The organism is Acinetobacter sp. WCHA39 (genome assembly GCF_002165385.1).
Taxonomy (GTDB): domain Bacteria; phylum Pseudomonadota; class Gammaproteobacteria; order Pseudomonadales; family Moraxellaceae; genus Acinetobacter.
In genome coordinates this window covers 57672-114781 of the sequence record NZ_NHRP01000008.1, presented here as the reverse complement: position 1 = coordinate 114781, position 57110 = coordinate 57672, and the positions used below count along the sequence as shown (strand labels likewise).

At 40.3% G+C, this 57110-nt stretch carries 60 protein-coding genes, 2 tRNA genes, 3 pseudogenes and 1 riboswitch (1 of these 66 only partly in view); of the genes and pseudogenes, 26 read left to right on the top strand and 39 right to left on the bottom strand.

Going from position 1 to position 57110, the window contains the following annotated elements; genetic code table 11:
- The 4 genes from CDG56_RS06135 to truA all read left to right on the top strand — a co-directional run.
- Positions 1 to 599, top strand: partial view of a FimV family protein gene (locus CDG56_RS06135; protein WP_087547268.1) — the 3' end only. The gene continues 904 nt to the left of window position 1, outside the view; only the last 599 of its 1503 coding nucleotides appear in the window; its start codon lies beyond the left edge, outside the window; the stop codon is at positions 597 to 599.
- Between the two features lie 61 nt (positions 600 to 660).
- Complete coding sequence (locus tag CDG56_RS06130; RefSeq protein ID WP_087547267.1) at positions 661 to 1851, top strand: FimV domain-containing protein; 1191 nt, start codon at positions 661 to 663, stop codon at positions 1849 to 1851.
- Positions 1852 to 1895: 44 nt separating this feature from the next.
- Complete coding sequence (locus tag CDG56_RS06125; protein WP_171295108.1) at positions 1896 to 2864, top strand: asparaginase domain-containing protein; 969 nt, start codon at positions 1896 to 1898, stop codon at positions 2862 to 2864.
- Between the two features lie 16 nt (positions 2865 to 2880).
- Positions 2881 to 3678, top strand: a complete 798-nt coding sequence (gene truA / locus CDG56_RS06120) for a tRNA pseudouridine(38-40) synthase TruA (protein WP_087547265.1) — start codon at positions 2881 to 2883, stop codon at positions 3676 to 3678.
- Positions 3679 to 3718: 40 nt separating this feature from the next.
- On the opposite strand, the gene CDG56_RS06115 is transcribed toward truA, so the two are convergent.
- Positions 3719 to 4726 (bottom strand): AraC family transcriptional regulator, encoded by a 1008-nt coding sequence (locus CDG56_RS06115; protein ID WP_087547264.1) that lies wholly within the window; start codon positions 4724 to 4726, stop codon positions 3719 to 3721.
- 229 nt (positions 4727 to 4955) lie between these two features.
- On the opposite strand from CDG56_RS06115, the gene infA reads away from it, so the two are divergent.
- Positions 4956 to 5177: a translation initiation factor IF-1 gene (gene infA / locus CDG56_RS06110; protein WP_001284370.1), complete on the top strand. Its 222-nt coding sequence runs from the start codon at positions 4956 to 4958 to the stop codon at positions 5175 to 5177.
- A 61-nt stretch (positions 5178 to 5238) separates the two neighbouring features.
- Here the strand turns inward: infA and CDG56_RS06105 are convergent, their stop codons facing one another.
- Positions 5239 to 5610 (bottom strand): lysozyme inhibitor LprI family protein, encoded by a 372-nt coding sequence (locus tag CDG56_RS06105; protein WP_004659107.1) that lies wholly within the window; start codon positions 5608 to 5610, stop codon positions 5239 to 5241.
- A gap of 189 nt (positions 5611 to 5799) precedes the next feature.
- Between CDG56_RS06105 and CDG56_RS06100 the strand changes: the two genes are divergently transcribed.
- On the top strand, positions 5800 to 6180 hold the full coding sequence (locus CDG56_RS06100) for a hypothetical protein (RefSeq protein WP_087547263.1): 381 nt from the start codon (positions 5800 to 5802) through the stop codon (positions 6178 to 6180).
- 67 nt (positions 6181 to 6247) lie between these two features.
- Here CDG56_RS06100 and leuB read toward each other — a convergent pair whose 3' ends face one another.
- The 4 genes from leuB to leuC all read right to left on the bottom strand — a co-directional run bounded on the left by leuB (position 6248) and on the right by leuC (position 10166).
- Positions 6248 to 7327 (bottom strand): 3-isopropylmalate dehydrogenase, encoded by a 1080-nt coding sequence (gene leuB, locus CDG56_RS06095; protein ID WP_087547262.1) that lies wholly within the window; start codon positions 7325 to 7327, stop codon positions 6248 to 6250.
- Positions 7328 to 7370: 43 nt separating this feature from the next.
- The gene (locus tag CDG56_RS06090) at positions 7371 to 7946 is read right to left on the bottom strand and encodes a hypothetical protein (RefSeq protein ID WP_087547261.1); all 576 of its coding nucleotides are present in this window, start codon (positions 7944 to 7946) and stop codon (positions 7371 to 7373) included.
- 138 nt (positions 7947 to 8084) lie between these two features.
- A complete protein-coding gene (gene leuD, locus CDG56_RS06085; protein ID WP_087547260.1) occupies positions 8085 to 8735 on the bottom strand; it encodes a 3-isopropylmalate dehydratase small subunit in 651 nt (216 codons plus the stop codon).
- 12 nt (positions 8736 to 8747) lie between these two features.
- Positions 8748 to 10166 (bottom strand): 3-isopropylmalate dehydratase large subunit, encoded by a 1419-nt coding sequence (gene leuC / locus CDG56_RS06080; RefSeq protein ID WP_087547259.1) that lies wholly within the window; start codon positions 10164 to 10166, stop codon positions 8748 to 8750.
- 270 nt (positions 10167 to 10436) lie between these two features.
- Here leuC and CDG56_RS06075 point away from each other — a divergent pair, with 270 nt between their 5' ends.
- Both CDG56_RS06075 and CDG56_RS06070 read left to right on the top strand, forming a co-directional pair.
- A complete protein-coding gene (locus CDG56_RS06075; RefSeq protein WP_087536325.1) occupies positions 10437 to 10643 on the top strand; it encodes a DUF2061 domain-containing protein in 207 nt (68 codons plus the stop codon).
- A 53-nt stretch (positions 10644 to 10696) separates the two neighbouring features.
- Positions 10697 to 11560, top strand: coding sequence for a LysR family transcriptional regulator (locus CDG56_RS06070; RefSeq protein WP_087547258.1), 864 nt, complete (start codon positions 10697 to 10699; stop codon positions 11558 to 11560).
- A 16-nt stretch (positions 11561 to 11576) separates the two neighbouring features.
- On the opposite strand, the gene CDG56_RS06065 is transcribed toward CDG56_RS06070, so the two are convergent.
- The 5 genes from CDG56_RS06065 to CDG56_RS06045 all read right to left on the bottom strand — a co-directional run bounded on the left by CDG56_RS06065 (position 11577) and on the right by CDG56_RS06045 (position 15689).
- Positions 11577 to 12338, bottom strand: a complete 762-nt coding sequence (locus CDG56_RS06065) for a hypothetical protein (RefSeq protein ID WP_087547257.1) — start codon at positions 12336 to 12338, stop codon at positions 11577 to 11579.
- Positions 12339 to 12411: 73 nt separating this feature from the next.
- Entirely contained in the window at positions 12412 to 13158 is a 747-nt protein-coding gene (locus CDG56_RS06060) for a sporulation protein (RefSeq protein WP_087547256.1), read from the bottom strand.
- Positions 13159 to 13213: 55 nt separating this feature from the next.
- A complete protein-coding gene (locus tag CDG56_RS06055; RefSeq protein WP_087547255.1) occupies positions 13214 to 14647 on the bottom strand; it encodes a DUF2252 domain-containing protein in 1434 nt (477 codons plus the stop codon).
- A gap of 64 nt (positions 14648 to 14711) precedes the next feature.
- Positions 14712 to 14954, bottom strand: a complete 243-nt coding sequence (locus CDG56_RS06050; protein ID WP_004916632.1) for a hypothetical protein — start codon at positions 14952 to 14954, stop codon at positions 14712 to 14714.
- 75 nt (positions 14955 to 15029) lie between these two features.
- Positions 15030 to 15689: an HAD family hydrolase gene (locus CDG56_RS06045; protein ID WP_087542961.1), complete on the bottom strand. Its 660-nt coding sequence runs from the start codon at positions 15687 to 15689 to the stop codon at positions 15030 to 15032.
- 183 nt (positions 15690 to 15872) lie between these two features.
- Here CDG56_RS06045 and CDG56_RS06040 point away from each other — a divergent pair, with 183 nt between their 5' ends.
- The 3 genes from CDG56_RS06040 (at position 15873) to CDG56_RS06030 (ending at position 20711) form a co-directional block, all read left to right on the top strand.
- Positions 15873 to 16343, top strand: a complete 471-nt coding sequence (locus CDG56_RS06040; RefSeq protein WP_005162709.1) for an RNA pyrophosphohydrolase — start codon at positions 15873 to 15875, stop codon at positions 16341 to 16343.
- A gap of 98 nt (positions 16344 to 16441) precedes the next feature.
- A complete protein-coding gene (gene ptsP, locus CDG56_RS06035) occupies positions 16442 to 18736 on the top strand; it encodes a phosphoenolpyruvate--protein phosphotransferase (RefSeq protein WP_087547254.1) in 2295 nt (764 codons plus the stop codon).
- Between the two features lie 454 nt (positions 18737 to 19190).
- Positions 19191 to 20711, top strand: a complete 1521-nt coding sequence (locus CDG56_RS06030) for a catalase (protein WP_004659136.1) — start codon at positions 19191 to 19193, stop codon at positions 20709 to 20711.
- A 170-nt stretch (positions 20712 to 20881) separates the two neighbouring features.
- Here the strand turns inward: CDG56_RS06030 and CDG56_RS06025 are convergent, their stop codons facing one another.
- A complete protein-coding gene (locus tag CDG56_RS06025; protein ID WP_087547253.1) occupies positions 20882 to 21934 on the bottom strand; it encodes an MBL fold metallo-hydrolase in 1053 nt (350 codons plus the stop codon).
- A gap of 383 nt (positions 21935 to 22317) precedes the next feature.
- Between CDG56_RS06025 and CDG56_RS06020 the strand changes: the two genes are divergently transcribed.
- Positions 22318 to 23226 carry a LysR substrate-binding domain-containing protein gene (locus tag CDG56_RS06020; RefSeq protein WP_087547252.1) on the top strand — a complete coding sequence of 303 codons (909 nt, stop codon included), beginning with the start codon at positions 22318 to 22320 and terminating at the stop codon, positions 23224 to 23226.
- 38 nt (positions 23227 to 23264) lie between these two features.
- Here CDG56_RS06020 and CDG56_RS06015 read toward each other — a convergent pair whose 3' ends face one another.
- From CDG56_RS06015 to CDG56_RS05995, 6 genes and pseudogenes are all read right to left on the bottom strand, one after another.
- On the bottom strand, positions 23265 to 23876 hold the full coding sequence (locus tag CDG56_RS06015; RefSeq protein WP_087547251.1) for a glutathione S-transferase family protein: 612 nt from the start codon (positions 23874 to 23876) through the stop codon (positions 23265 to 23267).
- 52 nt (positions 23877 to 23928) lie between these two features.
- Positions 23929 to 24255 (bottom strand): annotated as a pseudogene (locus tag CDG56_RS06010) (helix-turn-helix transcriptional regulator); the annotation flags it as partial.
- Positions 24248 to 24364, bottom strand: a complete 117-nt coding sequence (locus CDG56_RS17565; RefSeq protein WP_005162723.1) for an HTH domain-containing protein — start codon at positions 24362 to 24364, stop codon at positions 24248 to 24250. The pseudogene CDG56_RS06010 and the gene CDG56_RS17565, both read right to left, overlap by 8 nt.
- Positions 24365 to 24441: 77 nt before the next feature.
- A complete protein-coding gene (locus tag CDG56_RS06005; RefSeq protein ID WP_087547250.1) occupies positions 24442 to 25116 on the bottom strand; it encodes an HAD-IA family hydrolase in 675 nt (224 codons plus the stop codon).
- Positions 25113 to 26045 carry an RluA family pseudouridine synthase gene (locus CDG56_RS06000; RefSeq protein WP_087547249.1) on the bottom strand — a complete coding sequence of 311 codons (933 nt, stop codon included), beginning with the start codon at positions 26043 to 26045 and terminating at the stop codon, positions 25113 to 25115. Before CDG56_RS06000 ends, CDG56_RS06005 begins: the two co-directional genes overlap by 4 nt.
- 62 nt (positions 26046 to 26107) lie before the next feature.
- Complete coding sequence (locus CDG56_RS05995) at positions 26108 to 26455, bottom strand: hypothetical protein (protein ID WP_004659153.1); 348 nt, start codon at positions 26453 to 26455, stop codon at positions 26108 to 26110.
- 380 nt (positions 26456 to 26835) lie between these two features.
- On the opposite strand from CDG56_RS05995, the gene CDG56_RS05990 reads away from it, so the two are divergent.
- From CDG56_RS05990 to CDG56_RS05975, 4 genes are all read left to right on the top strand, one after another.
- Positions 26836 to 30201, top strand: a complete 3366-nt coding sequence (locus tag CDG56_RS05990; RefSeq protein WP_087547248.1) for an Rne/Rng family ribonuclease — start codon at positions 26836 to 26838, stop codon at positions 30199 to 30201.
- A 189-nt stretch (positions 30202 to 30390) separates the two neighbouring features.
- Positions 30391 to 32232, top strand: coding sequence for a long-chain-acyl-CoA synthetase (locus CDG56_RS05985; RefSeq protein WP_087547247.1), 1842 nt, complete (start codon positions 30391 to 30393; stop codon positions 32230 to 32232).
- A 120-nt stretch (positions 32233 to 32352) separates the two neighbouring features.
- Positions 32353 to 32428, top strand: a tRNA-Lys gene (locus CDG56_RS05980).
- Positions 32429 to 32449: 21 nt separating this feature from the next.
- Positions 32450 to 32525: transfer RNA gene (locus tag CDG56_RS05975), tRNA-Lys, on the top strand.
- A gap of 125 nt (positions 32526 to 32650) precedes the next feature.
- Here CDG56_RS05975 and hemW read toward each other — a convergent pair.
- Positions 32651 to 33805, bottom strand: a complete 1155-nt coding sequence (gene hemW, locus CDG56_RS05970) for a radical SAM family heme chaperone HemW (RefSeq protein ID WP_087547246.1) — start codon at positions 33803 to 33805, stop codon at positions 32651 to 32653.
- Positions 33806 to 33921: 116 nt separating this feature from the next.
- Between hemW and CDG56_RS05965 the strand changes: the two genes are divergently transcribed.
- The 4 genes from CDG56_RS05965 to CDG56_RS05950 all read left to right on the top strand — a co-directional run bounded on the left by CDG56_RS05965 (position 33922) and on the right by CDG56_RS05950 (position 37746).
- Complete coding sequence (locus tag CDG56_RS05965; RefSeq protein ID WP_087547245.1) at positions 33922 to 34383, top strand: DMT family transporter; 462 nt, start codon at positions 33922 to 33924, stop codon at positions 34381 to 34383.
- A gap of 30 nt (positions 34384 to 34413) precedes the next feature.
- The gene (locus CDG56_RS05960; protein WP_087547244.1) at positions 34414 to 35775 is read left to right on the top strand and encodes an MATE family efflux transporter; all 1362 of its coding nucleotides are present in this window, start codon (positions 34414 to 34416) and stop codon (positions 35773 to 35775) included.
- 286 nt (positions 35776 to 36061) lie between these two features.
- The gene (locus CDG56_RS05955; protein WP_087547243.1) at positions 36062 to 37357 is read left to right on the top strand and encodes an ABC1 kinase family protein; all 1296 of its coding nucleotides are present in this window, start codon (positions 36062 to 36064) and stop codon (positions 37355 to 37357) included.
- Positions 37358 to 37491: 134 nt separating this feature from the next.
- On the top strand, positions 37492 to 37746 hold the full coding sequence (locus CDG56_RS05950) for a type B 50S ribosomal protein L31 (protein ID WP_087547242.1): 255 nt from the start codon (positions 37492 to 37494) through the stop codon (positions 37744 to 37746).
- Between the two features lie 100 nt (positions 37747 to 37846).
- On the opposite strand, the pseudogene CDG56_RS05945 reads toward CDG56_RS05950, so the two are convergent.
- From CDG56_RS05945 to CDG56_RS05930, 3 genes and pseudogenes are all read right to left on the bottom strand, one after another.
- Positions 37847 to 38179: pseudogene (locus CDG56_RS05945) on the bottom strand (DUF190 domain-containing protein).
- 15 nt (positions 38180 to 38194) lie between these two features.
- Entirely contained in the window at positions 38195 to 38575 is a 381-nt protein-coding gene (crcB, locus tag CDG56_RS05940) for a fluoride efflux transporter CrcB (RefSeq protein ID WP_087547241.1), read from the bottom strand.
- Between the two features lie 131 nt (positions 38576 to 38706).
- Positions 38707 to 38773, bottom strand: a riboswitch (Fluoride riboswitch).
- A 59-nt stretch (positions 38774 to 38832) separates the two neighbouring features.
- Positions 38833 to 39684 (bottom strand): DUF2071 domain-containing protein, encoded by an 852-nt coding sequence (locus CDG56_RS05930; RefSeq protein WP_087547240.1) that lies wholly within the window; start codon positions 39682 to 39684, stop codon positions 38833 to 38835.
- A 126-nt stretch (positions 39685 to 39810) separates the two neighbouring features.
- Here CDG56_RS05930 and CDG56_RS05925 point away from each other — a divergent pair, with 126 nt between their 5' ends.
- A complete protein-coding gene (locus CDG56_RS05925; RefSeq protein ID WP_087547239.1) occupies positions 39811 to 40143 on the top strand; it encodes a HopJ type III effector protein in 333 nt (110 codons plus the stop codon).
- Between the two features lie 14 nt (positions 40144 to 40157).
- Here CDG56_RS05925 and CDG56_RS05920 read toward each other — a convergent pair whose 3' ends face one another.
- From CDG56_RS05920 to CDG56_RS05905, 4 genes and pseudogenes are all read right to left on the bottom strand, one after another.
- The gene (locus tag CDG56_RS05920) at positions 40158 to 40796 is read right to left on the bottom strand and encodes a flavin reductase family protein (RefSeq protein ID WP_087542980.1); all 639 of its coding nucleotides are present in this window, start codon (positions 40794 to 40796) and stop codon (positions 40158 to 40160) included.
- A 56-nt stretch (positions 40797 to 40852) separates the two neighbouring features.
- Positions 40853 to 40981: pseudogene (locus tag CDG56_RS05915) on the bottom strand (GFA family protein); the annotation flags it as partial.
- Between the two features lie 78 nt (positions 40982 to 41059).
- A complete protein-coding gene (locus tag CDG56_RS05910) occupies positions 41060 to 42250 on the bottom strand; it encodes a TIGR03862 family flavoprotein (RefSeq protein WP_087547238.1) in 1191 nt (396 codons plus the stop codon).
- A complete protein-coding gene (locus CDG56_RS05905) occupies positions 42243 to 42887 on the bottom strand; it encodes a hypothetical protein (protein ID WP_005162765.1) in 645 nt (214 codons plus the stop codon). Before CDG56_RS05905 ends, CDG56_RS05910 begins: the two co-directional genes overlap by 8 nt.
- A gap of 91 nt (positions 42888 to 42978) precedes the next feature.
- Here CDG56_RS05905 and CDG56_RS05900 point away from each other — a divergent pair, with 91 nt between their 5' ends.
- Complete coding sequence (locus CDG56_RS05900; RefSeq protein WP_087547237.1) at positions 42979 to 43170, top strand: DNA gyrase inhibitor YacG; 192 nt, start codon at positions 42979 to 42981, stop codon at positions 43168 to 43170.
- On the opposite strand, the gene CDG56_RS05895 is transcribed toward CDG56_RS05900, so the two are convergent.
- The 5 genes from CDG56_RS05895 to CDG56_RS05875 form a co-directional block, all read right to left on the bottom strand.
- On the bottom strand, positions 43167 to 43811 hold the full coding sequence (locus CDG56_RS05895) for an MBL fold metallo-hydrolase (RefSeq protein WP_087547236.1): 645 nt from the start codon (positions 43809 to 43811) through the stop codon (positions 43167 to 43169). The genes CDG56_RS05900 and CDG56_RS05895 overlap by 4 nt on opposite strands.
- Positions 43812 to 43840: 29 nt before the next feature.
- Complete coding sequence (gene hemH / locus CDG56_RS05890) at positions 43841 to 44857, bottom strand: ferrochelatase (RefSeq protein WP_005162777.1); 1017 nt, start codon at positions 44855 to 44857, stop codon at positions 43841 to 43843.
- 69 nt (positions 44858 to 44926) lie between these two features.
- Positions 44927 to 45955: a DUF4062 domain-containing protein gene (locus CDG56_RS05885; RefSeq protein WP_087547235.1), complete on the bottom strand. Its 1029-nt coding sequence runs from the start codon at positions 45953 to 45955 to the stop codon at positions 44927 to 44929.
- A gap of 104 nt (positions 45956 to 46059) precedes the next feature.
- Positions 46060 to 46938: a glutamate racemase gene (gene murI / locus CDG56_RS05880; RefSeq protein WP_087547234.1), complete on the bottom strand. Its 879-nt coding sequence runs from the start codon at positions 46936 to 46938 to the stop codon at positions 46060 to 46062.
- A gap of 43 nt (positions 46939 to 46981) precedes the next feature.
- A complete protein-coding gene (locus CDG56_RS05875) occupies positions 46982 to 47605 on the bottom strand; it encodes a DUF1285 domain-containing protein (protein WP_087547233.1) in 624 nt (207 codons plus the stop codon).
- Between the two features lie 187 nt (positions 47606 to 47792).
- On the opposite strand from CDG56_RS05875, the gene CDG56_RS05870 reads away from it, so the two are divergent.
- On the top strand, positions 47793 to 49505 hold the full coding sequence (locus CDG56_RS05870) for an electron transfer flavoprotein-ubiquinone oxidoreductase (protein WP_087547232.1): 1713 nt from the start codon (positions 47793 to 47795) through the stop codon (positions 49503 to 49505).
- A gap of 78 nt (positions 49506 to 49583) precedes the next feature.
- On the opposite strand, the gene CDG56_RS05865 is transcribed toward CDG56_RS05870, so the two are convergent.
- The 5 genes from CDG56_RS05865 to CDG56_RS05845 all read right to left on the bottom strand — a co-directional run bounded on the left by CDG56_RS05865 (position 49584) and on the right by CDG56_RS05845 (position 52368).
- Complete coding sequence (locus tag CDG56_RS05865) at positions 49584 to 49775, bottom strand: zf-HC2 domain-containing protein (protein ID WP_087547231.1); 192 nt, start codon at positions 49773 to 49775, stop codon at positions 49584 to 49586.
- A complete protein-coding gene (locus CDG56_RS05860) occupies positions 49769 to 50386 on the bottom strand; it encodes an RNA polymerase factor sigma-70 (RefSeq protein WP_087547230.1) in 618 nt (205 codons plus the stop codon). Before CDG56_RS05860 ends, CDG56_RS05865 begins: the two co-directional genes overlap by 7 nt.
- Positions 50387 to 50402: 16 nt before the next feature.
- A complete protein-coding gene (locus CDG56_RS05855; protein WP_087547229.1) occupies positions 50403 to 51134 on the bottom strand; it encodes a DUF2063 domain-containing protein in 732 nt (243 codons plus the stop codon).
- Positions 51131 to 51997, bottom strand: a complete 867-nt coding sequence (locus CDG56_RS05850; protein WP_087547228.1) for a DUF692 domain-containing protein — start codon at positions 51995 to 51997, stop codon at positions 51131 to 51133. Before CDG56_RS05850 ends, CDG56_RS05855 begins: the two co-directional genes overlap by 4 nt.
- 65 nt (positions 51998 to 52062) lie before the next feature.
- Positions 52063 to 52368 carry a hypothetical protein gene (locus tag CDG56_RS05845; protein WP_004916729.1) on the bottom strand — a complete coding sequence of 102 codons (306 nt, stop codon included), beginning with the start codon at positions 52366 to 52368 and terminating at the stop codon, positions 52063 to 52065.
- Between the two features lie 161 nt (positions 52369 to 52529).
- Between CDG56_RS05845 and CDG56_RS05840 the strand changes: the two genes are divergently transcribed.
- Positions 52530 to 53144: a DoxX family protein gene (locus CDG56_RS05840; RefSeq protein WP_004916732.1), complete on the top strand. Its 615-nt coding sequence runs from the start codon at positions 52530 to 52532 to the stop codon at positions 53142 to 53144.
- 12 nt (positions 53145 to 53156) lie between these two features.
- Here the strand turns inward: CDG56_RS05840 and CDG56_RS05835 are convergent, their stop codons facing one another.
- Both CDG56_RS05835 and tusA read right to left on the bottom strand, forming a co-directional pair.
- A complete protein-coding gene (locus CDG56_RS05835; protein WP_087547227.1) occupies positions 53157 to 53753 on the bottom strand; it encodes a LysE/ArgO family amino acid transporter in 597 nt (198 codons plus the stop codon).
- Between the two features lie 4 nt (positions 53754 to 53757).
- Positions 53758 to 54015, bottom strand: a complete 258-nt coding sequence (gene tusA / locus CDG56_RS05830) for a sulfurtransferase TusA (protein WP_087547226.1) — start codon at positions 54013 to 54015, stop codon at positions 53758 to 53760.
- Positions 54016 to 54190: 175 nt separating this feature from the next.
- On the opposite strand from tusA, the gene CDG56_RS05825 reads away from it, so the two are divergent.
- Both CDG56_RS05825 and lnt read left to right on the top strand, forming a co-directional pair.
- On the top strand, positions 54191 to 55030 hold the full coding sequence (locus CDG56_RS05825) for an HlyC/CorC family transporter (protein WP_005162800.1): 840 nt from the start codon (positions 54191 to 54193) through the stop codon (positions 55028 to 55030).
- A complete protein-coding gene (lnt, locus tag CDG56_RS05820) occupies positions 55027 to 56586 on the top strand; it encodes an apolipoprotein N-acyltransferase (RefSeq protein WP_087547225.1) in 1560 nt (519 codons plus the stop codon). Before CDG56_RS05825 ends, lnt begins: the two co-directional genes overlap by 4 nt.
- A 56-nt stretch (positions 56587 to 56642) precedes the next feature.
- Here the strand turns inward: lnt and CDG56_RS05815 are convergent, their stop codons facing one another.
- Positions 56643 to 56987, bottom strand: a complete 345-nt coding sequence (locus tag CDG56_RS05815) for a hypothetical protein (protein WP_087547224.1) — start codon at positions 56985 to 56987, stop codon at positions 56643 to 56645.
- Between the last annotated feature and the right edge of the window lie 123 nt (positions 56988 to 57110).

Sequence of the window (57110 nt, the reverse complement as noted above, 5' to 3'; positions counted from 1 at the left end):
CTAAAAAGAAAGCACCTGCCACAAATAGCAATTCCATGACTGCATCTAATAACTCAGCTCAACAGCATGTCGTGCAGCGTAATGAATCTTTGTGGAGTATTGCGCAACAAATCGCATCACAAATACAACAGCCTGTTGCTAAAGTTATGAATCAGATCAAAGCACAGAATGAGCATGCTTTTATTGGTGGCAATGCAAATCGTTTAAGACAAGGGTCTCGTTTAAATTTCAATCTAAATACAACACCATCTCGTCAGAATACAGCTATAAATCAAATAGCAGCACAGACAACACATCCTCGATCAGGTCAAGCCAAATATCGCCTGCAGCAAGCTGAAATGTCACTGGTCGCTGAAAGTAACCAAGATTCAAGCAATGGAAGTGCGAAAAAAGACACATTACAGCAAAAAACCAGTGCAGATTTATCATTAAAAGTTATGACAGCACGAGAAAAAACCGTTACATTACAAAGAAACGTAACACAGTTAGAATTGGCATTACGCAACAAGGAACAACGTATTCAGCTATTAAATGCTCGGCTTGCAGAGTTACAAGATCAGTTGAAAGTGCAGCAGGAAACTAAAAAGCCAACACGCTAGGTTACGAGAAGATTCTCATAAATTTGCAACAAAGCGGCTCTATCTTTAAGGGGTATAGATCATGTCAACTATAATAATTGTACTGCTAATCGTTGCATTAGTTGTTGCAATCGTTTTAAAAAAACGCAGTGACAATCAAACTACTGCAACATCTAAAAAAGGTGCTACAGCAAAATCAGCGAAGAAAGCAGCTACAACTAAAACTTCACGTACGACATTAGCACGTGAAGAACAGGAATCTGTTCCAGCCGCCGCAACCGCGATTCCAGAGTCTTTACGCCAGAAAATTGAACAGCAAATTCAAAGTGGCAATTATCAAAGCGCAGAAGCACAAATCAATCAGATTTTAAAACAAGATAACTCCCAACATGAGTTATATTTATTTCTCCTTGATATTCACTTAGCTCAAAAAGATGATTTTGCAATTGATCAATTGATCAAACATATTCATGCTTTGAAACTTGATGATATTGCTCAAGCTGCTGAAGCAAAACAACGTGAATATGAAAAAAATAAACAACCTGATGCAATTGAGTTCAGTTCAAGCTCAAGCCATTTTCAGCAAACCAGCACATCAGATAGTTTAGCAAAAGAGCAAAACAATGCAGATTTTGACGCATTAGCGGCATCAAAAACGTCACAATCATTTGATGACTTACAATCTGGATATGTTGCACCAGCAGAAGAAGCTAAACCAGTTGAACCAGTCCCAGAAGTTCAGCCATTAGATTTTAATTTTTCCTTTGAGAAAAAGGAAACAACTGAAGCTGCGCCAACAATCGAGCAACAAGAGAATAAAGAGCCTGCTCCTTTAGAATTCTCATTCAATTTAGACGCTGCACCTGCAACTTCTCCTGTAGTTGAAGAAGCAAAGCCTGAATTAGATTTCAATTTTTCAAACTTAGAAGTTACAGAACAAAAAACTGAAGCAGCGCCAACGTTAGATTTTAGTTTTGAACCGACAGAAAACAAGCAAGTTGAAGTTACAGAAACAGTTACAGAATCAGTTGTTGAACTTGAACCTGTTCAAACCTCGCTTCAAACTACATCTGTTGCAATCAATGACCCTCTTGTACAATCATTTCCTGATTTACAACAGCTTGATGAAGCACAGCTCAATTTAGAACTTGCTGAGCAATATATTGAATTGGGCGCTTATGATTCTGCACGTGAATTATTAAAAAATAGCCCGTCATTTAATGCAGAGCAACAACAACATTCACAAAGTTTACTGAATAAAATAGCTTCCTGAATTTGATCGGTCTAATATAAGCAGTCTCTCAGACTGCTTTTTTTATGATGAAAAAAATCGCTTTAATTTATATGGGTGGGACGTTTGGTTGCGTTGGCGAACCATTGATGCCGATGCCAGAACAGGATTTTCTACCTTTACTAGCTAAGATCATTCCACCTCATTTACAGGTCGAATGCTTCGCTGCGCCTAGTATCAAAGACAGTAGTGCCTGCACCGCAACGGATTGGCTAAAGTTGGTACAACAAATCCAGCAATTGCAACTCAATGGTTTTCAACATTTTGTCATTATTCATGGGACAGATACTTTAAGTTACGCTGCAGCAACACTTGCTCGTTTCTTGGGACATTCTTGTCATGCCATCATTACAGGTAGCCAATACCCATTATTGAATATTGAAGGCAATGATACCCGTGAATTTACAGATGCCACAGGCAACCTATATTTAGCATTAGAGCAAGTCCTCACTTTGCCAACTGGTGTTTATCTGGCATTCCATGAACAAGTTTTTCACGCACAAACGACCTTAAAAGCACATACCACTGAGTTGGATGCTTTCGTCGGTCTTAAAGCAGATCAAAGTTGTCAAACCACAGCAGATTTTCTTGTTGTTCAAAATGAATATATTCAGCAAGCAACTGAACTCAGCATCTTAAATTTGATGTTGCAGCCGATTGCAAAAGAACAACTCATTCTACAGTTAAAAAATATTCTGCTTAACCCACCAAATTTCTTGATTCTACAAGGATTTGGCACAGGCAATATTGCAGTAAATGACGAAATTCTGATGCTGTTTGAGCAACTGTATCAAAAAAAATGTCTGCCTATTATCAGCACCCAAGTGACCTTTGGGCAACTAGATCAACGCTATGCCGTCAGTTCATGGATTCAATCTGCCAAAGTTTTAATCAATGATTGCCATAGCCATGCTGATTTATATGCAAAAGTCTTGCAAATCTATTTAAAATATCCGAGCCACGAACAATGGTTCGCGAATTGGCATCAGCATTAATATTTGAGGTTAAAACATGCAACGTTATGCAATCGGTATTGAATTTTGTGGCACGCAATACCGTGGCTGGCAAACCCAGCAGCCTGGCGTTGCAACTGTTCAAGAGACCATCGAGAAAGTACTGAGCCGTATTGCCAATGAGCCCATTATTTTGCATGGTGCTGGACGAACTGATGCTGGTGTACATGCAACCAATATGGTGGCTCATTTCGACACCAAAGCCATTCGCCCAGAACAAGGTTGGATTCGTGGCACCAATAGTCAACTTCCAAAAGATATTTCAATTCAATGGATTAAATGCATGGATGAGAACTTCCATGCACGGTTCAAAGCCACTGCACGACGTTATCGTTATGTCGTCTATAACGCACCCACCCGTCCTGCACTATTGTATAAACAAGTCACTCATCTTTATCAAAAATTAGATGTACCGAAGATGATTGTCGCTGCAGCAAAATTTGAGGGAACGCATAACTTCGAGACCTTCCGAGCTGCTGCCTGTCAATCCAATCAACCCATACGTCATGTAAAACACTGCCGTCTATTTGAACATGGACGCTATTTAGTATTAGATATTCAAGCCGATGGATTTTTACATCATATGGTACGCAATATCATGGGATGCTTACTAGAAATCGGACAAGGTATGTATGAGATTGATCATATCGATACCATGTTTGCCGCAGAAGACCGTACAGCGGCTGGCATCACCGCCCCACCTGATGGTTTATATTTTATTCAGTCCTATTATCCTGATGAGTTTGATTTACCACAGCTGCCTTTAGGTCCCCAATGGTTAAATCTACCTGAATAAAAAAAGCCTTATCGGGAGATAAGGCTTTTTCCTTAGAAAATTAACGCTGTTTACGCTTACGATATTCGACAGGGGTTTCATTCGTCCAACGCTTAAATGCACGATAAAACGTACTTGGTTCAGAAAAACCCGTTAAATACACAATTCTTTCTACACTTTCATTGGTATTCGCCAATAATTTCTTCGCTAGGCGGCAACGATAATCTGAAAGGATTTGCTGGAAGCTCGTATTCGCCTCGCTAAGCTGTGTTCTTAAGCGTCGTGGCGTGATGCTTAATTGAGCTGCAACTGTTTCTAACGTAGTTTCACCACTTTCTAAAGTTGAACCAATGGCACGGCGGACTTCACCAACCAAATCATACCGTGCAAGCTCTTGTAATTTCTCAATCGCTAGTTGTTCATGTAATTGTAGTAGTTCTGGTTCAGCTTGCCACAATGGGTAATCAAGCACAGCATGATCAAAATAAAGGCGGGTTTCTTTTTGACCCAGACTGACGGGACAGCCATACACTCGAAAATATTCATCATCATCCGCACCCTCATTGAAGTTAAAGTCAATGTAGATCGGCTGAAACTGCCCTTCGGTGATGAATTTAAAGAAGCGAAGAATACCTGACATCGCACATTCAGAAAAATGGCGATTGACCAGATTGTCAGACCAGTACTGTTCGCCATTGCTTAAATAACAGCGTCCATCCTGAATCACCAGTTTGGCATCAAAGGCATCACTGATCAAACGCTGATAGGCTAGGGCACGTTTCAGACCCTCCCCAAAGGTTTCACTACTGATAAATAGATGTTCAATCACCTGCCCACGATAAAGTGGCAGATGCTCACCTAAGTGTAAACCAATGTCTGGGTCATTGCTCACGTCCTGTGCCGCAATCCAGAATGCATTTTGCGCACTTAATGGCGTTCTGGCATTGGTATCAATTTGATTTAGCGCTACCCCTGCTTTTGTTAGAATCTCTTCAGTTGGCAATCCCGCTTTACGAATTGCCTGATAACCAAAGCGCAATACAACTGATGCATCTGTTAACTGACCCACTCAGTGCCCTTCCCTGTAGATACGTTCTTGTAACAATAACAACAATTTTAGATTAACGTTGATTGACCAAACTGACAACAATATTCTGCTTCTTTTGTTAAAAAAGATTGTCAATTGTCCGACAGTTTTTATGAATAAAGATCTAAAAGGTTTACATACGCTTCACCTTGTAAAATTCAAATAAATTGACTATAATTTGCCCCTTTCCAATTTGATCATCAGGTAGGCTATGGCCAATAAAGAGGAACTCATTGAGTTCGAAGGCGTTGTCACCGAAACGCTTCCTAATACGATGTTCCGTGTACGTTTAGAAAACGGTCACGAAGTTATTGCTCACATTTCTGGTAAAATGCGCAAACACTATATCCGTATTTTGACGGGTGACAGTGTAAAAGTAGAAATGACACCTTATGACTTAACAAAGGGTCGTATCACTTATCGCGCGCGCTAAGAGATTCGTGAATGCAAAAAAGCCACATTTTGTTTGTGGCTTTTTTTATGCTTGATTCTTATTACTCACTCAAACGTGTTGTTTTACACCCTACCGTTTGACACTCACGTAATCTTTCCTCTAACCAATGATTACGCTCTTGTGTCGTCGTAAGTCTACATTGCACGCTTACGCTATTTTTTTGATCATCAGTACATTCTGCATCTCGATGATGAATCCATGCGAGCTGGGACTTTTTAAGAATCTTTTGTTGTGTCTCATTGAGTTGGTGACGTAATTGCTGGTAATTTTTATTTAAATCAGCATCAGCACTCGCATAAATTTTATTCGTGCAATAAATATCATCATACGTATTGCGTGCCTTATCACAATTATCTGCATGACTGAATGTTGCTAAAGCGCCACACATCAGTCCAAATATAAATTTGTGCATCAAGTTTTCTCAATCGCTTAATATCCTATCTATCTGAGCATATTTGAACTCAATTGAATATTGCCTAAAAATAGACTAGTTTGTATATTTTTATCAATTCACACAAATGAACTCGACACCAACATCATTTAAGGATTGAATAAACATAGATGAGAGGATAAGGATTAATCAAAATAAAAATTTAAGTATTTGTTATTTCTAATCATATTATCTTTACAAGCATGTACCACTGCATACCAAAATCGAACCAGCCTACCTGATTATTTACAACTTTTTATCGGGCAATCTGCAACCATAATCCAACAGCCGTTCGATTTAAAACCTTTAGGTTTTCAGACTATCGCCCAACCAATCAAACAAAACAATCAGCTGATTTACACTGTCATTCGCCCAATTCGTATTCCTATTCCTATCGCTCAATCGGCTGAACTTGGTGCTCAAAATATACCAATCCAAAGTGCTGGCAATACAGATAGTACTTATGATCTCAATTTAAAATGTCACATCATTTTTGAGCTAGACCAACAACAAATTGCTCGCTCTATTCGCTATGAAGGCAAGGCTTGTTAGTTTGCTTATATACCATTAAGTTATAAAAAAACGCAGCCCAAGCTGCGTTTTTTATTGGCTATAATTCTTAGTTTAGTGCTGAAACTACAGCTTCACCCATAGCATCTGTACCAACTTTTGTCATGCCTTCAGACATAATATCTGCTGTACGCAAACCTTGATCTAATACTTGACCCACAGCATCTTCAATTGCTTTTGCTGCAGCTTCTTCACGGAAGGTATAACGTAACATCATCGCAACTGAAAGAATAGTTGCCAATGGATTAGCAACATTTTGACCAGCAATATCTGGTGCAGAACCATGACATGGCTCATACATGCCTTTGCCATTTTCATCTAAAGATGCAGAAGGCAACATGCCGATCGAACCTGTCAACATTGCTGCTTCGTCAGATAAGATATCACCAAATAAATTACCCGTAACGATCACATCAAACTGCTTTGGTGCACGCACTAACTGCATCGCAGCATTGTCAACATACATATGTGAGAGTTGAATATTTGAATATTGTGCTTGCTGTAAATCAGTAACCGTTTGCTTCCACAATTCAGTCACTTCCAATACATTGGCTTTATCAACCGAGCATACTTTGCCACCGCGCAAGCCTGCTAGCTCGAATGCAACTTTGGCGATACGCTTGATTTCACTTTCTGAATAAACATCAGTGTTATAGCCTTGTTTTTCGCCATTTTCTAATTCGCGAATACCACGTGGTTGACCAAAGTAGATCCCCCCCGTTAATTCACGAACAATGAGGATATCCAAACCAGCAACGATTTCTGGCTTCAAACTTGAAGCATCAGCCAATTGTGGATAAAGAATCGCAGGACGTAAATTTGCGAATAAATTCAATTCGCTACGAATTTTAAGCAAACCACGTTCTGGACGGATTGAACGCTCAATCGTATCCCATTTAGGTCCACCAACCGCACCCAACAAGATTGCATCGGCTTTTTTCGCCTGTTCACTAGTGACAGCTGGGTAAGGTTCACCATGTACATCAATCGCAGAACCACCCAACAAACCATGTTCCCATGTCAAACCTAAATTAAATTTTTCATTGACCTTGGTCAGAACTTTCTCAGCAGCGCCCACAATTTCAGGACCAATTCCATCACCTGCCAAAATTAAAATATGTTTAGACATCTATTTTTCCAGTTTCATTAGCGCAGTTTTTAACTGCAAATCATTAAATCTTTTTCTCAACAAACTCGCCCAGTCCTGTCACCACATCATATGGGCGGCAGAAGCGGCGAATGGTATGCTGCTCTTGCTGTAAATCCACACATAAGGGTTCAGGTGCAGACACATTCAACAGGCTATCTGAGCGTTTTTCCCTGTCCCGATACATTTTAAAGGTATAGCTTTGATGCGGCTTAAATGCATGAATCACATGGAAGGTTTCAGCTCGGTCTGGTGAAATAGGATAAAAGCGAATGACTACTTCATATTGTTTGGCTGGTACATTTAAGTAGACTTGTTGTTTTCTACTAAAAACCGAACCATGCAATCGTACAATCCCTCGCTCCATCGCTTGTTGGCTAATACGGTGCGATTTTGCATCGATCACGGCAATGTCATTGATTCGTTCAAACTCACAATTTTCGACGCCTGAACAATACAAAGTTGCATTTTCTGCTTTATTGCCTACTGTATTTTGGGCAATACGAACCTGATCAACAACAGTCGGCGCGTTTTGGCATGCCGTTAACGTTGTCGCAAGACCTAAACACAGCAAAATACTGTAAGCGAGTCTTCTTTTCATTATTCGAGCCCAGTCCTCATAACATGCACACATGCAAGCAAATATTATTCGCTAGCATGTTAGCAAGAGTTCCATGTCTGCGCTATGACTATCTTTAAAATGTCCCCAGACATTAAAGTATCTCCACTCAACAAAAGCCTAGGCCTTTATTTCCTGAAACACCCAAGGACGTACTTGTTTTGCCTTGGCCTCAAAAGCGCGAATATCATCTGCCACTTGCAAAGTTAAGCCAATATCATCCAAACCATTTAATAAGCAGTGCTTACGGAAGGGATCAATTTCAAATTTAAATGCTTCACCTGTTGGCGTGCGCACTTCCTGAGCTTCTAAATCGATGGTCAATTGATAACCTTCTGTTTCAGCACATTCCTTGAATAACTGATCAACAATCTCTTCAGATAAAATCACAGGCAACATGCCATTTTTAAAGCAGTTATTAAAGAAAATATCTGCAAAGCTTGGCGCGATCACGGTACGGAAACCATATTCATTTAATGCCCAAGGCGCATGTTCACGGCTAGAGCCACAACCAAAATTCGTGCGTGCCAATAGAATTGTTGAACCTTGATAGCGCGGTTTATTCAATACAAATTCAGGGTTAATTGGACGTTTACTAATGTCCTGCCCCAAATAACCTTCATCTAAATAACGCAATTCATCAAATAAGTTATCGCCAAAACCTGTGCGCTTAATTGACTTCAAAAACTGTTTTGGAATGATTAAATCAGTATCAACATTTGCACGATCTAAAGGTGCAACAATACCTTGTTCTACAGTGTATTTTTTCATGATTTTGCTCCTTTAGAATGAACGTACATCAACAAAATGACCTGCAATAGCAGCCGCTGCAGCCATTGCTGGGCTTACCAAATGTGTACGACCACCGTTACCCTGACGACCTTCAAAATTTCGATTCGAAGTAGATGCACAATGTTCGCCTGGTTGTAATTTATCAGCGTTCATTGCTAAGCACATTGAACAACCTGGCTCACGCCATTCAAAACCAGCGTCTAAGAAAATTTGATCCAAGCCTTCTTGTTCTGCTTGTTGCTTCACCAAACCTGAACCTGGAACGATCATCGCCTGTTTAATACTAGATGCAACTTTACGCCCTTTCACGACATCTGCCGCAGCACGAATATCTTCAATACGAGAATTGGTACATGAACCAATAAAGACACGATCCAATTGAATATCAGACAACGCTTGACCAGCAGTTAAACCCATATATTGATAAGCACGAGTCCAGTCATTACGTTGAACATCATCTTTTGCTTGTTCTAAAGTCGGTACTGCTTGCGAAACAGGAATTACCATTTCTGGAGATGTTCCCCAAGAAACCTGTGGCTCAATCTCAGCACCATTCAATACGACTACTGCATCAAATACAGCATCTTCGTCTGAGTGTAAGGTATTCCAATATTCTACGGCTTGATCCCACTGCTCACCTTTAGGCGCATAGTTACGATCTTTCACATAAGCGATGGTTTTGTCATCAACAGCAACCATACCTACGCGTGCACCTGCTTCGATTGCCATGTTACATACGGTCATACGCCCTTCGATCGACATATCACGGAACACTTGACCACCAAATTCAATGGCATAGCCTGTACCACCAGCCGTTCCAATTTTCCCGATAATCGCTAAAACAACATCTTTAGACGTCACGCCTTTGCCTAAGACACCATCAACACGAACAAGCATGTTTTTCGATTTTTTCTGTACTAAACATTGAGTTGCTAACACATGCTCAACTTCAGAAGTTCCAATTCCATGTGCCAAACAGCCAAAAGCACCATGTGTTGCAGTATGTGAATCACCACACACCACCGTCATGCCAGGCAATGTCAAACCCTGCTCTGGCCCAACTACGTGCGCAATACCCTGACGGATATCATTGATACCAAATTCAGTGATATTAAATGTTTTACAGTTATCATCTAAAGTTTGAACTTGGATACGAGAGGTATCATCTTCGATTCCAGCAATGCCTTGCTCACGCTCTTTTTTAGAAGTTGGAACGTTATGGTCAGGTGTTGCGACATTGGCACTTAAACGCCATGGCTGACGATCAGCAAGTTGTAAGCCTTCAAATGCTTGAGGGCTAGTCACTTCATGTAATAAATGACGATCAATATAAATCAAGCTTGAACCATCATCACGTTGCTTAACTAAATGGTCATCCCATAATTTGTCATATAATGTCTTGCCTGCCATGTCGTCGCTCTCCAACGTGCTTGTCATAGGACTGGGTAACTAAATCTTAAATTTATTATAACAATGCTTTAACATAAATCTAATTTATCATTTTTATTAGTTATTAAACTTTTTGGAATAAATAATTCATTTGTGCATCAATTTTTTTCAATAAAGAGATCAATGCTTATCTATCTAAAAGTTCGATCATCGAGAGTAGAAATTTCTTTTTTACTTTTTAAATGATAATTATTATTATTTAATCAAGTAGAGTTTGAAAGGGTGAGCGATATGGCAAACATTCAGCAATTCGTGATTAACAATCGACGGACTTTAAAAAAAACCTTGAGTTACTACATCATGCATATTAGTGTTGCGATGATAGTTGCCTATATGATTACGGGAAATTTAATCATGGCTGCAACCTTAAGTTTAATTGAACCAACCGTACAAGCTTTTGCCTTTTTCTTCCATGAAAAAGTTTGGAATTATTTCTAATTTTCCGCTTCAATATCTGAGCACCTATTTTAAAGTTATTTGAGTAAGTCTGTATGAATCTTGCTGCATTTGAAGCATTTTTAAAAGTAATGGAAACGGGTTCGATTTCGATTGCAGCAGAACAATTATTTATTACTCAACCTGCGGTAACCAAACGAATTCATACGCTTGAAGAATATTTTGGAGTAAAACTGTTTGAATCCGCAGGACGCGGCATTCAACCGACCCATGCTGCATATTCTTTATTACCTAAAGTGAAAACATGGCTCAACGAATTAGGTGAAATTCACCATACACTGAGTCATGAGCAGAATCAGGTACAGGGTCGTTTAAAAATTGGGACGAGTCATCATATCGGATTGCATCATCTCGCAGACCCACTGAAAGCTTTTGTGCAATCTTTTCCACAAGTCACTTTAGATGTGCATTTTGTAGACTCAGAACAGGCGCATGAACAAGTTTTAGCAGGTGAACTCGAACTTGCCTTTTTAACCCTCCCTCCCATTGGAGATGAACGACTAAGCTACTTGACGATTTGGAATGATCCTTTGGTTTTTGTGACCTCACCTTTTCACCCTTTAGCACAACAATCACAACTTAAATTAGAAGATTTGATTGCTTATCCTAGCCTTTTACCCGCAGCACACACTTATACCAGTCAAATCACATTAGCAGAGTTTGAAAAAAAGAGCTTAAAACCTAAAATCAGCATGAGCAACAATCCTTTAGAATCAATCAGGATGTTAGTTTCTATTGGTTTAGGTTGGTCGGTATTACCTAAAACGTTGGTGAATCAAGATTTAAAACAACTTGATCTGAATCTCGATATGCAACGTCAACTGGGTATGGTGTGGCATCCTGCACGGATTCAATCTAAAGCAGCGGAAGAATTAATCAATATGATGCAACTTGGCTAGGCTAGCTAAAGCTAAGTTAGTCACCGCCTCCGCCACAACTGCTACAGCTACTGCCACAACTGGATGAAGATGATGATTGATCTTGCATATATTTTGCAAAATTTTTAGTCATTTGCGCCAGTTCAAACGATTGTCCATTTTCCCAACCCAACACCTGATCAACGGCAAATAGTCGTGGCAATTGCATCGTATTGCTTGGATTATATCCATGTAACATACAGCTATATTTCCAAGCTTCAAATAATTGCTTTGCTTGTTCTTCTGGTCTCGTTGCTCCGTCATAAGGGCTATGATTCAACGTTCGACCTATGGTTTGCTCACATAATTGCTGATACTGGATCGGATATTGCAACATCACATGCCATAAAGCATCGACTGCATGTGAAGGCATGGCATAGGCTTGTTGTTGCATGGCATGAAGTGCCAAATAATCCTTAAAACCCAGTTCGATCAGGCGCCGTTGCTTTAGACCCAGTTCAGGATATTGATTTCGGAATTGATTCCAGAAAATTGCATCAATTTTTAGCTCATCTATTTTCTGCAATTTTTTACGGCGGGTTCGGGCAATCAGGGCATTATTAACCACAATAATGGTCCAGATAAAAGGAATAAGCACCCATCCAGTAAAGAACTGTTGTTGCCATGCATACATCAACAGTAAAATAATGAGGGGTAACAAAATCCAGCGTGTTTTTATCATCGGTTGCTGGCGTTCTAATTTGAGTAATGCTTCAAGCATATTGGAAGTATTTTCTTCCCGATCTATTTTTATTTTCATGCTTAAATCTTAAGAAGAAAAGATGACAATAAGATGACAAAAAACCTCCCATTAGAAAGGGAGGTTCAATCTTTTATCCAATCTGTAATAAACGGCGAACTTGCTGCGTGATCTGATTCACGTCCAAATTATGGTTTGATATGGTCATGGTAAGCAACTCGTCTGAGCGAAAGGTACGATCAATTTCCAGCATAATATGGGTTTGCTGCGCTTCAGCAACAAAGGATACCTCAACCTCATTAAAACCGCTAAACATGTTTGAAGATACAAATTCCAGCTCTTGGTAACAGCCAATCGTTGATCTAAAATTTCTTGCGGTAAGTTGCCCTTTTTCAACATCCACAGTCGACAGAACAAATCCACATTGTTGCATCGCCTGTAAAAAAGCCTGCATCGCTGGTGTTGGGGTCACTTTTAAATAGTCACGATCGGTTGAATCCAGTCCCCAGTCAACATCCATGTGTGTTTCAATCCATACACGAGCGCCATTACGTCGGCAGGAAACTTCAGTGATGGGGGTTTCATGAGGGATTTCCATGGTAAATGGAATATGATGTGACTCATTTGCAGCCAGCAAGAATTTCGAGCTAATCAACCACTGATCAAGCACCAAAGCCTGATTAAATTCATGATCGCCAGACTCAACCTCTGCAATGGTCATCAATTTTAGATATAAGCCATTAATTTCCTTATTCGTTGACCCACCAGTAAAATTAATTTCACCGCGTAGTGTCTCACCAGCCTGTAACGTAGGATTATATAAACGTGTTTCGACGTTTACCCCTTGCATATTTAAACCAGACATCATTTTTTTAAACATTTTTTTCACAAACCTTTTAAATTATTTCAATTCATCTGTAGCAATATACCGATGATTAAAGTGCCTCATCTCCAGCAATCTGAATCCTACCATCGGCAATCTCATTCATAAAATGCTGATAGTCATTTAAATTCCGTTCCATAGACTGTGTGGCATATTCCTGTAAAACCTCCACCATGGTATTCCCCTCACCCAGATAACCCATCAAAACATCGGCATTCCCCGCCTTGGCATGGGCATGGGCTAAAGCCAGACCACAGCTTTCCGCATATTCATGAAAATACTCATCGTCCATATCGGTTAAGTCGACTGAAATCTTCATATCACGTAGTTGGCGGACATGGAAATGCTGCCCCAAGGTGGAATAGCCAAGAAAAATATCGCTTGCAGCTTGCATCAACTGCTGGCCATACACCACACGCTCGCCTTCATGCTTCACTTTTTCAGGGAATAATGGACTTAAAATAGAGGGGTTGGCTTCTTTCATCTGTAAAATTAACGGCTCACGATCGGCATCCTGAAACAGTGCAATGGCTGAACGTGTACCCACGCTCCCCACGCCCACCACTTTGAATGCCACATCGGTACGTTGATAACGGTCAAATAGGACCTGCCGATCATGTTTCAATGAATCACGATACTGTCTAAAAAATTCATCCACATTCTTGCTGAACGGTTCATTTGGCTTTGGATGCCAAAGCAAAGGTTCATCATCAATAAAATGTCTGAAACCCGTCTCTTTGTCCTGTTGGGTCAGTTTAGGCAAAACCGAGTGGGCATTTCTCTTTTGTGCTGAATCAAGAAGTTTCTCTCTTTTCTTTCTGAGTTTTCGACATTCCGTATTTTCCAGCAATGTACTGGCATCAACTTTCTCATACCATACCTGTAATGGTGATAACTCCATATTTTCAAGTAAATGTTGGCGGTAACTATTCAACATGGTTTTAATGGCTTTTAAGCCTACACGGTTGCCCAACCCAACATCTTGTGCGGCAATCACAAAGCTGGTTGCCAAACGTTTCAAATCCCATTCAAATGGCGCAACCAATGTTTCATCAAAATCATTGATTCCGAAAAGAAGATTACGCTCGGGGCTGGCAAAACCACCAAAATTGCTTAAATGACAATCCCCACAGATCTGTTGAAATAATCCTGAGTTATGCTGTTCCCAAGCTTGATCAAACAACATTAATGACGGCATACCACGATAAAAGGTAAATGGAGACACACTCATCCGTTTGGCACGAATGGGCTTAAGCTGCTCTAAACGTCCTTGGTTACTCCAATCATAAATATTTAAAGCCGTTAGACCTTTAGGTCGTTGCGATAGTTGTGACAACTGTTCACGTGAAACTTTTTGACGTTGCGCTTTTCCTAATTTAAAACCTTCTTTTTTTGTCAGTAACTTACCTTGATAACTATGCCGAGTAAGATCAATGCAGTCTTCTGTCCAAAGTTGTTTTGGCAGTTTAATTTGTTGTTTTTTCATAACACCCCCGACATAAATTCAGTAGTGTTATAACAATAAATTGAATGGATCAGATAAAGAATTTTTATTTTTTCACAAATTTCCTAACAACATAATAAAGCAGCATCACAAAGGGTAAAACCAAAAATAATGCGCCAAATCCAAACGTTATGCAGGCAAAAATAATGCCGCCTATTGCACCCCCAAATAAAAGGATAATCAAGTAGAATAACAATTCACTAATCAAGGCATCAAAACCTTGGCTAAGGAACTGTTCACCCCAATCTGAGCGGCGATATCGTCTACGCTCTGAATTCTTATTATTCACGATATTTCCGATTCACATGATTCACATAATACCTATTCTTCTAACATAATAAGTAGTATGTGAGCAAAGTAAAGATTATACGGATACGATCGACCAGTCTTGAATATCCCAATCTTGATCTTGCGCCAATTTTTCTAAACGATCATCAGGATTCACTGCAATTGCATGGGTTGCATATTCAAGCAAAAAACGATCATTGATTGAATCTGAATACGCCCAAGACTCATCAACTGCTCTTCCCTGTAACCATTGATCTAAACGAGCAAGCTTACCTTTCTGATAACAAGGTAAACCTGTCACCTTACCCGTATACTTCCCATCAAGAACTTCGGCATTGGTGGCAATAATTTCAGTAATACCAAATTCACGAAAAATCGGAGCCGTAATAAAATCACTGGTTGCAGTAATCCCAACAATCGCATGACCTAAATCTTGATGCTTTTTAATTGCATCAAAACCTTTCGGACGCATTTGGGGACGAATCACTTTTTGCATAAACAACTGGTGTAGTTCAGTTAAATAAGTATTGTCATGCTTGGTCAAAAATTCAAAGACAAATTCGTTATAGGCAATCGGATCAAGTTGTCCTGCCTTATAGTCCTCGTAGAATTTATCATTCATTTGACGATGATGAACTGGATCAACCAAACCTTCATTCACTAAAAACTCACCCCATGAGTGGTCAGAATCGGTATTTAACAGGGTGTGATCTAAATCAAACAAAGCCAATTTCATATAAATGCTCATTTAAATGCAAATTAAAGAAAAAAAACGTAAATCTATTTCCGTAAGTGACTAAAAATTCGTTAAGATCATAGCAATTTTAAACATTTTACTTTGACCTTTTTCGAGTTGGACGTGAAGAGTGACTGTCCCCGAGATCAAAGTCAACGATATAGAGAAAATTTAGGTAGCCAAATGATCGATTCAGAAGGTTTCCGACCCAACGTCGGGATCATTTTGGCAAACGATGACGGACAAGTTTTATGGGCAAAACGCATTGGTCACAATGCTTGGCAATTTCCACAAGGAGGGATCCAGTTTGGAGAAACCCCTGAACAGGCACTTTATCGTGAACTGAGAGAAGAAGTCGGTTTATTGCCCGAACACGTCCAAATAGTAGCGCAGACTAAAAGTTGGCTGCGTTATCGTTTGCCACATCGGTACATTCGGTCAGATTCTGATCCGGTATGTATTGGACAAAAGCAAAAGTGGTTTTTACTGAAATTAACGGCATCGCCGCATCATATTCAGTTAAATCTATCAGACCCACCCGAGTTCGATCAATGGCAATGGGTGAGTTACTGGTATCCATTAGGTCAAGTAGTGAACTTCAAAAGAGATGTTTACCGCAGAGCCATGATGGAGTTGTGTTTGCAATTACCGTAGCGTTAATCGTCAACAAATCATCACTTTAAGCAATGATTTTTGATCATAGAGCTGTTATAACTAGACCGATAACGATTTATAAATTGGGGTAAACATCCATGTCAAACATGCAACTCGACACGCTTAGACGCATTGTGCAAGAAATTAATGCGTCCGTCAGTTTGCATGATTCTTTGGACATTATGGTCAATCATGTGGCTGAAGCGATGCATGTCGATGTATGCTCCATTTATTTATTGGATGAACGAAATAAACGCTATGTGCTCATGGCTTCAAAAGGTTTAAAACCTGAAGCTGTTGGACATGTTTCTTTGAGTGTTGGTGAAGGTCTCGTCGGTTTAGTCGGTAACCGTGAAGAAATTGTAAACTTAGATAACGCACCTAAGCATGAACGCTTTGCTTATTTGCCTGAAACAGGTGAAGAACTATTTAACTCATTTCTTGGCGTACCCGTGATGTATCGCCGTAAAGTGATGGGCGTTTTAGTTGTTCAAAATAAAGAACCTCAAGACTTTAGTGAAGCGGCTGAATCATTTCTCGTTACTTTATGTGCGCAACTCTCAGGGGTAATTGCCCATGCACATGCGGTCGGAAATATTGATGTTTTCCGCAAACCAACGAGTGGTTCATCTTACAAAACCTTCCAAGGGGTTTCAGGTGCTGGAGGGATTGCATTAGGTCGCGCCATCGTGCTCTATCCCCCAGCCGATCTTGCTGCAATTCCCGATCGTGAAGCTGAAGATATCAGTGATGAACTCGACCTATTAGATCAAGCAATTGCTGCGGTACGTTTAGAGATCCAATCTTTAGATGAAAAAATGCAAGACTCATTGATGTCAGAAGAACGTGCGTTATTTAGCGTGTTCTTGCGGATGTTAGATGAAAATGCCTTACCAAGTGAGATTAAAGATCACATTCGTGCAGGCAGTTGGGCACAAGGTGCGGTGCGTAAAGTCATTGACAAGCATGTGGTGCTGTTTGCACAAATGGAAGATGACTACCTGCGTGAACGGGTTTCTGACCTTAAGGACTTGGGACGGCGCATTTTGGCCTGCCTACAGGAGGCGGATTCCAGCCATCGTGAACTTAGCCCAGACAGTATTTTAATTGGTGAAGAAATTAGTACGGCGGCTTTAGTTGAACTTCCTGTTGATAAAATCGCTGCGATTGTGACTTCTGAAGGCGCTGCCAATTCACACATGGTAATCGTGGCACGCGCTCTGGGGATTCCAACCGTTGTGGGTGTCACCGAATTGCCAATCAACACCCTTGATGACATTGAGATGATTGTCGATGCCTATCAGGGACGTGTCTTTGTCAATCCGCCGCGCCGCTTACGCCAGCGTTATAAGGAAGTCCAGAAAGAAGAAGAGCAAATCGCCAAAGATTTGAAGCAATATGAAACCAAAGATGCGATTACACCTGATGGTGTCTCTATTCCTTTATTCGTAAATACAGGTTTGATGATTGACGTTGTTCGTGGCGTGCAACGTGGTGCGAAAGGTGTCGGTTTATATCGCAGCGAAATTCCATTTATGCTACGCGAACGCTTCCCTGGTGAAGAAGAACAACGTGCCATCTATCGTCAGCAGTTGAGCCATTTTGCGAATAAGCCCGTGATTATGCGAACTCTCGATATCGGTGCGGATAAAGATTTGCCTTATTTTAGTATTGAAGAAGAAAACTCGGCATTAGGTTGGCGTGGTCTACGCTTTACTCTGGATCACCCTGAAATTTTCTCAGCGCAAATCCGTGCCATGCTAAAAGCTAGTATTGGTTTGAATAATTTGCATATTTTGTTACCGATGGTGACAAGTGTCAGTGAAGTTGAGGAAGTCTTGTATCTATTGGAACGAGACTGGCTAGCTGTACAAGAAGAAGAACAAGTCAAAATCACTAAGCCTAAAATTGGGATCATGGTTGAAGTACCGAGTGTACTTTTACAAATTGGTGAGTTTGCTGAGCTGGTCGACTTCTTTTCAGTTGGTTCCAATGACTTAACCCAATATTTATTGGCTGTTGATCGTAACAATCCTCATGTAGCTAACGTATATTCGCACTTTCATCCGTCTGTCTTACGCGCTTTAAACCGTTTAGTAGAAGATTGTCATATCTATCAAAAACCAGTCAGTGTCTGTGGTGAAATGGCAGGAGATCCATTATCTGCCATTCTACTGATGGCGATGGGTTTCAATACACTTTCCATGAGTTCTAGTAATATATTAAGAGTTCGTAAAGCGATTTGTCATGTCCCAATGAGTGATGCAAAACAACTCTTAGACGATGTTTTACACATGAATAACCCTCTGGTCATTAAAAGTTGGCTTGAACACTACTTTAAAACGCATGGTCTTGCAGATATGGTTAAATCAAATCGTTTGGTCAGTGCCTAGAAAATAACTAGGGCATCCTTTCAAGGATGCCTTTACATAACTGCAACAGGTGAAAAACCTCCTGTTTTTATATATGAGCATACAAGCTGAATTTGGGAGTTGATTATACAATTACCCTTAACGAACTATTCAATTCCCTTTAATTGGTTATTTTAATGGGACTTTTTCAAATTTTAACAATTTATTGCTCAACAACTCTCATTGCCACATTTAAGATTTAAACAGCTTCAATCGGATAAAGCATTTATGACATCAACTTTAATCCATTGGAAAAAAAACTTTCATCAATCTAGAGTAAAAATACAACGGATGTAAACCACATCATTACAAATCAATTTAGGCATCTTCATTTTTGATACCCATTTTGTAGCTGATAAGGTTGAACATTCATATCTTTGAACGGTCAAACAGTTCAGATGACCCAGCTCACAGGTCATCTTGATGGAGATAGAACATGAGCCAAGACGATAAAAAATGTCCTTATAGCCACTTAACCACTGATTTTGGTGCACCCGTGGTGGATAATCAAAATAGTATGACAGCAGGTGCTCGGGGTCCTTTATTAGCCCAAGATTTATGGCTAAATGAAAAACTTGCCAACTTTGTCCGTGAAGTGATTCCTGAACGTCGTATGCACGCTAAAGGTTCTGGTGCATTCGGTACATTTACAGTTACCCATGATATTACTCAATATACTCGCGCTAAAATCTTTAGCGAAATCGGCAAAAAAACAGAAATGTTTGCTCGTTTTACCACGGTTGCAGGTGAACGTGGCGCAGCGGATGCTGAACGAGATATTCGTGGTTTTGCCTTAAAATTTTATACTGAAGAAGGTAACTGGGATATGGTGGGTAATAATACCCCTGTATTCTTCTTACGTGATCCACGCAAATTCCCAGATCTCAACAAAGCAGTAAAACGCGACCCCAAAACCAATCTACGCAGTGCTACCAATAATTGGGATTTCTGGACTTTATTGCCAGAAGCCCTGCATCAAGTCACGATTGTAATGTCAGATCGCGGTATCCCTGCTAGCTACCGACATATGCATGGTTTTAGTAGTCATACCTATAGCTTCATTAATGCAGCCAATGAACGTTTCTGGGTGAAATTCCACTTTAGAACGCAACAAGGAATTAAAAACCTAACTGATGCAGAAGCTGGTGAATTGGTGGGTCAAGACCGTGAAAGCCATCAACGCGATTTATTCGATGCCATCGAACGTCAAGACTATCCAAAATGGACGCTTTTCGTACAAATCATGCCAGAACAAGATGCTGAGAAAGTTCCATATCATCCATTCGATTTAACTAAAGTTTGGCCTCATGGCGACTATCCACTGATTGAAGTTGGTGAGTTTGAACTCAATCGCAACTCTGAAAACTTCTTCCTAGATGTTGAACAATCTGCTTTTGCACCAAGTAACTTAGTACCAGGTATTAGCGTTTCACCTGACCGTATGTTGCAAGCACGCCTATTTAACTATGCGGATGCGCAACGTTACCGTTTAGGCGTGAACTATCAACAAATTCCAGTGAATGCTGCTCGCTGCCCTGTTCACAGTAATCACCGTGATGGTCAAGGTCGCATTGATGCCAACTATGGTGGTTTACCACATTATGAACCTAACAGCTTCGGCCAATGGCAAGAACAGCCGCAATACAAAGAACCACCATTGAAAATCAATGGCGATGCAGACTTCTGGGATTATCGTGAAGATGATAATGACTACTTCAGTCAACCTCGTGCCTTGTTCGAGTTAATGACACCTGAACAGCAAGATGCCTTATTTGGCAATACAGCACGCGCGATGGGTGATGCGTTGGACTTTATCAAGTATCGTCATATCCGAAACTGCTATGCTTGCCACCCTGCTTATGGCGAAGGTGTTGCAAAAGCACTTGGTATGACTGTTGCTGATGCGCAAGCCGCCCGTGAGACTGACCCTGCTCGTCATTTACCAAGCTTTCTTTAAACCCTAAAACATCCAAATAAAAAGCCATCTTCGGATGGCTTTTTTGATGGAATTGGGTAACCATTTAGTCAAGCCATGACATGAATAAGCGTTCAATCCTGTGATGATGAATGTTGGGCTTGTGAGCCTTTCCGTCATTGCCTTATGCTTTATCAGGACACTACAGCAAGCTAGGCCCGAATAAAGTGCCCTTCACGAATACAATAAAATGGATTGACTAATTTAGATGAAGATTTCATTGCTTGTTGTAACTCATGTTCAGGAGCATTGCGATCTTCATCAGTAAGTTGGAAAGTTCGAAAATGAATGGCCAATGAACGATGCGCATGCAAATCTAAATGCGCGTGAAAAGCATCTTGTGGATTCATATGCACATATCGCATTAACTTTCGTGGCTCATAAGCACCTATGGGTAATAGTGCAATACGTGCATCACCATATCGCTCATGTATTTGTTTGAAGTGCCCTGCATAACCTGTATCACCCGCAAAGAAACAATGTCCTGTCTTTGCTAGAAGCGAAAAACCACCCCATAAAGCTCTATTTTGATCCCGTGCCCCACGTCCAGAAGCATGTTGTGCTGGGGTATAGGCTATCTTAATTTCATCATGAAAAGGAATCTCTTGCCACCAATCCATTTCAATCACATGTAAATGTTTTGCTAAGTAGTAACCATTACCTAAACCCGTATAAATCGGCATTTTAAATTTCTGATGCAGCCACTCCAACGTTGCCAAGTCCATATGGTCATAATGATTATGGCTTAGTAGTACTGCATGAATCGTTGGAAGCTTTTCTAAAGCGATGCCTGCTGGGCAAACTCGTTGCGGGCCTTGACCTTGCTTTGGGCTCACATAGTCACACCAGACAGGGTCGGTTAAGAAGTTGTAAGGGCCTATTTGGATGAGAACGGTTGCATGTCCTACAAACCAAATCTGCCAATTATTTAAATCTGCGTGTGGTCTATTTTGTGGTAACTCAAGCATTTGATTACGCAAATTAGCTTCATGTGCGCGATCAACATTCCAAGTATAAGATTTTCGTGTCGCTAGCCATTTAAATAAACCTTTACGGTCAAACGGTGTAAGCGGTTTTTCTAAATTATAAAAACGATCAATACCACAATGATCAGAAGGCTCATGTGGAAATGGAGGTTTCCCCAAAGTATGGCTCAAGCAAGATTGGGTCGGCAATTGATAGGTTAATGTCGGCTTATCTTTCATGTACTTCTTCTTTGCTGGAATTGAATCGCACAAAATTCCGATAGGATTGGGATAATGAGCAGTCCTTTACTCTAACTTTTAAAATCAATCTAATTGTATGATTTTTTTAGAGGGTTTAACTGTCTCTAAACAATCGAACTTGATCCTAACATAAGCTTGTTAGTTATGCTGATTTTATCCAGTCGAGTCAATACAATTTTAAGGAACATATCAAACTTTTCCACTATATACCTTATATAGTTTTCTTATTTATCTAATACATTTTTTATATTTTAAGAAAAAGTATATTGTTTACAAAAACAGCTATTATATAATGCACACCGAGAAGTACTTTCTAACACTCATACTTTACAATAATAGTAAGACATATTTGGATCAGTCTAATGGAATTACGCCATTTACGTTACTTTATTACTGTTGCTGAGGAATTAAGCTTCAGTAAGGCTGCGATAAAACTGCATACAGCCCAACCCTCTTTAAGCCAACAAATCAAAGATTTAGAGGATGATATTGGTGTTCAATTATTTTATCGCACCAAACGTAAAGTTGAATTGACTGAGGAAGGTCTCGTTTTTTTAGAGCAAGCACGCTTAACCTTAACCCAAGCGGACAAAGCCATTACCATGGCGCGACAAGTTGCGGCAGCAAAAGTACAATGTCTAAGAATCGGATTTGTACCTTCTGCTGAAATTAGAATTTTTCCCTATATTTTCCCTAGGTTACGTGTCAAAACACCTAAACTGCAAATCAACACATTAAACTTAAAAGAAAGTGATCAAATCGCAGAATTAAAAAAAGGTGATTTAGACATTATTTTTATTAATCAAGACTTTCAAAATGAATATTTTGCCAGTCAATTGGTTTTGAAAGAACCGTTAATTTTTATCTTACCGAAACAGCATCCTTTAGTGGAGTTTAATGAGTTAAATATTGAACAACTGAATGGATTGGAACTGACCATCCTGTCACATAAACTTTCTCAACCATTGGCTCAAACGATTCTGAAATACAGAGATCAGCATCAAATTAAATTTAAATCGGTCCACGAAACCAACAAGATCGCTGAATGTATTCAAGCAGTACAGAGTGGTTCGAGCTGCGCGATTTTACCTTCTTATATGCAAGCGCTTGCGACGGATCAAATCGCTGTTCGTCCATTAAACCACCCTCTGCCGAGTCTCGATGTATTTATGAGTTTCCATCGCACCTCACTAAGCCAAGCAGCAGAACAATTTTTGGAAGAAATTAGACAAGTTTTCGAACTAGAACAGTTAGCACTTTATGCAAGCTAAGAAAAAAGCCGATTTAAATCGGCTTTGAGTTTGTCTACTTAGGCTGGTTCACTAAAAAATGCTATAAATTTTTGATAACTTTCACGCTGTTTTACATTGTCTAAATATTGTTCTATTACGGGATGAGTCTGTATTTGACCAATTTTCAACTGCCAAAATAACATTGCTGCAACCATCACATCTGCTGTGGTAAATTGTTGCCCGCATAAATATGGATCAGCCTCATTTAAGCCCTGAATAAAGGCATGATAAGCTTCTTGATAATCACCATAGCCAACAAACATTTTCTGATCAGATTTTATCTCTACACCCAACATTTTGTTGGTCGATGCTGCTTCCCAAGGTCCAGAAATAAACATAAGCCAACGATAGTACAACCCTCGCTTAGGATCATTGAGTGCTGGTGCTAAGCCCTTATCCGCGAACTTATCTGTCAAATATGCACACACTGCTCCAAGCTCATAAATCACTATATCTCCATCGACTACAACAGGAACTTTTCCAAAAGGGTTTATTTTTAAATATTCTGGTGCCTTCATTTCTGTCTGGTAAGCCACTTCTATTCGCTCACAGGCAACCCCCAGTTCAATGAGCAACCAATCAACAACCATACCGCGAGACTGAGTATTTGTATAAAATTTAAGTGTCATTTTTCATATTTCCTTGTTTATTGGTGTTATTAAAATTTAATCGTTCTCATTGTCAGTTTTTGTCAGTAGTCGAACGACATACTTCCTGAGTCCACCATTGTTGAAAAAGTTGTTGTTTGAATTGTGGATAGAGTTCTTGGCTTAAACTTAGATTTTGCATACGATCAAGTCGAAAATTTCGGAAATCATTACGTAATTCACACCAAGCAGCGAGCACAATCTTGTCATTAAAATAACCAAGCGCAAACGGCTAAACTGTTCTCGCACTGGTGCGTTGCTGTTCATCAACATAATCAAAGAAAATTTTAACTTGAGATCGAATCGACACTCTGACTTGCTCAACCAATATTTGATTGACAGCTAACCATACGTTAAACGCTACGCTGACTGATCTGCAAACGCTCAGCCAAAACGACTTGTGCAGTGACTGGAGAACGATATTGTCGAAGTAATTGTAATAAATTCAGTAATCGAATAGCACGACTCATGCTATCCCTATTGTTATTATGGATGATGAGAAAATCAGCTTTCTCACCATCTTATCTTTGCAAATAATGTGAATCGCTTAACTTTCAATAATCGCTGCGCGTTCTAAGATAGTTTGCAAATAAGCATGTAAATCCTGCACATTATGAGCAATCGTTAAAGGCTGGTATTGTTGCAAAGTTTCAATACTATGCACCCCATAGCTGACGCCAATACGTTGCATATTCAGATTTTCTGCCATTTCTAAATCGTAACTGGTATCCCCCACCATAATGGCGCATTCAAGCGCTACATCCAACTCAGCAAGAATCTCCTGCAACATCAATGGATCAGGTTTAGACTTGGTTTCACTGGCTGCACGAGTAGTATCAAAAATCTGATGACTATTGGTTTGACTTAATACACGATCTAAACCTTTACGACTTTTACCCGTCGCAACTGCAAGCTTGATCCCTTGTTGTTTTAAGTCAGCCAACAACTCTGCCACACCACTAAACCATGCATCGCCTTTTGAGTTTGCAACATAATGATCTGCATAACATTGCAAAATATCTTGCTGCAAATCTGGAACCTGCGGAAATAAGATTTGCATGACTTCGGGCAAACCCAAGCCAATGATACTTTTTGCAGCATCCTCCGTTAAAGGTTGCTCAAATTGCTGTGCTGCATATTGCAGACTTGCTACGATTTGTCCAACCGAATCGAATAAAGTGCCATCCCAGTCAAAAATCACCAGTTCGATATTTTGACTCATTTCTGTTTTCTCAATTCATTGATCACTTGTTGCATATCTTCTGGCATTGGCGCTTCAATGCTTGGATAGTTTGGAATGTCTAAACGCATGGCATGTAGGCATAAACGACGTGCTTCAGGGCCTTTATAGTCTGTGTTATGTCCATATTTATCATCCCCAACTAAAGGATGACCAATACTTAAACCATGTACACGGATTTGATGGGTACGTCCCGAAAGCGGTGACGCATGCACCAAAGTCGCTGTCTTAAAACGTTCAACCACTTTCCAGTCAGTCTTACTCGGCTTACCGTCTTTGGTCACACGGACACGACGCTCGCCATTCGCCAGTTCATAACGCAATAAGGGCGCATCAATCAATTGCTGATCCAAACTGACTTGTCCTTTGACAATCGCCGCATACGTTTTTTTAATTTTATGCTCGCGTAGTAAATCCTGAAGCAGTTTTAAGGTACTACGTTTCTTACTGATCATGACCAAGCCCGAAGTATCTCGATCAATACGATGGATCAGTTCCAAGTATTTTTTACCTGTCGCGGCACGCAAGGCTTCGATTAAACCATACGCCACACCACTGCCGCCATGAACGGCTATCCCAGACGGTTTATTCACTACTAATAAGCCTTCATCTTCGTAAACCACACGACTAAGCAGGCTTTGCGCCACGCCATCACTCACTGGTGCCGCGCTTTCATCCTTTTGTTCATAACGAATTGGTGCGACACGAATCTGATCGCCAATATTCAAACGTGTTTCTGCTTTTATTCTTTTTTTGTTTACACGTACTTGTCCTTCACGAATCAAACGGTAGATTCGACTTTTCGGAACACCTTTTAATCGGGTAAATAAAAAATTATCTATTCGCTGCCCGTCTTGATGCTCATCCACGTCAAACCAAGTGACACTTTGCCATTGTTGTGTAGAATTCATACGCTCGATTAATCCAAGATTTGCTAAATATGATTAAAAATTGATCATTTAGCTAAGTTATTTCACAAGAAACCTAAACTTAGCCCATAGGCAGATGCCGCAAGGTTTGATATATTCAGCGCACGGATACCACCGTAAGTGAGCATCAGATCAGAAATTTTATTTAGATAAAATTTTAAATCGACGAGATACTCACCAATAACTCGGATAGGTCCTAAAGAATTATGCCGACGCCGAAGGCTTATTATATCGGCAAAATGACAAACTGTTGCGTTTAATTGTGCATCAGCACATACAGTTTGTTCAGAAAAAATATGTTGCCAACAAATTTGTTGGTTATTAAACGTAAACTGATCCACATCAGACAATTTGCTCCCTGATGTCGCATTCAGGCTAAAGCGTTGATGCATTGGAACTGCTAAGCAGAGATACGATGATCATTCCGTATCACGAGACTTCCAGGTGGATCGACTTCAATGCTTAATGACAGTGAAAGTCACCATCCAATGCACCGCTCACCCGCCAGTGAAGCGTCTAGGAACTTTGATTATGCTGGGTCTAACGATATTTCACAGATGCAAAACATGGATGAAATATCATTAGACTGAAGATTAAGGCACTATTGCTGACATCGAAATAAACGTATCAAAGCACAAACTGAATATTTACAGTCAGTGGTTTCAGAGCATCATGTACAAAGCTGCTTCTGAATCTTGATCGCGCCAATTTGATGTTTGCTCAAAAGTATCGGGCTGATTGTTTGTGTGCATCACTATTAGGTGTCACACCCATGAAACGTATGTTGATTAATGCAACCCACGCCGAAGAAGTTCGCGTTGCACTGATTACCGGTAATCGTCTTTACGATTTCGATTTAGAAAATCGTACTCGTGAACAAAAAAAATCAAATATTTATAAAGGTCATGTCACTCGCGTTGAACCTTCTTTAGAAGCAGTTTTCGTTGAGTACGGCGCACAGCGTCAAGGCTTTTTATCTATGCGAGAAATTGCAAACTCGTATTTCAAAGCGGATCCTCGTCAAACTTCAAATATTCGTGAACTCATCACTGAAGGCACAGAATTATTGGTTCAAGTCGAAAAAGAAGAGCGCGGTAACAAAGGTGCTGCGCTTTCTACTTTTATTTCTCTTGCAGGCCGTTATTTAGTACTTATGCCAAACAACCCGAAAGGTGGCGGTATTAGCCGTCAGATTTCAGGTTCTGTGCGCGAAGAACTCAAAGAAATTCTATCTTCTTTAAATGTACCTCGTGGCATGAGCGTCATTGTTCGTACTGCGGGTATTGGTCGTACACAAGAAGAATTGCAACTTGATTTGCAACATTTACTTGACCTTTGGGCTCAAATCCAAGGTTCAGCAGGTTCTGGTCCATCACCAATGTTAGTTCACCAAGAAGCAGGTGTAGTGACACGTGCGATCCGTGATTACTTACGTGATGATGTTGCAGAAATCCTGATTGATAGTGAACAAGCTTATAACGAAGCGTATAACTTTGTTAAAGCAGTCATGCCACGCCAACTTGATAAGTTAAAAACTTATACCTTGAATGAGCCTCTATTTGCTCACTTCGGTATCGAAAGCCAAATTCAAACCGCTTATGAACGTGAAGTTAAACTTCCGTCTGGTGGTTCAATCGTGATTGATCAAACTGAAGCTTTGGTTTCAATCGATATTAACTCGGCGAAATCAACACGTGGTCATGACGTTGAAGAAACTGCGCTCAATACTAACTTAGAAGCTGCGGAAGAAATTGCACGTCAACTTCGTTTGCGTGATATTGGCGGTTTAGTCGTAATCGATTTTATTGACATGACCAAAGACCGTAACCAACGTATGGTTGAAGCGAAATTACGTGAAGCAACGCAAAGTGACCGCGCACGTATCCAGTTCGGTCAACTGTCACGTTTTGGTCTCATGGAAATGAGCCGTCAACGTTTACGCCCTTCTTTAGAAGAAGCGACTGGCTACGTTTGCCCACGCTGTCATGGCACAGGTATGGTACGTGACTTACGTTCATTGTCACTTTCGATTATGCGCAAGGTCGAAGAAATTGCTTTACGCGAGCGTCAAGGTGAAGTTCAAGTTGAAGTTCCAGTTGAAATCGCAGCATTCTTATTAAATGAAAAGCGTCACAGTCTGGTATATCTTGAGCAAACATCGAATGTTCGTGTGACCATATTGCCTCACCCACACTTAGAAACCCCACATTATCAAATCCAGTACAATCCTGATGGCTTTGCTCCATCGAGTTATGAGCGTACTGAAGCAACCCGTTCAAGTGAAAAAGAATTGGGGTATGAGTCTTCTGAATGGCATTTAGAAGAAGCAGAGCATCACCATGCAGCACCTGCACAAAATAATGCAGCTGCACAGCAAAAGAAAGCCACTCAACAACAAGCTGCTCAACCTAAGCAAGCACAACAAGCTGTTGCACAAAAATCAGCAAGCCCTTGCGCATGGTTAGAGAACTTATTCGTTCAAAAGCAAGCACAAACGATTGATCAATCACGTTCTGCACAAAATGCTGCCGCAGCAATTGAACAAATGATTAATAACGGTGCAGTCAGCCTTGGTCAGTTTGGTCAAATGAATACACCTGCTGCTATCACTGAGACTGCAGCACCAACCGTCAATAATGCTTATATTTCACAATCACCAGTGAAACAAGAAGCGCGCGAAACATTTGAGAAAGATGAAAAAGCTCATCGCCCAAATCAATCGCAAAATCCGAAGAAACGTAAACATAAAGAACAACGTGAACATCATTCACATGCACATGAACAACAAAATCAAGTGCAGGAAGAAAATGTTCAAGTTTCTTCTCGTCAAGAGCAACCATCACGTCAAGAACAACGTGAGTTAAAGCGTCAGCAAAAACGTCAGCAACCACAAGAACATCAAAACCAACAGCAGCATCAAGATGCTGGACATGGTAATGATACAAACGCGTTGCCACGTCGTGATCGCAATAACCAACAGCGTCCAAATCGACCAAACCGTCATCGTGACCAAAGTGTTTTAAATGAAACTGCTGCCGCTACACCTGAAACTGTAGCGAGTCCTCAACAAATTAAAGTTGATGTGATTGATGCACCTCGCGCAGAACCAATCAACACAGCATTGATCGTAAATATTGATCAAGGTCAAAGTGAAATTGTTGCATTAAATCAACAACAGGCTAAGCCAGTTACAAAAACTGAAACAGTACCTGTTGCTGTAGAGCAAACTGAAGTCCTTGAACCTGTTCAAACAGAAAAAGTGACTACAGAAGTTGAAGAAGTGACATCAACTGAAGCTGCTCCAGCACCTGTAAAACGTGCTAGCAATGATCCACGTTCACGTCGTCGTCATCGTGATTCACAATCATCGCCTAAAGCCGTTGTGCATAAAGTTGTACCGTCACAAATTCCAACATTAGCTCAATACACGATGAGTAGCCTGATTCGTCATGTATATGGTGAAGATTGTACTATTTTGATTGAGCAATTCGGCTTAGTGACAACATTTAATCGTGCATTACAAAAGTTTGCTGAGCAATATGCAAATACTTTAGTGCTTGAAACTGTTGCTGAAGAAAAACGTCCCGTAACCCGTGATGCTGAACTTCCAACTCAAAAGCAAACTGAAGAAGTTGAACCTGCACCTGTATTGGCACTAACTCCACCTGAAGCACCTGCTACTCGTGTTGCAAATGATCCACGCGAACGTCGTCGCTTGGCTAAACTTGCCGCTGAACAAGCTAAGGAAGCTCATATCGCTGCAAATACGACTGCTGCACCTATTGAAAGCACTGAATCGAAAGAAGAAGTGCCAAAAACAGTCGTTAATATTGTTGCAGATGAAACAGTAGCCACCACTCCAGCGCAACAACCACTAGAACTAGACAGTACTGTTACGCCAGCAGAAGCCGCACCAGTTGAAGCTTCCGAGCCAGTAACATCGACTGAAACAGCTGAAGTTGAAATCGTAGCTGCAACGGTTTCTGAAACGACTGAAACTGTTCAAGCTATTGAAAAAGCTGAGCCAACTGAAGCAGAACTAGAGGATGAAGCAGCGAAGGCAGAAAAGGAAAAATCTAGCCGCCCTCGTCGCCCTCGTGGAAGACCACCTAAAAAGAGCACAACTGGCAATGAATAATTTGCTAAATTGCACTCAATAAGGCAAAGCCTAGTCATTTCGATGACTAGGCTTTTTTGTTATTCTGTCAGATTAGGTTGATTGCTCTAGGAAATTACCAGTAAAAACAGCATCAACAACAATGATGTTAATGGTTTTGTTCTAACAGATAGCCATTTTTGGACTGGTCGAAAAATAAATAGGATTGATATGAGCCAAACTACGCAGACCGATATTATTACCCTTAGTGATGTTGCTACTCGACTTCCAAACTTCATCACCAAAGTACCTCATATCCTCAATGGACTTAAACAAGCATATATACGAACGCCAACTTCACCTGCTGGTTTAGGCATTGCCTTTGAAAAAGCAGTCAAGCGTAACCCTCAAGGCATCGCACTGTTATTTGAAGATCAAAGTTACAGCTACCAAGCACTAAATGAATGGGCCAACCAAATTGCGCATTACTATTTATCGCTTGGTGCTAAAAAGGGTGATGTCATTGCAGTGATGGTTGAAAACCGTCCTGAACTGATTGCTACGATTGTTGCTTTAGCTAAAATTGGTGTCACGATCGCACTCGTAAACACATCACAAGTCGGTAAAATCCTCGCTCATAGCATTAATTTGGTTAATCCAATTGCAGTGATTGCAGGTGAAGAAGTCCGTGCTGCGATTGATGAAGCTCGCACAGAATTAAAAGTTGCTCAAGATCGTTTCCACTGGTTTGCTGATCTAGAAACACGAAAAAATGCAGGGATTGCACCACAAGGTTATGTGAACCTTTCGCAACAAATTGACCAATTTCCAAAATTCAATCCATCGACTACCCGCACCGTGATAGGTAAAGATGGTTTGTTCTACATCTATACCTCTGGTACAACGGGCCTACCAAAAGCTGTTATTTTCACACACAGCCGCTGGACGCTTGCCTATGGTACGTATGGACATATCCTTAACCTCGGTAAAGATGACGTGATGTATGTGACCCTGCCACTTTATCATGCAACAGGCGTGGTGGTGTGCTGGTGTGGCGTGATTGCAGGCAGTGCAACCCTTGCTGTACGCCGTAAATATTCAACCAGTGCGTTCTGGAAAGATGTTCAGAAGTTTAATGCTTCAGCGATTGGTTATGTCGGCGAGCTTTGCCGTTACCTCATCGATGCGCCTGCAACTGAACAGGATCGTGCTCATCGTGTCACTAAAATGATTGGTAACGGTATGCGTCCAAACATTTGGGGTAAGTTCAAAGAACGCTTTGGCGTGCAAGAAGTACTTGAACTTTATGCATCAAGTGAAGGTAATGTTGGTTTTAGTAATATCTTTAACTTTGACAATACAGTTGGCTTCTCTCCTACCCCATATGCAATCGTTGAATTCGACAAAGAAAAGAATGAGTTAGTTCGCGATAAGAAAGGCAACTGTAAAAAAGTCAAAACAGGTGAAGTCGGCTTACTCGTCGGTAAGATCACTAGCCGATCACCTTTCGATGGCTATACAGACCCAGAAAAGAACAAATCTGTGATTTTAAAAGATGTGTTTAATAAGGGCGACTCATACTTCAATACTGGAGACTTGGTTCGTGACATCGGCTTCCGCCATGCGCAGTTTGTAGACCGTTTAGGTGATACTTTCCGTTGGAAAGGTGAAAACGTTTCTACAACTGAAGTTGAAAACATGGTCTGCGAATATGAAAAGATCGCGGAAGCTGTGGTATATGGGGTAGAGATTCCAAATACCAATGGTCGTGCAGGTATGGCGGCAATTACTTTGGTTGATGGTGCAGAGCTCAACGAAACTGATCTAAGCGCTATGGTGAATGTATTTAAAAAATGCTTACCATCTTATGCAATTCCAGTATTTTTACGTATTCAAGCCAAAGTAGAAACAACTGGAACATTTAAATACCAAAAAAATAAACTGAAAGAAGACTCATTTAATCCGAGCAAAACATCTGAACGTTTATTGGTTTTATTACCAGGTACAAACAGCTATAGTGATGTAAATACTGAAATCTTTGATAACATTCAAAGCTATCAGTACCGTTTCTAGTTTATTTTTTAGCTAAACAAGAGGAAATCGTGCTTTTTATAAACAATCATGCAGATGTTTTTAAATTTCCTCTTGTGTTAGCTGAATAAGTTGCTAGAATACGCAACATCAAAACGAGATGGGTCGTTAGCTCAGTTGGTAGAGCAGCGGACTTTTAATCCGTTGGTCCCGCGTTCGAGTCGCGGACGACCCACCATTTAATGTTTTGAACCCTTATGGGTCGTTAGCTCAGTTGGTAGAGCAGCGGACTTTTAATCCGTTGGTCCCGCGTTCGAGTCGCGGACGACCCACCAGATTCTAAAAAACCTCATCATTTATGATGAGGTTTTTTTATTTTGTGCGAACTATCTTTCTAAAAGATGACAACAACAAATAGATTACTTTAAGCATCCTTGCTCAAAGCAATCTTGCACCTAAATTATAAAAAACTTTCCAACACCGAATTTAAAAAGATATGTCCCTGCTCTGTGCAAGCAATTCGATTTACATCATCGACCAATAGTTTTTTGTCACGTAGTTGATTCAGCGTCTCATTGATATCTTGCAAATCAAGCCCTGTGCGTTGAGTATAAAATTTCGCATCTACCCCATCATTTAAACGCAAAGCATTCATCATAAATTCAAATGGCAACTCATCTGCTTCGATACGTTTCATTTGCACATGTTCAGCAGGTACCTTAGCCAAATAATCTTTTGGCAGCCGCGTCTTTTGAAAACGATAAATACCCTCTGGGCGAGTCACTTTGCCATGTGCTCCTGCGCCAATCGCTAAGTAATCACCAAACTTCCAATAATTCAAATTATGTGCTGAGGGTTTTTCTTTACGCCATGCTGAGACTTCGTAATTGATATAACCATTCGCTTTTAAATAAGCCTCACCTAATTCTTGGATATGTTCTAAAACTTCATCTTGTGGCAATACGGGTTGGGTTCTAAAGAACACTGTATTCGGCTCAATGGTCAGTTGATACCAACTAATATGTGTTGCACCATGTTCTACAGCTAATCTAAGGTCATTTAAAGCCTGTTCTTGCGTTTGCTGTGGTAAACCATGCATGAGATCAACATTAACGCGCTCAAAGCCTGCTTGACGTGCTTGTTGGATCGCATCTAAAGCATTATTCGCTGTATGAATACGACCCAATCGCTGTAAATGCTCAGGATCAAAACTTTGTACACCCAATGATAAACGGTTGATCCCAACGGCAAGATAATCCGCAAATGGATCATGTTCAACCGTTCCAGGATTGGCTTCCAATGTGATTTCACAATCTACTTCAAAGTCTAATCGCGCCTTTAATTGACTAAATAGCCACTGATAACCTTGTGCTGAAATTAAAGACGGCGTTCCACCACCAATAAATACGCTATGAATTGACCGACCTTGCGCCATTTCAATTTGAGTCTCAAAGTCAGCCACTAGTGCCTCAAGATATTGTTGCTCTAAATCCACAGACAACTCCCCATCAGGAACAGCATGTGAATTGAAGTCACAATAAGGGCACTTACGCACACACCAAGGCATATGGATATAAAGTGAAAGTGGAATATTTGCTGGATTTAAATGACTCAAAATAGAAGCTCAACAACAGAACCCTTTTATTTTAACATGACTCTATCAATCCGCTTATTATCATCACTTCACTATTCGGTTAGACTGAAACAACGAAGAACAATTAGATTGATAAAATGATCAAAATCACCAGCCAATTGCTATTTATTCTTCCTCTTACATTAGGTGTCGGTATTGCTATGGCATTTCAAACTGCAATTAATTCACAACTTAGAGAACATTTACACTCACCTCTTCAAGCTGCCTTATTATCTTTTTTGGTAGGGACAATTGTGCTTGCATGTATGGTTTATTTTCAAAACACAGCAAAACCCAGTTTTGGAGAACTGTCCCAAATTCCATGGTTTCTATGGGTCGGTGGATGTCTTGGGGTTTATGCCATCAGCATGAGCATTTATACTGCACCCAAACTAGGTTTTTTAACTTTTTCAGGCTTAGTTATTTTCGGCCAATTGACCATTTCAATGTTACTTGACCATTTCGGCTGGTTAGGTACAGAAAAAACACCTGTCAATTGGCAACGTCTTGTCGGCAGTATTGTCATTTTTATTGGTGTTATATTCACTCTACAACGCTAATTCTCCCTCAATTCAATAAGAGTATTTTTTGTGTCTCACGCGACAACCAAGCGGTTTGAACTTAAGCAATTATTTCATTTAATGTTTCCGATCTTAATCACCCAATTTGCTCAAGCTGGGCTTGGTCTTATTGATACCATTATGGCAGGTCATCTTTCTGCTGCTGATTTGGCAGCGATTGCTGTCGGTGTTGGTCTATGGATTCCAATTATGTTGTTATTTGCAGGGATTATGATCGCAACAACACCTTTAGTCGCTGAAGCACGCGGTGCAAGAACACCAGAGAAAATTCCGACTATTGCACGTCAATCCTTATGGGTTGCGGTCATCCTCGGCATCGTTGCTATGTTGATTTTGCAATGTATGCCGATGTTTTTACCTCTCTTTGGAGTACCTGCAAGCTTACTCCCCAAAGCAAGCCTATTTTTACATGCGATTGGCTTTGGTATGCCTGCGGTGATGATGTACGCAGCATTACGTAGTTATTCTGAAGCCCTAGGACATCCACGACCTGTCACTGCGATTAGCTTAATTGCATTGTTGGTCCTGATTCCACTGAACTTTATTTTTATGTACGGTTTGGGACCTATCCCTGCTTTAGGGAGTGCGGGTTGTGGCTTTGCAACGGCAATCTTACAGTGGCTGATGTTTATTACACTGGCGATTTACATTTCAAAAGCTAAGGCTTATAAACAAGCGCCCATTTTCACAAAATGGGAAAAAATTGATCCTGTATGGGTAAAACGCATCTTAAAGCTGGGGCTGCCGATTGGTCTAGCTGTATTTTTTGAGGTGAGTATTTTCAGCACAGGCGCGATTGTCCTGAGTCCACTCGGCGAAAATGCAATTGCGGCGCATCAGATTGCAATTTCTGTGACTTCACAATTGTTTATGATCCCATTATCTCTTGCCATTGCACTCACGATTCGTGTGGGCACTTATTATGGAGAGAAAAATTGGTATGCGATGCGCCAAGTTCAAAAAGTAGGGTTAATTAGCGCAACCATTTTTGCTGCTTTGACCATGACACTGATTGCTGTAGCACGCCCCTATATCGTGGCAATCTATACCAATGATATTCATGTCATTCCTGTCGCGATGTATCTGTTGTGGTTCGCAATGGCGTATCAACTAATGGATGCATGGCAAGTAAGCGCTGCAGGCTGCCTACGAGGCATGCAAGACACGCAAGCACCAATGTGGATTACCTTAATGGCATACTGGGTCATTGCTTTCCCAATCGGTTTATATTTGGCACGTTATACAATTTGGGGAGTAGCAGGTGTTTGGTTAGGATTGATTATCGGTTTAAGCATTGCCTGTGTATTCTTAATTGGTCGTTTATATTTAAACAATAAACGTTTAGCGCAACACATTAATCTCAACTCATAAAAACTTAATGCTGGTTTAATTTTATAATTGAAAGATGACAAGGATGTCATCTTTCAATTTGATCAAAATGTGCGATCAATCTCATAAAACTTTGGCTAAATCTTAAAAGATCGGGCTAGATTACATCTAAAGATTCCAACCAATAGATGCCCAATACATCCTGTAAGATCTAATCCATTCTCAACATCTACTTACATCCCTTAACATTTTGTTATAGGCAATTTAAGTTTTGTCACCTATGATCAGGGTATCACTTTAAAACTGAATCGAATGAGGTCAAGCGAATATGGCAAAACATGCAAGCTCTCCCAGTAGACGTTTTTTAAAACTGGCTGGTATGACCGCAAGTATTGCCAGCAAAAGCGTTGCCAACTCCATTCGTAATATCACCGCAGATGAAGAACAAAAAAACGCAGCACGCAGCCAACTATTTCAAGATATTGGCTTACAGATTGCCGATACATTGGGTGAAATGAAAGGTGCAGTGATGAAAGTCGGGCAAATCGCCTCACAATACAAAGACATTTTCCCACCTGAAGTGGCGAAAGCAATTGCTAAGTTACAACGCCAAGCCCCAGCCATGCCTTTTGCTGAAATCAAGCAGCAAGTCGAAAAAGAGTTGGGCAAACCCTTAAACCAAATTTTTAGCTCTTTTGAAACCGAACCATTTGCAGCAGCTTCGATTGGTCAAGTACATCGTGCGGTACTTCCAAATGGGCAAGCAGTTGTGGTGAAAGTACAATATCCAGGGGTTGACCAAGCCTGTGAAAGTGACTTAAAGCAAGTCCGCCTCGCATTACGCTTAATGGGCGTACTTAAGATTGATAAGAAGCTACAAGATCAACTATTTCAAGAAATTCAGGACAGCCTTTCTGCTGAATTGAACTACGAAATCGAAGCACAAAACCTCGAGGTTTTTAAAATTTTTCATGAGAAGTTGGATAATCAAATCATCATACCAACCGTCTATAAAGATTATTCGTCTCGCCGCGTACTAACGCTGAGCCTTGAACAAGGTGATTCCATTGAAACTGCCAGTACATGGTCAGTTGAAACCCGTAATCAAATCGGTCGTCGTTTGATTCGCGCTTTAGGACAAGAAATGTTTTTCTTGAAGCGTTTTCATTGTGATCCTCATCCGGGCAACTTCGCTTTCCGTGAAGATGGCAGTGTGATTATTTATGATTACGGTAGCGTCAAAACGCTATCCCCTGAAATCATTCAACACTTTAAAGCGTTGGTCAATGCAGCTCGCCAAGAAGATATTGCTCAGGTTGAAGATTTATTGGTTGAACTGCATTCAATTGCTGAAAAGCAGAAATTTCCAACCGAACTGTATACACAATGGATTGAAATTCTATTACGCCCGTTAAGTACACATTATGACTTTGCCGAAAATTCATCGCATCACGATGGAATGCGACTTGTTAAAAAATCGCTGAAATATTGGGATGTATTTAAACCTTCTCCAGATACGCTCATGGTCAATCGTACGATTTCAGGACATTATTGGAACTTGATTCACCTTAAAGTTCACGACAACTTAAATGATTTATTTGAAGAGCTTGTTCCAAATTACTAAAAACCCCCCTTTATTTTGAATAAAGGGGGTGAAATATTTTACCTACAAGTTATAGATCACTCACTTGAAAGCATTAGAATTGACTCCACATATTGTTACGTTATAACATACCTAAAAAATAGGAGTCATTTAAAATGCGTAAAGATATCCATCCTGCTTATCAACAAGTCTTGTTTCATGATACCAATGCTGATACCTACTTTTTAATTGGTAGCACACTCCAGACCAAACAAAGCAAAGAATATCAAGGCAAAGTCTATCCATACGTTACCCTAGATATTTCAAGCGCATCGCATCCGTTTTATACAGGTGAAGTACGCCAAGCAAGCAATGAAGGTCGTGTTGCCAGCTTTAACAAACGCTTTGCACGTTTTAATCGCAAAGGTTAATCTTGTTTTAAGTTTCATTCATTAAGCTATTAATATTGGAAGTCTAAGGCTATATCTCCTCCGCTTAGACTTCTTTTTTTATGTCTAGATTCTATACATCCTAGCGATCAGTTGATTTACCCACCACGCCAAACTCAATCGGTGTTTTCACATAGAATAAAGAAATCTCTTTACGATTCAGATAACTCAATAATTCGATTGCCTGTTCAGAGCTTACTGCAAATTGAATTTGTATAGGTCGATCCGCGAATCCAAAGAAACGAGCAGAATGAAATAAACCCTGATGATCAACACCCTCCAAACCCGCTCATACTGTCACTGTCGCCCCACGCAAATTCATTTGACTTGCGACTACCAACAATCCTTCACTAATCGCTTTCCCCTGAACATTATGGTTTTGTGTCGTACAAAAAGTAATTAAAAATCCATTCATTTCATCACTTCTTGGCTATGTGGCACTCAGCCATTGATGCAGGCTCATACCTAAGATGGTAAACAGCAATGATCCAAGCACATGAATCAAAATCGCAGCACAGGCATAACCCAATTTACCACTTTGTAATAAGGTAATAATCTCAGCCGAAAATGTTGAGAACGTGGTCAATGCACCACAAAAGCCCGTGATCACGAATAGTTTGTAATTGGGGCTGAGAGAGCTTTGAGAAAAATAGGAAATTGCAAAACCAATAATAAAGCCACCAACAAAGTTGACGGTGACCGTTCCTAAAGGAATATTGGGGAAAATAGGATTCAGCTTTAAACCCAAAAACCAACGTAACCATGCACCTAATACCGAGCCAAATGCGATTGAGAGTAAAGGATAGTACATGATTTACTCCACACACTGCGCTGGAGCTAAAATGATATTCAGCATGAATTTATAGCTAATTTTCTGAAGATTTTTCATTTGCGAACTCCAAAATGGGAACAGAGCACGCACAAACCTACGCCCCTGTTCAGGATAACGTAGGCATCATTAGCCAAAACGGCGGTTTGCAATAGGAGGAATGCCATCTCCTTTGTTCTAAAATAACATAATTTTTAGACAACTCAACTGCTGTGTATAAACACAAAGTTATCCACAATTTATTGAGATTCTGGCAATATTTTTTCTCCCACCACATAAAAATCCAGTTTAGGAACCACAAAAGTAAAAGCTGCGGTATCATCATCTAAACCCAATTGTTGCAACAATTGAGGAGCCTGTAATTTATCAATCTCAGCAGCCTGAATTTGTTGAAATTGCACAGGCATGTTGATATCCCCTTGCGACATCCGAGTCGGTTGGTCAGTCCATTCAGCCCACGCATGATCTTGATCCACCAAAAATTGAACGGCCTCCTCCCATGAGGAAAATAAGCTTTGCCAAGCCTCAGGTAAACGTTTCTGCATGCTGATGTGTATATCACTGCTAAAAGAATAATCTTCATCCATGCGAATACGAGTATGAATCGCGTTTCCATCTCGTTGATGCTGAAAATTTGGCGCATATTGCGCAGGCATCACATCACTGGCGAGGCGACCACCGATCACATACAGAGCTTGATCAACGATCACTTGTTCAAAGATTACAGTCTTGGGCTTTGATTCATCTAAATAAAAGCGCCAATTACTCTGCCGAGGTGAAGGCATTAGCTGGCGTAGTTTTCCAAGGAAAGTAAAGCCAAAATGCTGGTGCTGATAAGTTAAAATAGTAAAGATGGTTTTGCCCTGCTTTTCCCATAAAATAATAGGATCTGGATAACGCTGGCGAAGTTGCTCAACATCCACCAACCAAGACAAATAAACCACATTGCTCACCTGACTTTGTAAACGCATAAAAGGAAGTATGCGCATTACCATACGACGGAGTTGCAAGACAAAACGACAGCTTAATATCGGTGCGAAAAATCGCAATGTAGACCATGGTGAGGACCACCTTAAACGGTGTCTATTCATTATTATTCAAAAGATTGATGCTCGCTTTGAGCATAAACTGCCAAGATTACAACGTCCAGTTCAAATACGATGCTGTATTTAAATGTTATGATACGGGCATTACTTCACCAAATATGGAATTTTGAAATGGCTCAAAGCTTATTGGCACAACTTAAAGATGGTTCAGCAAAGTTTGCAGACGTATTGGCATTTATTGAAGCGCGTTATCAACATACGCCAACAGCCTTTCAAAATGGCGCACAATCAAATGCTGCAACCGAAAACCAAGGCAGCGCAAAAGTACTCAGCTTTGCGCAAATCGAAGGCTTAAATCAAGCGGAGACGCTCAGTTTATTTGCGGAACATTATGCATCTGTATTGGCGACACCTGAAGCAACAGATCATCAAAATATCCGTCAGTTTATGCAAAATGGCTGGGATGGCGTGAAGTTTGAAGGTAAAGCACTGACTGCAAAATAAGATAAAGGAGGTACTTAGCCTCCTTTTTTATCATCATTTTCTATTGTAATGTTAGGTCTAACCAGTTTAGATAAATTTGTTGTTAAACTATAAAAATCGCCACCCATTTTCCCAACACTATCGAGTTGCTGTTGATCAATCATCTGCCCATCCCATAACCGATCATCAACATAAATCGATTTAACATCCAGCAATACGACTGTACCTCCAGATGCTAAGCTACTGAGCTGAATCACCTCTCTTAATTGGCATTCATAACGCACTGGTGCATATTTTACTGCCAAGGCTGCGACCGCATGGCTCGGTTCAGACTCAATTTCAGCAAAATCAAACTCACTTTGCTCTGGAGGCAATACTGCACAAGATAAATTCATTTGTTCAAGCAGTTGTGAATTTACAATATGAATCGCACATTGTTGCGTCTCGATTAAATTTCTCAAAGTATCTTTATCTTGCCCATTTCTTGGATTGACTTGTGAATACCAAAGGATGGGAGGATGACAACTCGCAACGTTAAAGAATGAATAAGGGGCTATATTGGCTACGCCACTAGCAGAAATGGTACTGATCCATGCGATGGGTCTAGGCGTAATTCCCCCAACCAACAAACGATAGATCTGATTTGCATCTAACTCAGAGGTTTCAAAAATCATAATGCTTGCACTACCTACTTATGGGCGTTCGATATATTGTGGTAAATCATCTGTAATGCAGTCCCGTTCGCTTTACGGCAACGCTGACAATGGCACTGAACGATCTCACCAATTTCCCCCTGAATTTCGTAGCGGATGCCCTGACATAAACAACTCCCTTGATATACTGGCGATTGTTCAGACATATCATCATACGTCCTATATTTATTGACTACTCAAAACTAACACTATTCACATATCAAACAAAGTACAAAACAGCGTATTTATCTGCTTAAAAAATGTTGTACGCCTTGCCCTGCTGCTCGCCCTGTGGCAAAACAAGCCGTCAGCAAATATCCACCTGTTGGTGCATCCCAGTCCAGCATTTCGCCACAGCAAAACACATAAGGATTAGATTTCAATTGCAATTGTGGAGATAAAATATCTTGTTTGACCCCGCCCGCACAGCTAATCGCTTCTTCGATTGGACGGAAGCCATCTAAAGAAATACTGAGATGCTTGATCTGCTGCACCATTTGCTTGGCATCCGACCATAAGCTTTTATCAACGATTTCCCGAAGCAGATTAATTTTGACGGTATCCAGCCCTGCTTTGCGCCAAATATTGGTCATAGATTGCTTTTTATTGCCCTGTAATTTCTTTTCCAGTTGTTCAATCATAATATCAGGGAGTAAGTCCAGATGCAGTTGCAAGGGCAGATTCTGGGCTGCAAGCTGTCTTAACTCACGTCCCAGTTTATAAATAACTCCACTTTCAAAACCATAGTGCGTCACCACAATATCGCCATGCGTTTTATTTTCTGAATTTACCCATGCATTGACACGTTTCAGTGGCTGACCAAAACAGTCGTGCATAAATGGCGACCATTGTTTCAGCACCCCAGCATTGCTAGCCTGAAATGGTTCAATTTCATCGGTGGAAAGCCATTGCTGCCACGCGCCATCACTACCTAATTGTGACCATGACACTGCTCCGCAGGCCAAAATAATCGCATCATAAGTTGCACTAAATTGCTGAGTCTGATTTTCTATCGTGAGTTGATTGTTGGATAAATCCACACAACGATGACGATAATGGAATTTTACGCCCTTCTGAATCAATCGCTTTAACCAAGCACGAAGTAACGGTGCTGCTTTCATTTCTACTGGAAACACACGCCCTGAACTGCCGACATAGGAATCGATCCCAAGACCTTGCATCCAATTTTGAATCCACTGAGCATCCCATTGTTTCACCCAAGGGCTCAACCAATCGGTACGATCATAGCGTTGGATAAATACGTCTACAGGCTCAGCATGTGAGATATTTAAACCTGTTTTACCCGCCATTAAAAACTTGCGCGCTGCAGAAGGTTTTTGTTCAAACACATCAATTTGATAGTTGTATTGACTCAACACTTCAGCAGCCATCAAGCCCGCTGGACCTGCACCAATAATCGCAATGCGTTTAGACATCAAGGTTCTCTTGAATATTCTGCCCTTGCAATGGTGCAAAATCATCAAAACGGGTTGTATAGCCTTCTGGTTTTCGAATGATCAATTGTTGGCACAATTCACCACGCTCTAAGTACTTAATTTCAAAATGAGTACGTGCAGAATCTACTGCAATTTTCTGCTTTTCATATGGCAGTTTCCATAGCTCAATCAACTGCTGTTCAGCTTCATCAATATATTCAGGAATATTGCTTGCGAGCGTAATCGAGCCATTGGGCTGAAGACGAGAAAGTAAGAACTCAAAAAATGGCATATTCAGCCAACGTTGTGCAGGATTATGCGGCTCTGGATTTGGATAGAGAATAAAAAATTGTTCGACCTGTGCAGGATATAGGGCATGCACAATCCAAGGTAAAGCATCGGCATGAATCGGATTGAGATATTCACGCGGTTCTAGTTGATGCTGTTTTTGCATAGCCAGAAATTTTTCTTTGGTTCGTTCAATCGCATACAACGTGGTGTGTGGATTTTGCCCCGTAAACAACAAGGCATGTTTGCCTTTTCCAGCACCAATTTCGACACAAATCGATGTACTAGGAATGGCAATAAAATCACGAGGGGCTTGCATACGTTGTGCTTGAAATTGACGAATCGACATAATCTCATCAAACTATCTAGAAATCGGCATAAGTCTAACAACTCACTTTACTTTTGCCTAATCTATTTGTTTTATGTTTTAGGAATTTTCTATGCCACGTACATTTCCCTGCCCTCGTTGTGGTGAAGCCAGCACTTGGGAAGGTAATGAATTTCGTCCGTTTTGCTCAGAGCGTTGCAAACTAATCGATCTTGGGGCTTGGGCGAGCGATGAATACAAATTACCTACTCAAGATGCCCCTCAATCAGGCTTGCAACACCAAGAAGATGATTATGAGGACTAACCTGCTTTACTTGCCACAAAAGGATTAAATTGCTTTTCATAGCCGATGGTACTCATCGGTCCATGACCTGAGATAAACTGAGTTTCATCAGGCAAGCTAAAGCATTCACGCTGAATTGAATCAAGTAATTGCTGGTGATTTCCTTTAGGAAAATCAGTACGCCCAATCGAACCTTTGAACAATACATCACCGGTCCATAGCAAACCATGTTTGGCATTATAGAACATCACATGACCAGGCGTATGACCAGGCGCAAAACGGACTTCAAATTCATCCTCACCCAGTTTCAACGTTTCGCCCCCCTCTAACCACTGATCAACTTTGACAGGTTGTGGGATCGGGAAACCATAGCGTGCTGAGACTTCTTGGATCATATCAAGCCAAAACTGATCTTCTTTATGCGGCCCAATCACTGGAATATTCCATATCTCAGCAAGTTCACCCACCGCACCTGCATGATCAAGATGCCCATGCGTTAACCAAAGTGCTTTAACATTTAAACCGAGTGCTTCTACTTGTTGTTTGAGTACAGTAGCATCACCACCTGCGTCAATCAAAACAGCCTCTTTACTTTCACTATCCCAAAGAATAGAACAATTTTGGGCAAATGCAGTAACGGGTACAATTTTGACTTGCAGCATAAAAACCTCTGGCGAAATAAAACGTCAATTTAACGATGGGCTAAGGTATGAGTAAGGGCATCAAGATTAGCCTGAACTAGACTAGCAAGCAAATCAATATGCGCCTGATCGCTGTTCAAAGCAGGAATATAAGCATATTCCCCACCACCCGCATGTTGAAACAGTTCTTTATTCTGGATGGCCAACTCTTCCAATGTTTCTAAACAATCCGCCGAAAATGCAGGGCTCAATACTTGCACTGATTTAACTTTTTGCTCACCCCATTGCTGTAAAATCACATCCGTATATGGCTTAACCCATTCCTGCTTACCAAAGCGAGATTGGAAACTAATAGCCCATTCATGCTCATTTAGGTGCAATGCTTCAGCCACAAGTTTCGCTGTCATACGACAACGATCAGCATAAGGATCACCTTTATCCGCATACGGCTGCGGGATACCATGAAAAGACATCAATAATTTTTCAGGTTTACCATATTGGGCTTGATAAGCGACAACACTATCCGCCAATGCCTGAATAAACATGGGATGTTGATAATAATCTTTGATTAACGTCAGACCGGGTAAATGGCGTTGTTTAGGAATCCATTTTGCAAAAGCATCATAAAGGGGTGCTGTTGATGTTGCGGAATACTGAGGGAATAAAGGTAAAAGGATAACGTGCTCTTGTGGATTTTTTTCAAGCTGCTCAAAAACACCATATATGCTGGGTTGCCCATAGGTCATAGCAGGAACAACCGTTAAATCAAAAGGCTGATTTTCCGATTGTAAGCGTTGCTTCACCAATTCAGTTTGCTCAAGCACAATTTCTCGCATTGGTGAATCTTTTGACCATACAGAAGCATAAGCTTCAGCCACTCTTTTAGGACGGAATGTCAATACAAATAAATGTAAAATAATCCACCAAATCGGTTTCGGGATTTCAATTACACGTGTATCCGATAAAAATTGTTTTAAAAATCGACGTACTGCTGGCACAGTGGCTTCATCTGGCGTACCTAAATTTGCTAAAACCACAGTCACTTTTGGTTTTGGTGTAGCTGACATAGATCGCTTCCGCTATAGCTGAATTTCTTCAATTACTTTAGCAGTTTTATGATTATTTTTTAAATTGAATTAATGCATGGTCTTAAATTGAAAAACCCGATTACTGTCCAAAATGTTACTTTCTAATAATTTCTGCCCTTTTGAGGTCAATTGCCATAACATCCGTTGGCGATCATCACGACCAGTTGGCATAATCCATTCATTTTGACGCATTTGTGTTTTAATTTCATGGAGTGCACGAATATTGATTTGCGCGCGAGAAACAGCATGCGCGCGTGGCATTTCCTTGCGCGCATCATCCAGACCCGTTTCATTTAGATATTCATTCATGCGCTTGGAAAAATATTCTTCAGGTGTTGGAATCACAAATGATGAACCAAGCACATTCAGTAATTGTGCCCATGTCATTTTACGGAATGGTTTAACTTCTTTGAAATTACCATCTTGATAAGCATGCATACGATATTCAAATGAATAAATCTCATGCATTGATACCTTTGGAACAGTTGCAATCGGATCGACTTCTCGACTTCCAACTTCAGTTTCAAGTTGTTTTACTTTTGCACGCAAACTGTCAATTTCATCTTGTAAAACTTGCGTATTTTGCGGACGCACCCAACCGATCACAGGATAACGCTCTAACATTTGTGGCATATTCGAACGTACCGCAAGCTCTAAATCACGCAAAGTCCGATAAGTAAAAACTTGATCAACTTCATGTTGAAGCTGTTTTCTAAACTCTTTGAATTTTTCTCTCAATTCTAATTTATGATCATGTAATACAGCATCACGTGATTCAGGATCTTCATGCATGAATACAATCACAGGTTTCTGCTTCGTCATGGCGTAAATATATTCCAGATGCATGTAACCGACACCTGAAACGGATTGTTCGCCATACTGGCTACCTAATAAGATTACGACGTAATCACAGTCATCTATTTGACGACGAGCAATAGAGGTACTTAATGGTGTGCGCTGTTCTAAGCCCCACGAAAAGAAACCCATCCCAACCAAAGTTTGAGTCAAGACTGCTCGCTCTGGTTGCATTTCATTGCCAGACGTAGAAATAAACACTTGATAACGGGTATCTTGCATAGGCTAAGCCTCAATTCACTGATCAATAATTTTAAGCTATTTTGCTTAAATTTTATTAATAGATAACCTAGATCAAACCACAAATATGATTAGATTTTAAGCACTTAAGTAGTACTTTCATCCAAATTGCGAATCGTCCATGTTATTTGTTCTGGTACTAGATGTTTGAGCACTAATGATAACTCAATCGCATTATTACCACTGACATAACATTCAATACGTGTAATATTATGACTTATTTTGTCACATAATAACCTATTTTTTATTAAAATATATGCTGTTTGTCGTGCAACCGCTTGCCCAGAGTCAATTAACTTTAACTTTTCACCAAAAACCTGACGAATCGCATCTTTTAGGAAGGGATAATGGGTACAACCTAACACTAAAAAGTCCGCACCTTGAGCAACAACAGGCTGTAAAATTTCTTGCAATACATTCAAACAACCTTGACTCATTTGCTGACCTGACTCTACAAAAGGTACCAGTTTTAAACTGGTTACAGCGAGAACTTTCACCCCAGCAGGTTCAGCAAATTTGAGCATGACATCTTTAATCAATTGACCACGAAAAGTTGCTGGTGTTGCTAACACTGCTACAACTTTAGATTGGGTTTGGATCACAGCAGGCTTCAACGCAGGAACTAAACCTACGATTGGAAAACGCTCACCATAATAATCTCGCAAATAATCCAAACTAAAAGCTGAAGCAGTGTTACAAGCGACAACTGCAATTTTGCAACCTTGTCGATACAACCACTCAATTGCTTGAGCAGTAAGCTTGCGAATCTCTTGATCTGAACGCGCACCATAGGGAACATGCGCTGTATCTGCATAATAAAGAATGCGTTCATTCGGTAAATGTTGTGCAATTTCTTGTGCAATCGATAATCCACCAATACCCGAATCAAAAACCCCAATTGGCGCATCAGCAGATGCGTGTGGCATAGGATCCAATAAGAGAGGCATAGGTTGAACAACTGTCATACACACGTGAGCACTAATTTATCTAATCTTTTAAGCTTAAACCTCAGGTGCTCAAATGCAAGACCAAATCACCACTTTTTAACGTTAAAACAGCCTCACCTTGAGCATTTTCAGACAAAGAACCATAGTTCACGAGATGATAAAAACTTTGTCTCAGGATTAAAGCATTGATACCAAAACGTATATGTACATATGGGCGTAATTCACCTGCATATTCACGCATAAAAATAGGGTGTGTTTCATCCACAATCACGACGTCCTGATTGGTTGTAGAGACTTGCAAATAAGATTTTCCATCGATTTCAATTTGATCCACATGATTGATTAATAAAGGCTCATCTTCTACCTCAATTTCAATCTGCTCAACAGGTGTTTTAAGATAAAATTTACCCTCTTCTTTCCAAAGTACTTTAGTAAACAAATCCAATAGCGCCTGCCGCTTGATCAATTGACCTTCGTGCCACCATTCACCATTGGCTTTTACTTTCAAATCCATTTTGCCACAATGCTTTGGATGCCATTGGTCTAAAGGTGGAATTGACCTTTTGTGACTTTGCTGTACATCTTTTAAGTATTGTGAAATGTTCATTAAGTTTTTATCATCAGAAAACATGATTTTTCCCTGATTTTCTAAAGGGTTTTGTGGAGAATCATTTTCATTTATCATAGTTTATGCCTTGCTGACGAGAAAATATGACCGCTCAGCCAATTGGCGAGCCCAAGGTTTAAAACTATACTATCCCAAACGTTTGCAAGCACAATAGTAGCATTTGTGTTTGGCAATTCAGAACACTCATGGCAGCACCGAATCGCAATATTACGGTTGCCACCCTTAAAAATATGAGGAGTCCTACATGGAACACATCGAACGTGAAGCGATGGAGTTTGACGTAGTGATCGTAGGCGCAGGGCCTGCGGGTTTATCTGCTGCGATAAAAATTCGTCAATTAGCGATTGAAAACAACCTACCTGATCTTTCAGTGTGTGTTGTTGAAAAAGGCTCTGAAGTAGGTGCGCATATCCTTTCTGGTGCTGTACTTGAACCACGTGCCATGAATGAATTGTTCCCGAACTGGAAAGAAGAAGGTGCGCCACTCAATGTACCTGTAACGGGCGACGAAACCTATTTCTTATTGTCTGATACGAAAGCACAAAAAATGCCGTATTGGATGGTACCAAAATCGATGCACAACGAAGGAAACTATGTTATTTCCCTCGGTAATGTTGTGCGTTGGTTAGGTCAAAAAGCTGAAGAGCTTGAAGTTTCTATTTTCCCTGGTTTTGCTGCTTCTGAAGTGCTTTACCATGAAGATGGTACGGTAAAAGGGATTCAAACAGGTGATATGGGAATTGGCAAAAATGGTGAGCCAACACATAACTTCACGCCGGGTTATGAACTCCATGCAAAATATACGCTATTTGCTGAAGGTTGCCGTGGTCACCTCGGTAAGCGCCTAATTGCAAAATATAATCTTGATAAAGATGCTGATCCGCAACATTACGGTATTGGTATTAAAGAACTTTGGGAAATTGACCCAGCTAAGCATAAGCCTGGTCTAGTGATGCATGGTGCAGGTTGGCCATTATCTGAAACAGGTTCTGCGGGTGGTTGGTGGCTATACCATGCTGAGAACAACCAAGTAACTTTGGGTATGATTGTGGATTTATCTTATGAAAATCCAAATATGTATCCATTTATGGAAATGCAACGTTGGAAAACTCACCCAACGATTAAGCAATTCCTTGAAGGTGGTAAACGCATTTCTTACGGCGCACGTGCAGTTGTAAAAGGTGGCTTTAACTCTTTACCTAAACTGACTTTCCCAGGCGGTTGCTTGATCGGTGATGATGCTGGTTTCTTGAACTTTTCAAAAATCAAAGGCTCTCACACTGCAATGAAGTCAGGTATGTTGTGTGGCGAGGCTGTATTTGAAGCAATCGCAGCGGGCGTCGTAAAAGGTGGTGATCTTGCAATTGCTCGCGTTCTTGAAGGCGACGATCATTTTGCTAAAGAGTTAACGACTTATACAGATAAGTATAATAACTCTTGGTTAAAAGAAGAGTTATATCAAGCACGTAACTTTGGTCCAGCGATGCACAAGTTTGGTACTTGGATTGGTGGCGCATTTAACTTTATCGATCAAAACATCCTTAAAGTACCATTTACCTTACATGACTTAAAACAAGACTTTGCTGCACTTAAAACTGTAGATGCATCGACGTTCAAACCAAACTATCCAAAACCAGATGGTAAGTTGACCTTTGACCGTTTATCTTCAGTATTCGTATCAAATACAGTGCATGAAGAGAACCAACCTGCTCACTTAAAGCTAACTGATCCATCAATTCCAGTGAATGTAAACCTACCGAAATGGGATGAGCCTGCTCAACGTTATTGCCCTGCTGGTGTTTATGAAGTGATGGAAAATGATGACGGTTCTAAACGCTTCCAAATCAACGCTGCGAACTGTGTACACTGTAAGACTTGTGATATTAAAGACCCATCACAGAACATTACATGGGTAACGCCAGAAGGTGGCGGTGGTCCAAACTACCCGAATATGTAATTTTTAATTTGTGCTGAAACTTAGTTTTTAGTACGAATTAAGCTAAGAAAGCCTCATGAAATATGAGGCTTTCTTATTTTAATCTTTCTGTTTTTCATCAATTTTTTTATATTGTTTTGATAACCAACTTAAGCTCTTCATCTGCTTGCCAAAACGTCGACACGAACTACACATCACCACATGAAACTGTAAGGCACTCATTTCTTTGAAGTTCAGTGTCCGATCTTGTTTTTCTGAAAGCAATTGGGTCGCTTCTCGGCACGTCAACATGAACAATCCTCCTGAAGTAACCATTTGTTTTCTAAGCATTCACGTAGTCTGGCTCGACTGCGATACATTAGAACGTTCAAGTTTGAGATACTTAGCTCTAATTTCTCACAGATTTCATCTGAACTAAGTTCAATCATTTCCCGCAACATAAACACTTGTGCATACTTTGCTGGTAAATGATTCAAACAGGTATCGAAAATCATCCAAAAATCTTGCTGCTCCATCATTTCCTCAGGATTCAACCATGCTTTTGGTCTTTCTGATTTTTGCCAATGCCCTGAAGCATCAAACAACTCATCCACGCTTCGCGCGTTTTCTTCTGTATCAAACAATTCAGACATACTGACTAAACGTTGCTTATGACGAATCAGATCAACAATTTTATTTTTTAAAATAGCGAATACCCATGTTTTAAATGCTGATCGACCAGAAAAAGAACCTGAATGTTGTAAAGCACTGACCAAAGCTTCTTGCACAACATCCTCAGCTTGATGAAATGAAGAAAGTTGCAATACTGCAAATTTCATCATTTGTTGTCGTAGTTCCATCAGAAAATCATCGTTATACAGTTGCTGCGATGCATTAGCATTCGATGTTGTCATTTCAGGCATCGCGTTTCTCACTATGCTAGTCAGGTTTGTATAACAACTCTAAGCGGATCAAATCTTCTGCAAGTTCATCCAGTTGAGTATTCACTTCACTGAACGATAGATCAGGAATTATTTGCTGGATAAACTCAGCGAGTGCTATTCGCGGCAATGGTTGTTGTGCTAATTGCTCTATTAGATAAGCGGTTAATGGAGTCAATATTTCAACACAAACCCGATCATGTTTGTTTCGCCAAACCATGATGGCACTTGGAGCGGGATCTTTGTTAATTTGATTGATTGACCACTGGTAAACAGTATATTGATACACCAACACCCAAACTTGTGTAGTCAGCTGCCAATTTAATTCGGCATTCAAACTGACATCTTCAATTTCAAGTGTATCCAAGTACAGTTCAAGCCATTCGTATTGCAACAGCTCAGCAAGCCACGGATATTCAACTAAAATAGGATGCTGCTTTTCTGTGAGAAACTCTCTGAATTGCAACGAGATATCGTTATAAAGCGGTGACTGATTCTGAGATTCTCGAAAAAAATCCGTCAGTAACTGTTGCCATTGCTGTTCAGGCAACAAAGATCGAGCCACCGGATAAACCAAATTGATAAATGAGCAAACATTGTTGAACAAGAGTTCTCGATAAACTTGCATACGACCCAAAGCAAAAGGCACTGCTTTTACTGAATTTGGATCACGCAGCCAGTTACAAAAATCATGTTGGGTCTGCTGAAAAGTATGCTCATTCATACTCATACATTCACCCCATCGACCAAATTCTGGCTCATTGGGATTAGTGTGTGTTGATTTGAATATTGATGCTGTAACTGCTGAATCTTATTCAATTCACTCTGAAGTTGCTGCCATGTTGGGATATTAAAATCGCGCTCTAATAACGTTGGTTTCACACCACATACCTGATAAGTGTATTCCAACAATGCCCACACGGGATCACATACTTCAGCACCATGAGTATCAATGAGTAAATCTGTACTCACCTGTTCATGCCCTGCTATATGTAAATAACGAATACGTTGTTTCGGCATAGCTTCAATGAAAGCATAAGCATCTGCTTGGTGGTTGATACTATTTACATAAACGTTATTCACGTCCAACAATAATTCGCAATCTGCTTGTGTGATTACTTCACGGACAAACTCTGCCTCGGACATTTCAGCATTCGGCATAAGATAAGTAGAAACATTTTCTAATACTAATCTTCGCCCTAAAATATCTTGAACTTGAGAAATTCGTTCCACTACATACTTCACAGCAGCTTCAGTCATTGGGATAGGCAAGAGATCGTATAGATAGCCACCATCATTGGTATAACTCAGATGTTCCGAATAAATCTCGACTTGATAAGAATCTAAGAATTTTTTGATTTGATGAATAAAATCAATATTTAAGGGATGAGGACCACCAATCGACAAAGAGAGTCCGTGACAAATTAATGGAGATTTTTCTACACACTGAGCTAGAAGTTTCGCATGTCGACCACCAAAGCCCATCCAATTTTCTGGAGCAACTTCAATAAAGTCAGGATGGTGAGTCGCACCTAAAAATGCCTCGATAAAATCTCGTCTTAGACCAAGACCCACACTTGTGATCGCATCCATAAAGAATCCCTTTGGTGAATGACAGCCATCTTTTTAGATGCTGTCATTTACCGTATGCATAAGGCTTAGTGAGCGCCGCACTTCCCATCAGCCACTTTCTTGTCAGCACCACATTTTGCATCTGCCATTTTTTTGTCTGCACCGCATTTAGCATCCGCAGCTTTTTTATCTGCGCCGCATTTTGCATCAGTAGTTTTGTGTTGTTTTTTCGCTTTATCTGAACCACATTTCGCTTCACCACATTTTGCATCTGCAGTTTTAGTCACATGTGTTTCAGTCGTCGTCGATGCTGCCGAAACTTGGGTTGCTGCACCAACCATAGATAATGCAACTAAAGCGGCAACCGAAGTCATTGAGTTTAATTTATTCATTGTGAAGTTCCTTTTAAGTAAATATTGCTTTTGTACTAGGTACATAATATTAGACGTGCGAACAATCAAATTATTACAGTCAAATTTAGATTTTTTTTGTGTAAGAAATCAAAAATTCAAACGACTAATAACTAATAAAACTTATTCGTTGTGAATTTCTCATGAAAAATCTAATTTATTCTTTACATAAACGCTATCAGAATTTGGGTTCCAACTTAAATTATTTTGATGGAATCGCTTCTTTAGCGCTTCGCCTATATTTAATTCCTATTTTTTGGATGGCTGGGCACAATAAACTACAACATTTCAATGATACAGTTGAATGGTTTGGCAATAGTGAATGGGGCTTGGGCTTACCCTTCCCATTGGTTATGGCTAGCCTTGCAATTTCGGCTGAGTTAGGTGGTGCTGTCTTACTTGCATTAGGTCTTGCAACGCGACTGATTTGTATTCCATTGATCATCACTATGCTGGTCGCTATCTTTACCGTCCACATTCAAAATGGATGGCAAGCGATTGCTGATCCACATGCTCCTTTTGCAAATATGCAAGTGATTGAATCAGCTGAAAAACTAGAGAAAGCGAGAGAGATTCTGAGCACTTATGGAAATTATGATTGGCTTACATCAAGTGGCTCATTTGTCATATTGAATAATGGCGTTGAGTTTGCAGTGACCTATTTGGTTATGTTGGGTGCACTACTGGTTCTTGGCGGTGGAAGATATGTAAGTTGTGATTACTGGATCAGTCGAAAAGTAATTAAATCAAAAAGATAGGTGCATAAACACCTATCTTAATAGTGAAAGTGCGATCAACCACATGATACAGCCAATCAATAGATCTAAGACTTTCCAAGCTTTAGAATTTGCAAATACAGGACGCAATAATCTCGTCCCAAATCCTAAACTAAAAAAGAATAAAAATGACGCTGATACTGCCCCACTAGCAAAAGAGATCTTATCTGCATATTGAGCAGATATAGAACCTAATAATACAACCGTGTCTAAGTAGGCATGCGGATTTAACCAAGAGAAACTGAGACATAAAACTATCGTTTGCCAGAAAGTCGTTGTTTCTTGTTCAGAGGCAATTAAACCTGACTGCGAATTATAAGCATTGTAAAAGCTGCGGGCGCCGTAAATAAACAAGAAGAGTGCGCCGAAATACTTCATAGCTTGAATCAACCATGCTTGTTGACTCAATATTGAAGCAAATCCAAACACACCTAAACAAATTAAAAATGCGTCTGATAAAGCACAGATCAGACATACCCAAAATACATGCTGTTTGAGCAATCCCTGCTTTAAAACAAAAGCATTTTGTGCACCAATTGCGAGAATCAGTGAAAGTCCCAGCGCAAAACCTGAGAAATAGGTCGAAAGCAAACGATTAACCTTTTTGTACTAAATAATGATATTCAGTATTGCTATTTTCGTCTAAAGACTCTTCTTTTAATAATAGTTCATGCCCTAAATGCATACAGAATTTGGGAATATCCCAAGATGTAGAAGGATCAGTAGCAAACACCTCGACGATATCACCCGACTTTGCCTTGCGGATAGCCTGATGCAGCATCATCACAGGCTCAGGACAACGTAAACCTCTAGTATTAAGTTGAACAGTGGGAAGTTGAGGTTGTTCGGACATCATCATACTCATATATTTTAATATTCACATTTTAACATAAAGTAAGTCGATAAAAATCATCAACAGCTTTTTGAAAAACTGTACATTTTTCGCATCGTTTTATTGATGCATATCCGCTTTTTCTTCGGTATGATGAAAATCATCTAATTGATATAGAGAGTCTTTAGGAAAGATCATGGTCGAGGAATCCAGTCCGTCGTGGGGTATGCGTGGCTTAAGAAAATGGTTAGGTACTGCACCTGAAACCCGCGATGAATTACTCAGGTTAGTTCAAGACTCACGTCGTTTTTTAGAACCAGATACTGTTGCTATGCTTGAGGGTGTTCTCGATCTACCAGCAACAAAAATTCGGGAAGTCATGACGCCACGTACAGCAATTATCAGCTTACAGGAAGATGACCAGTTACTTGATATTCTGCATGTGCTGATTGATTCAGCGCATTCACGCTTCCCTGTGTTTTCAGCAGATCAAAGTGACAATGTAGTGGGTATCCTTTTGGCCAAAGACCTATTGCCTTTCTTAACTGAGCGCAATGTCAAAGTCGATATTCGCGCTCTGATGCGCCAACCTTTGTTTGTACCTGAAAGTGCACGTTCAGACCAAGTGTTACGTATGCTTAAAAACACCCAAACACATATTGCGATTGTCATCGATGAATATGGTTCAACTTCTGGCCTAGTCACCCTTGAAGACATTCTCGAAGAGATCGTCGGTGAAATTGAAGACGAACACGATATTGCCGATGAAGAAGCACTATATATCGTACCTGACAATGATCCCACTACAGCCAATACATGGATTGTGCAGGCACTTACACCAATTGAACATTTCAACACTATTTTAGATGCTGATTTTTCTGATGATGAAGTTGAAACTATGGGCGGTTTGCTGCTGCAAGAGATTGGTTTAGTGAGCGATTTACAAGGTCAAACCATTGAGCTTGGAGATTGGCAATTTACCATTATTGAAGCAGATGCACGCACTATTCATCTGATTCGAGCTGTACGTCAATGAGAGCCTATTTTGAAAAGCTGTTAAAAACTTCTCAACCGCAAAAACAGTTACCCTTTATTTTCCCTCTTTTGATTGCACTCATTTCAGGTGCAATCTTTAGTTTAGCTTTAGCACCTTATTATTTTTGGTGGCTAGCGATTCTATCACCAGCATTGCTTTATGCGGTGTTACGACAGCGTAACCCACTCCAAGCTTTTGCGCTAGGTTGGGCCTATGGTTTTGGTTTATGGTTTGTCGGCGCGTTCTGGCTCTTCACCTCTATCCATACTTATGGTGATACCAATGCATTTTTAAGCATTTTGATGATTGCCTTTATGGCAGCAGCCATGGGTTTATTTACAGCTTTTCAAACATGGCTGTACCGTCGCTTTTTTCCAGAAACCCCACTCACCTTTGCACCACTCTGGGTACTATTTGAGTGGGCAAAAACTTGGGTATTCACAGGTTTTCCGTGGTTGTTTGCTGGATATGCATTTACTGAACGGCTACTGGATGGCTATGCGCCTTTATTTGGCATTTATGCAGTTTCATTTGTGGTCATTGTGTTGGCATGTGCTTTGGTCGAAATTTTAAATCGTCGTTGGTTCTGGGCTATTCCTTCTGCACTACTGATAGCGGGTGCATGGGGTGCTGGATTCATCCAGTTTGTTCAGCCAAAAGCTGCCAAGCCACTGAGTGTGTCTCTGATTCAGGGCAATATTCCTCAAGACCTGAAATGGCTGACTGAATACCAGATCAAGACTTTGGAGATTTATGCAACCCTGACCCGTGCCGAATGGGGTCGTGATCTTATCGTTTGGCCTGAATCATCAATTCCCTTATTTCAAACGGATATTCCAGACTTTTTAAAAGCAATGGATATTCAAGCAAAAAAAGCAGATAGCGCTTGGGTGACTGGCATCCCTTACTGGGATCTGCCAAAGTCTCAACAAGTGGGTGAACCCTTATATTACAATAGTATTATGGCTTCAGGCAGTGACTCGCATGGCTTGTATAAAAAACAACGTCTTGTTCCATTTGGCGAATATATTCCTCTTTCAGGAATGCTGAAATGGGTTTTACCTGCGATGCAAAATGATATCAGTATGAGTGGTTTTTCACGTGGAGAACCCAACCAAGAGCCCCTAACCATCAAAGGACATGCGCTTGCTGCTGCCATTTGTTATGAAGTAGCTTATCCTAATCTGACCCGTCGTAATGCGATGAATAGTGACTTTTTAATTACTGTTTCAAATGATGCTTGGTTTACAGGTACAGCAGGTCCTTGGCAACATTTACAAATGGTACAAATGCGCGCCAAAGAAAATGGTCGCTGGTTTATTCGTGCTACCAATACAGGCGTGACTGCGTTTATTGACCACAATGGCCATATCGTGAAACAAGCACCTCTGGATGAAGAGTTCGTATTACGTGGTGATTTACCTGCAATGCAAGGGCAAACGTTATATAATCGTTTGAGTGATTATCCAATCTTGATTTTCTCACTATTATTGTTAGTGATGGGATGGATTTATCGCCCACGTAAAGTCGATGTTTCCTTTAAGTCACGGCGGTAAGATGAAAAGAGCGTTTGAATCAACGCTCTTTTTTTATAACGGGATTGATCTTTGAGTTACAAGACCAATCGCAATTGCACGGATAAATATGCAACTAGACTCGATAAAAACAACATCGGAATATAGCGGTAAGCCTTAAACAACAATTGCTCATATCTAGAAATCATCTCCTGATTATCCCATACGGTTGTTTTTAAGGCACTTAGAAAACACAGTACAAACCATGCACTCAACATGTTTAATGCAAAAAAACCAATCATGATCTGGCTGCTACCTTCTGTAGCATGCCATAAACTTAAAGCCCCTTCTGTAATCGGCAATAACATTAAAATCAGTAAGACAGATTTAAGCATTGCCCAATGAAACTGATTCAGTTCATCCAACATAAAAAATGCTTTCATTTGCTCACTCCATGCCTGATTTAAATGGTCTGAATTTATTATGCAAAGCTTTGATTTAAAGGAAAAGTCTATTTACCTACACAATTCATTGTTTCTTGTAACCATTAAGTATGGGAATAATTC

Bases quoted from the DNA above. Each gene is read 5' to 3' on its own strand.
- CDG56_RS05895 (WP_087547236.1), bottom strand. From the start codon at position 43,811: ATGCTGCAAGTCAAAATTGTACCCGTTACTGCATTTGCCCAAAATTGT.
- CDG56_RS05885 (WP_087547235.1), bottom strand. From the start codon at position 45,955: ATGCAAGATACCCGTTATCAAGTGTTTATTTCTACGTCTGGCAATGAA.
- CDG56_RS06045 (WP_087542961.1), bottom strand. From the start codon at position 15,689: ATGAAATTGGCTTTGTTTGATTTAGATCACACCCTGTTAAATACCGAT.
- tusA (WP_087547226.1), bottom strand. From the start codon at position 54,015: ATGTCCGAACAACCTCAACTTCCCACTGTTCAACTTAATACTAGAGGT.
- truA (WP_087547265.1), top strand. From the start codon at position 2,881: ATGCAACGTTATGCAATCGGTATTGAATTTTGTGGCACGCAATACCGT.
- CDG56_RS06040 (WP_005162709.1), top strand. From the start codon at position 15,873: ATGATCGATTCAGAAGGTTTCCGACCCAACGTCGGGATCATTTTGGCA.
- CDG56_RS05855 (WP_087547229.1), bottom strand. From the start codon at position 51,134: ATGAGTATGAATGAGCATACTTTTCAGCAGACCCAACATGATTTTTGT.
- CDG56_RS06090 (WP_087547261.1), bottom strand. From the start codon at position 7,946: ATGAAAAGAAGACTCGCTTACAGTATTTTGCTGTGTTTAGGTCTTGCG.
- CDG56_RS05845 (WP_004916729.1), bottom strand. From the start codon at position 52,368: ATGAATAAATTAAACTCAATGACTTCGGTTGCCGCTTTAGTTGCATTA.
- CDG56_RS05900 (WP_087547237.1), top strand. From the start codon at position 42,979: ATGCCACGTACATTTCCCTGCCCTCGTTGTGGTGAAGCCAGCACTTGG.
- CDG56_RS06030 (WP_004659136.1), top strand. From the start codon at position 19,191: ATGAGCCAAGACGATAAAAAATGTCCTTATAGCCACTTAACCACTGAT.
- CDG56_RS05995 (WP_004659153.1), bottom strand. From the start codon at position 26,455: ATGCATCAACGCTTTAGCCTGAATGCGACATCAGGGAGCAAATTGTCT.
- CDG56_RS17565 (WP_005162723.1), bottom strand. From the start codon at position 24,364: ATGAGTCGTGCTATTCGATTACTGAATTTATTACAATTACTTCGACAA.
- CDG56_RS05965 (WP_087547245.1), top strand. From the start codon at position 33,922: ATGATCAAAATCACCAGCCAATTGCTATTTATTCTTCCTCTTACATTA.
- CDG56_RS06015 (WP_087547251.1), bottom strand. From the start codon at position 23,876: ATGACACTTAAATTTTATACAAATACTCAGTCTCGCGGTATGGTTGTT.
- CDG56_RS06130 (WP_087547267.1), top strand. From the start codon at position 661: ATGTCAACTATAATAATTGTACTGCTAATCGTTGCATTAGTTGTTGCA.
- CDG56_RS05950 (WP_087547242.1), top strand. From the start codon at position 37,492: ATGCGTAAAGATATCCATCCTGCTTATCAACAAGTCTTGTTTCATGAT.
- CDG56_RS05815 (WP_087547224.1), bottom strand. From the start codon at position 56,987: ATGAAAGCATTTTTTATGTTGGATGAACTGAATCAGTTTCATTGGGCA.
- murI (WP_087547234.1), bottom strand. From the start codon at position 46,938: ATGACAGTTGTTCAACCTATGCCTCTCTTATTGGATCCTATGCCACAC.
- CDG56_RS05860 (WP_087547230.1), bottom strand. From the start codon at position 50,386: ATGCCTGAAATGACAACATCGAATGCTAATGCATCGCAGCAACTGTAT.
- CDG56_RS05905 (WP_005162765.1), bottom strand. From the start codon at position 42,887: ATGTCGATTCGTCAATTTCAAGCACAACGTATGCAAGCCCCTCGTGAT.
- CDG56_RS06000 (WP_087547249.1), bottom strand. From the start codon at position 26,045: ATGAATTCTACACAACAATGGCAAAGTGTCACTTGGTTTGACGTGGAT.
- CDG56_RS06060 (WP_087547256.1), bottom strand. From the start codon at position 13,158: ATGTTTAAAAAAATGATGTCTGGTTTAAATATGCAAGGGGTAAACGTC.
- CDG56_RS06055 (WP_087547255.1), bottom strand. From the start codon at position 14,647: ATGAAAAAACAACAAATTAAACTGCCAAAACAACTTTGGACAGAAGAC.
- CDG56_RS05955 (WP_087547243.1), top strand. From the start codon at position 36,062: ATGGCAAAACATGCAAGCTCTCCCAGTAGACGTTTTTTAAAACTGGCT.
- CDG56_RS05910 (WP_087547238.1), bottom strand. From the start codon at position 42,250: ATGTCTAAACGCATTGCGATTATTGGTGCAGGTCCAGCGGGCTTGATG.
- CDG56_RS06075 (WP_087536325.1), top strand. From the start codon at position 10,437: ATGGCAAACATTCAGCAATTCGTGATTAACAATCGACGGACTTTAAAA.
- CDG56_RS05925 (WP_087547239.1), top strand. From the start codon at position 39,811: ATGGCTCAAAGCTTATTGGCACAACTTAAAGATGGTTCAGCAAAGTTT.
- CDG56_RS05840 (WP_004916732.1), top strand. From the start codon at position 52,530: ATGAAAAATCTAATTTATTCTTTACATAAACGCTATCAGAATTTGGGT.
- CDG56_RS05990 (WP_087547248.1), top strand. From the start codon at position 26,836: ATGAAACGTATGTTGATTAATGCAACCCACGCCGAAGAAGTTCGCGTT.
- infA (WP_001284370.1), top strand. From the start codon at position 4,956: ATGGCCAATAAAGAGGAACTCATTGAGTTCGAAGGCGTTGTCACCGAA.
- CDG56_RS06070 (WP_087547258.1), top strand. From the start codon at position 10,697: ATGAATCTTGCTGCATTTGAAGCATTTTTAAAAGTAATGGAAACGGGT.
- crcB (WP_087547241.1), bottom strand. From the start codon at position 38,575: ATGTACTATCCTTTACTCTCAATCGCATTTGGCTCGGTATTAGGTGCA.
- CDG56_RS06125 (WP_171295108.1), top strand. From the start codon at position 1,896: ATGATGAAAAAAATCGCTTTAATTTATATGGGTGGGACGTTTGGTTGC.
- leuD (WP_087547260.1), bottom strand. From the start codon at position 8,735: ATGAAAAAATACACTGTAGAACAAGGTATTGTTGCACCTTTAGATCGT.
- leuC (WP_087547259.1), bottom strand. From the start codon at position 10,166: ATGGCAGGCAAGACATTATATGACAAATTATGGGATGACCATTTAGTT.
- CDG56_RS06105 (WP_004659107.1), bottom strand. From the start codon at position 5,610: ATGCACAAATTTATATTTGGACTGATGTGTGGCGCTTTAGCAACATTC.
- CDG56_RS06005 (WP_087547250.1), bottom strand. From the start codon at position 25,116: ATGAGTCAAAATATCGAACTGGTGATTTTTGACTGGGATGGCACTTTA.
- CDG56_RS06025 (WP_087547253.1), bottom strand. From the start codon at position 21,934: ATGAAAGATAAGCCGACATTAACCTATCAATTGCCGACCCAATCTTGC.
- CDG56_RS05985 (WP_087547247.1), top strand. From the start codon at position 30,391: ATGAGCCAAACTACGCAGACCGATATTATTACCCTTAGTGATGTTGCT.
- CDG56_RS05875 (WP_087547233.1), bottom strand. From the start codon at position 47,605: ATGATAAATGAAAATGATTCTCCACAAAACCCTTTAGAAAATCAGGGA.
- CDG56_RS05865 (WP_087547231.1), bottom strand. From the start codon at position 49,775: ATGTTGACGTGCCGAGAAGCGACCCAATTGCTTTCAGAAAAACAAGAT.
- lnt (WP_087547225.1), top strand. From the start codon at position 55,027: ATGAGAGCCTATTTTGAAAAGCTGTTAAAAACTTCTCAACCGCAAAAA.
- CDG56_RS05920 (WP_087542980.1), bottom strand. From the start codon at position 40,796: ATGATTTTTGAAACCTCTGAGTTAGATGCAAATCAGATCTATCGTTTG.
- hemH (WP_005162777.1), bottom strand. From the start codon at position 44,857: ATGTCAGCTACACCAAAACCAAAAGTGACTGTGGTTTTAGCAAATTTA.
- CDG56_RS05870 (WP_087547232.1), top strand. From the start codon at position 47,793: ATGGAACACATCGAACGTGAAGCGATGGAGTTTGACGTAGTGATCGTA.
- ptsP (WP_087547254.1), top strand. From the start codon at position 16,442: ATGTCAAACATGCAACTCGACACGCTTAGACGCATTGTGCAAGAAATT.
- CDG56_RS05930 (WP_087547240.1), bottom strand. From the start codon at position 39,684: ATGAATAGACACCGTTTAAGGTGGTCCTCACCATGGTCTACATTGCGA.
- CDG56_RS05825 (WP_005162800.1), top strand. From the start codon at position 54,191: ATGGTCGAGGAATCCAGTCCGTCGTGGGGTATGCGTGGCTTAAGAAAA.
- CDG56_RS05850 (WP_087547228.1), bottom strand. From the start codon at position 51,997: ATGGATGCGATCACAAGTGTGGGTCTTGGTCTAAGACGAGATTTTATC.
- CDG56_RS06065 (WP_087547257.1), bottom strand. From the start codon at position 12,338: ATGAAAATAAAAATAGATCGGGAAGAAAATACTTCCAATATGCTTGAA.
- leuB (WP_087547262.1), bottom strand. From the start codon at position 7,327: ATGTCTAAACATATTTTAATTTTGGCAGGTGATGGAATTGGTCCTGAA.
- CDG56_RS06020 (WP_087547252.1), top strand. From the start codon at position 22,318: ATGGAATTACGCCATTTACGTTACTTTATTACTGTTGCTGAGGAATTA.